The sequence below is a fragment of the Xanthomonas vasicola genome (assembly GCF_000772705.2).
GTDB lineage: Bacteria > Pseudomonadota > Gammaproteobacteria > Xanthomonadales > Xanthomonadaceae > Xanthomonas > Xanthomonas vasicola.
The window spans coordinates 57,672-115,342 of the sequence record NZ_JSBW02000040.1; the positions used below are offsets into that span (position 1 = coordinate 57,672).

A 57,671-nucleotide genomic window follows, 5' to 3' on the forward strand; every position below is an offset into this window, starting at 1 on the left:
CAAGCTGCCGGCGCTGATCACGGTGCCGCCGGTGTACGTGTTGGGGCCGAGCAACTGCAGCACGCCAGCGCCCGCCTTCTCCAGCGAGCCAGTGCCGCTGACCGTGCCGGCATACACCCCGCCGGTGGTCTGGTTGAACACCAACGCCGCGTTGTTGGCAATATCGCCCTGCAGGCTAGCGGTGTCGCCGATCAGAGTGCCGGCCACAATGCTGGTACCGCCGGTGTAGCCATTGGCGCCATTGAGCAACAGCGCGCCGGCGCCATCCTTGACCACAGTGCCGGTGCCGGTGATCGAGCCGTTGAACACACCATCGGCCGCTTGGTTGAACGCCAACGTCGCGTTGTCGACGATGGCGCCTTGCAGACTCGCGCTATCACCTACCAGCGTGCCGGCGTTGAGCGTGGTGCCACCGCTGTAGCTATTGCTGCCGTCCAGGGTCAGCGTGCCGGTGTTGGTCTTGATCAACGCACCGTTACCGCTGATGTTGCCTGCGAGTGCGAGGTCGGCCGGGTTATCGACGGTGAGCGCCGCACCTAGCGTGACCGCATTACCCAGTACGGTGGCAACCGGATTGCTCAGCACCGAATCGCCGGTCACCGACAAGGTGCCGCTACCCAGCGCGGTATTGCTGCCCACCGCCAGACTGCCATCGCTGAGTACCGTGCCGCCGGCATAGCTGTTGTTGCCGCTCAGCGTGAGCGTGGCGGCGCCGTTCTTGATCAAGCCGCCCGTGCCGCTGATCTCGCCGGTCAATGCCAGATCGTTGCTGCCGGGCAGCGTCAACGCACCATTGAGCACCACCGCATTGCCTACGGACAAGGCTTGGTTGGTATCGAGTGTGGTGCCTGCTGCGGCAGTCAGCGTACCGGTTCCCAACGCTTGCGCATTGCCCAGCACCAGGCTGCCGCCGTCCAGCGCAGTGCCGCCGGTGTAGCTGTTGGGACCACTCAAGACCAGCGTGCCGGTATCAAGCTTTTGCACACCTCCAGTGCCGGTGATGGCAACGTCGATGGTGCCGGTAACGCCAGGGTCCACACGGATGATGGTATTCGCTGCGTTGGCGCTCAATGCGCCAGCACCTGCATCGCTGAGCACATAGCCATCGGTGATGAACTGCATACCGACGATGCCTTGGGTACCCTGCACGCCCACGTTGCCCGCAGTGCCGCCGAAGACTGCAAAGCTGTTCTGCCAGGCGCTGTTGGTCAGCCCATCAATCGAGGTCCAGTTGGTGGCGCCGGCAGTCCATGTGCCAGTACCGCCATCGGCGATGCCGTTGGCAACAGTCTGCGCGCCATCCCAGAACTGCGCAGTGGTGCCGGATGCCAACAGCACCACATTGACCTGCTGCGCCAGCGAGGTCTGCAATGTCAGCTGGGTGGGGTCGACCGTGCCGGGCAACGTGCCGAAGCCCATGCCGTTATTGGTCAACGCGCCGGTGTAGTCGATCAAGCGATACACGCCGGTGCCGAAACCACCGATGTCGGTGATGTTGAGCGTACCGTCCAGCGTGAGGTCGCCATTGACCGCCAGCACACCGGTCTGGCTGGGCACCCCCAGGAACGCATCGAGCGTGGCATTGGGTGCAAAGCTCAGGCTGCCGGTGGTCAGCAGCGCGCCGCTGGTCACCACCAGGCGGCCGCCGTCGTTCACCGTGACTGCGGCATTGACCACGCCGCTACCGCTCAGCGTGCCGCCATTACCTACCGTCAGGCCACCGGTGCTGCCGAGCGTGCCATCCACATCCAGCGTGCCGGCGGTGATCTGCGTGGTGCCGCCGATCGCGCTGGTGCCGGTGAGTTGTAGTGTGCCGGTGCCGATCTTTTCGAGAGAGCCAGCATCATTCAACGAGCCTGCAAACGTGCTGCTTGCGTCGTTGACGCCCAGCTGCAGCGTGCTGCCGCCCAGGATCGCGACATTGCCCACGCCGGTCACGCTGTTCAATGCGGTATTGCTGCCGAGCGAGAGCCCTGCAGCTGCCGCAACATCCACGCTGGCGGTCGTTCCCAACGTGCCGGTGGCGGAGGTGGCAAGCACACCACTCTGCACCGACACTGGGCCACTGAACAAATTGCTGCCAGACAAGGTCAACGTGCCCAGGCCGGTCTTGGTCAGTGCACCCGCACCACTGAGCACGCCGGTCAACGCCAGATCGTCCGCACTGGCGATGGTCAGATTGGCGCCCAGATTGACGTTGTTGCCCAGAGCAAGCGCAATCGCATTGCTCAAGGTAGAGGTGCCCAGCACCGACAGGCTGCCTGCACCGAGTGCCGTGTTGCTGCCCACCGCCAGCGTGCCGGCATTCAACACGCTGCCGCCGACGTAGCTATTGCTGCCATCCAGCGTGAGCGTGGAGGTGCCGTTCTTGATCAAGCTGCCGGCACCGCTGATCACGCCGGTCAATGCCAGATCGTTGCTGCCGGGCAAGGTCAATGCACCATCGAGCACCACCGCATTGCCGACCGCCACTGCTTGATTGGTGTCGAGTGTGGTGCCCGCTGCGGCAGTCAGCGTGCCGGTGCCCAACGCTTGCGCATTGCCCAGCACCAAACTGCCGCCGCCCAGCGCAGTACCGCCGGTGTAGGTATTGGGACCACTCAACACCAGCGTGCCGGTATCGAGCTTCTGCACGCCGCCGGTGCCGGTGATGGCCACATCGATGCTGGCGGTTGCGCCCGGGTCCACGCGGATGGCGGTCAATGGATTGGTCACCGCCAGTGCGCCCGCGCCGGCATCGGTCAACTGATAGCCATCGGTCACGAACTGCAGGCCACCGATGTTCTGCGTGCCCTGCACGCCCACTGCGCCCGCGGCACCGGAAAACGCCGCGAAATCGCCTTGCCAGGTACTGTTGGCGCTGCCGTCCTGGTCGGTCCAGTTGGTGGCCGCACCCCAGGTGCCACTACCGCCATCAATGGTTCCATTGGCCGTGGTCTGCACGCCGTCCCAGAACTGCACGATGCTGCCCGGCGCGGTTACCACCAGATTGAGTTGCTGACCGATGGCGGTCTGCAACGCGAGCTGGCTGATGTCTACGCTGCCGGGAAACAGGCCAATCAGCATGCCGTTATCGGTGAGCGCGCCGGTGTAGTCGATCAAGCGATACACGCCGGTCCCGAAACCACCGATGTCGGTGATGTTGAGCGTGCCGTCCAGCGTGAGATTGCCATTGACCTCAAGCAGGCGCGTTGCGCTTGGCGCCCCCAACGCCACATCGACAAACGCGCCCGGTGCCAGCGTCAACCCGCCCACACTCAGCGACGAACCGCTGGTCAATGCGAGCCGGCCGCCATCGCTGATGTTCACGGCAGCGCCCACGTTACCGGCGGTGCCAGTGCCGGTTAGCGTGCCGCCCGTGGCCACGTTCAACGCGCTGGTGCCGAGGCTGCCGACTACATCGAGCGTACCGGCACTGACCTGGGTGGTGCCACCGATCGCGCTGGTACCGAGCAAACGCACGGTGCCGGTGCCCACCTTGTCCAGGTTCCCGCCACCGCCCAGGCTGCCGGAGAAATCGCCGCCGCCCAGCTGCAGCGTGGCGCCGGTATCGGTGCCGACACCGCCCGCACCAGTGAGCGCGTTGATCAAACCACCGTTGGTCAGATTCAACCGCGCACCTGCTGCGACATCGACATTGCTGGCGTTGCCCAGCGAGCCAGCAGTGCTGGCCACCACGGTGCCGGCCTGGATCGCGAACGGGCCGGTGTAACTATTGTTGCCGCTCAAGGTCAGCGTGCCGAGTCCGGTCTTGATCAGATCGCCGCCACCGCCGATGGCGCCGCTGGCGGTCATGTCTGCGGCGTTATCCACGGTCAGCGCAGCGCCCAGCGCAATGTCGTTTGCCAGCGCAACGGCGACCGCGTTGCTCAATACCGAACTACCGACAACCGACAGGCTACCGGTGCCGAGCGCATTGTCGGCTCCCACTGCAACCGTGCCTGCGGTCAAGCTCGTGCCGCCGCTATAGCTGTTGGTTGTATTGAGCGACAGCGTGGTGTTGCCGTTCTTGATCAGGCTGCCGGTGCCGCTGATGGTGCCATCCAGGGCCAGATCGTTGCTGCCGACCAGCGTCAGTGGAGCGTTCAACAAGACGTCGTTGCCCACCGCCAACGCGGCGGTGGTATCCAGTTCGGCAGCGCCGCCGACCACCAGGCCGCCTACGCCGAGCGCATCATTGTTGCCAAGTACCAACCGCCCCGCATCCAGCGCAACGCCGCCGCTGAAGATGTTGGCGTTGCCCAGCGTCAACGTGGCATTACCCTGTTTGTTGACACCACCGATGCCGCTGATGACGCCATTGAGCGCGATGTCCTGCGTACCCGGCAATGTCAGCGTGCCATCCAATGCGACCGCATTGGCCAATGCCACGGCGGTGCTTGCGTCCAACGTCGTAGCGTTTGCGGCGGTCAAGGTGCCCGCGCCCAATGCAGTATCGCTGCCAACCAGCAACGCCCCGCCCTGCAGTTGCAGCCCGCCGCCCCAGGTGTTGTTGCCGTTGAGGGTGAGCGTTTGCGTGCCGTTCTTGACCAGGCTGCCGGCGCCATCGATCACGCCATCGAGCGTGAGGTTTTGTCCATCGAGCGTCAGCGCACCATTGACGGTGACCGCGTTCTGCAAGGTCACTGTGGTGGCGGCATTGAGCAGCGTACCGTTGGCGGTAGTAAGTGCGCCGCTGCCGAGCGCGGTATTGCTGCCCACCACCAGGGCACCGTTGTCCAACAGCGTGCCGCCGGTGTAGACGTTGTTGCCGTTGAGTGTGAGCGCACCGGTGCCCTGCTTGACCAGGCTGCCGGTGCCGCTGACGGTGCCGGTCAAACCCAGGTCGTTGTTGCCGGTCAACGACAGTGCACCATTCGCGACGACATCGTTAGCCACTGTGGTCGCCGTGGTGGCCTGCAGTTGCGTGCCACCGGCTGCGGTCAACACCCCGCTGCCCAGTGCAGCGCCGCTGCCGATCAACAGACTGCCAGCGTTAAGATCCACGCCGCCGTTGAAGGTGTTTGCGCCAGTCAGTGTCAGCGCCGCAGCGCCGTTCTTGGTCAAGCCACCGACGCCGCTGATACCTCCATTGAGCGTCAGGTCCTGGCTGCCACCCAGTTGCAGATCTGCATCCAGCACCACGCTGTTGGCAAGCACACGTGCCGCGGTGCTATCGAGCAAGCCGCCGCTCACGCTCAGGCTGCCTACGCCGAGTGCGCTATCGCTGCCCAGAATCAGGCTGCCTGCCGTCAGGCGGGTGCCGCCCAGATAGGTGTTGTTACCGGAAAGCGTCAGGCTGGCCGGGCCGAGTTTATCCAGGCTGCCGGCACCACTGATGGCACCGGTGAGCGTGAGCGCATTGCTGCCGCCCAGGTTGAGTTGCCCTGCCAGTGCGATCGCATTGGTGAGCGTGCTCACTGCTGCGGTGTCCAACGTCGTGCCGGCCGCTGCGGTCAAGGTGCCGCTCCCCAGCGCGGTATTGCTTCCCACCGTGAGCTTGCCGGTATTGAGCGCGGTGCCACCGGCATAGGTGTTGTTGCCGCTGAGCGTGAGATCGCCGCCGGATTTGACCAGGCTGCCGGCACCGCTGATGTTGCCGCCCAAGGTCAACGCTTGCGCGCCGTTGAGCGTCAGTGCGCCGGTGCTCAACGTCACTGCATTATTCAGCGTTGCAGCGGCCGTGTTTTGCAATGTTGCGGGGCCAGTGACATTCAACGCACCGGTGCCCAGTGCGGTTCCGCTGGCCACCTGCAGCGTGCCGGCATTGAGGCTGGTGCCACCGGTATAGGTGTTCAAACCACCCAGCGTCAGTGTCCCGGTGCCGAGTTTGTTCAATGCGCCGGCACCACTGATGGTGCCGCTGAGATTCAATGCGTTGCCGCTACTGCCGACACCCAACGTACCGGTCAACGCAACAGCGTTGCCTAAGGTTGTCGCAGCCGTGGCATCGAGTTCGCCACCGCTGGCGGTGAGCGTACCGGTGCCTAATACTGCATTCGCACCGACCACCAACCGCCCGGCGTTGAGCGCGGTGCCGCCGGTGTAGGCATTGGCATTGGTCAGCGTGAGATCGCCAGTGCCGCTCTTGATCAAGCTGCCGGCACCGTTGATGGCACCGCTGAGCGTGAGCGCTTGTGTGCTGGGCAAGTTCAGCGCCGCAGCAAGGCTGATGCCATTGGTCACCGTCAACGGCGCAGTCGTGCTGAGGTTGGAGGCGCCGGTGACATTCAATGCGCCGGTGCCAAGCGCAGAGGCGGTACCCAGTTGCAGCGTGCCCGATGCTAGGTTGGTGCCACCGGTGTAGGTGTTTGTACCGCTGAGCGTAAGCGTGCCCGCACCGGTTTTATTGACGCCACCAGCGCCAGCCAGCGTGCCACTCAAGGTCAGCGCGTTGCCGCTGGCGCCCAGGCCCAGCGTATTGGTCAGTGCGAAATTATTCGTCAACGTTAGCGGTGCAGTGTTATCCAGCAGACCACCTGCTGCAGTGACCGTGCCAGTGCCAAGCGCACCGGAGGTTTCGAGCAGCACGCTTCCTGCGCCCAAGGTGGTGCCACCGCTGTAGGTATTGCCGCCGCCCAAGGTCAACGCGCCGGTGCCAACCTTATTGAGCACCCCGGTGCCACTGATCGTGCCGCCAATCCGTAGCGCATTTGTACCGCCGATACCAACCGTGTTGCTCAACGAAAACGCATTGGCCAAGTTCACCGCAGCACCTGCCAATACGCTGCCGCCGGATGCGGTGACCGCGCCGGTGCCCAACGCACTGTTGGTGCCGACCGTCAACGCGCCATTGGTCAAGTTGACGCCACCGGTGAACGTGCTGGCACCATTCAGCGCCAGCCCACCGGTGCCGCTTTTGGTCAACGCACCGGTGCCGGTGATTGCGCTGCCGACAGTCAAGTTATTGGTGCCCTGCACAGTCAGGCCGTTCCCGGCCAGCGCAATGCCATTGGTCGGTGCCAGCGTCAGACCCGTCGCCGTGGCCTCGAGCGTGCCGCCGTTGGCGGTAATGGTGTTGCCTAGCTGTGCGGGAGTGGTGAACTGCAACACGCCGCCATTGAGGGCGCTGTTGCCGAAGTTGCTCGCGCCGCCCACCGACCAGGTGCCGCTATTGACGCGCAAGTTGCCGAAATTGATGTACTGCGCGGTGCTCAACGTGCCTGCGCCGGTGCTGCCGCTGCCGGTACCCACGGCAGAATTCTGCAGGATCAGCGTGTTGTTGCCACCCAGGCCGCCGTCCACCACGCCGGTCTGCGCGAAGCTCAGCAAACCGCCGGGGCCGAGCAATTCCGGTGCAAGCCCGCCCCCGCTGTTGACGCTGCCACCGGTGACTGCAGTGAAGGTGTTGGTGCTGCCTGTCCCCATCGAAACGCTGCCGTTGATGGTGCCCGAGTTGACGAACGTATTGCCGGTGGCCGAACTCTGAAAGCCCACCCGTCCGTTGATGGTGCCGGTATTGATCGCGTTGACGGTGCCTCCACCGGTCACCGCGATGACCGGCGTGTTCGACCCCAAAATCGACAGCCCCGCCAATGGGCGACTATCGATCACGCCGGCGTTGTTGATCTGCACCGTGCCATTGCTGGCCGACGTCAGCCCTAGCGCCATGCCGTCGAGATTGAGCAGATTGGCGCCGAGCAAGCCGCCGGTGCCGTAGAGCGTGCCGCTGGCAAGATTGTTGACCGACACTGCAGTGGAGCTGGCATTGCTCATGGTCACGCCGCTGCTCAGCACCGAAACCAGCCCAAGCGCGGAAGGGTCGATGGTGCCGGCGTTGTTGAGTGTGGAATTGGTACCGCTCAGGGCGATGGCGGTGCCGCCCGATAAGCCTGCGGTCATCTGGCTGCCGGAGGCGACATTCACGGTCAGGTTGTTGGTGCTGGCGGAAAAGAAGTTACTGGTGACCGGCGTACCCGAGCAGGTGACTGTTGCGCCCGCTGCGGGGATGGCTGGCGTGCACGCGCCCCAGGCCAGCCCCGGTGCGGCGGCCCCCACCGCCAAGACGACCAAGGCCGGCAACACACGACGGGTAGAGCCAGGCTTACGGCGTCGACGCACCAGCTCATGCGTTACGACCCAATTGCCAATGGCAGCATTCCAGACCAGCGCAAATGCACGATTCATTTTGAATTCCCCTGATTGCCGAGCAGAAGCCGACGCGTGCCCATGCACGCGCCTCCAAAGACGGGATTGGCATAACGGTAGGGCCGATTTAAAGCAGCAACGCCACTTCAACGAATGACCGCTAAGAGCTAGCAACAACTCATCTAAATAAGATTGTGATTAATACCAATTGGATATCGCCCCGGTGCGAGATTAATAGGCGAATCGATACGCGTGAAACTGTGCTGAATATCACTAACCTCAAACTCATCCATCACAAGATCCGAATTTGTGTACTGGTTTGCTCGTGTTCGCTATGACTTGGTTGCTGACTCATCCGTACTAGTCGACAGTGCCAATGACGCAAAAATATTTAAAAAAACCCATTTTCTCAATCACTTACATTGCATTCGATTAGATGACTCCCAACCAATCAAAGCAGACTGATGCACAATCAAACCATTTTAAACAGTCGCTTGAAAACAATCGTTTTCATTCGTTCCTGCTGCGGTGCGGAAGCGCGGAAGTACTCAAAATCCGCGTGCCGGTCAATTTATGAGTTCGCTTTGACGATTAATACCACTGGACTAGTCGACATCAGTTGGTGGAGTGCGGTATTTCTATGTCGCGGGCGCAACAGCAGCAGTTATCGTCGGGGCTGCTAGCCTCTTGGACGTTTGGAGCGCTCCACGCTGATCGGCGTGAAGTGCGGTTTGATCAGATCTCGTCACCTATCTCAGATCTCGTCACCTATCGATGACCCCGGTTTGTTTCTAGTGGCGGTGCAGTGTGTGATCTTCAACACGGAACCTGACGACATGACGCTTGCCCTGGACGACAAACCGCAAGATCGCAACTTCGACTGGTCGGGTGTACCGATCGACCTGGGCGGCATGGAGCCGCTTGAACAAATCGCACGCTTGCTCTGCCATGCCTTGGTGGCGCCAGCTGCTGCGCTGACGATCACTGAAGGCGGCCGCCTACGCGTGCTGGCAGCACGTGGCATCAGCGGTAGCCATGTAGAGCAGGCGATTGCGCTGTGCCAGCAGGTGCCGGCAGCGCCCAATGGCGTAGCCGAGTTGATCGAACATGCAACGCTTGCGCAGATTCAACTCGGCGATGCCGCGTTCCCAGGTCTGCCGGCTCGCTTTATCGCCTGCGTACCTGTGGGCGCGCCGCAAACAGGCATTTCCGGCACGTTGTGCGTGATCGACACACGCGAGCGCCGGCTCGCAAGCCAGGAGCATCAGCAACTGCTGATGTTCGCCAACGTGGCTGCCGCACAGCTGGAATTGCAGTTCGGTGCCGGCCGACGGGAACCGCATAGCGGCTTGCTCAACGCGCGTCAGCTGCAATCGGATCTGGATGCCCTCGCCTTCGGCAGCCATTGCGTGCCCGCCATTGCTGCTTTCATCGAGGTCTACGACACCCAAGCTGCCAACGAAGCGCGCCAGGCGCTGGGTATGCAGCCACTAGAAGAATTGATCCGCCACGCCAGCTACGTGTTGACGCGCGCCTTGCGCGGCAAGGCCACCGTGTACCACGTGGCTTCGATGCGCTTTGCGTTTTTTCTACTCAACTCTGCGCCAGATGAGATGGAAGACCTGTTGCTGGATCTGCGCGACATGCTGCACACGCCAGTGGATGCTGCAGGCGTACCGATGTCATTGACCTTTCATGCCGGCGTGGTGCGTTTTGCCCCGCAACAGCTGGACACCAACGATGTAATGCGCAAGGGCCTGGTGGCGCTGGGCGATGCCATCAATAATCACGCCATCGTGTGCTGGTATAGCGCCTCGCACGACGATGCCATCCAGCGCTCCTACCGGCTGGCGCTGGATGCCGAACAAGCTCTGAAAGCCGGCGATTTCCGCTTGGTATTCCAGCCGCGTATCGATCTTGCAGATCTGTCGGTGACCGGCTTCGAGGCATTGCTGCGCTGGCATCATTCCAGTCTCGGACCGATCGGCCCGGACGAGTTCATCCCGCTGTTCGAAAAAACGGCGCTGATGTGCACTGTCACCAATTGGGTAATCGAAAGCGCGCTGGTGCAGCTGGCGCAATGGCGTGCCCAGGGGCTGGATTTTTCAATCTCCATCAACTTATCGTCGCGCGATTTCGGCAACATCAATCTGGCCGCGGATGTGATCAACCGTTGCAAGGACTTGGCGATTCCCACTACTCGCATCGAGCTGGAAATCACCGAAGGCCGCTGGGTGCGCAGCAATGTCGAAGCGGTGCCGCGGCTACGCGCATTACGCGACGCAGGCGTGAGCGTGGCCATCGATGATTTTGGCACCGGCTATAGCAATTTCGGTTATCTCACCGAGTTGCCGGTGAATGTGCTCAAGCTGGATCGGTCGTTGGTGACCGGCATCGCCAACAAAGCCGGCATGCAGATGCGTGCAGAAGCGGTGGTGCGCTTGGCCAACGCATTGGGCTATCGCACCGTGGCCGAAGGCATCGAGCACGCCGATGAAATTGCCATGCTGCGCAGTTGGGGATGCGACGAGGCGCAGGGATATCTGCTCGCCAAACCCATGGAAGCGCACTTAGTGGCCGACTACGTCAAACAAACCGCAGCGTTGCGGCGCCTGCCCTGAAGCCTGAATCTGCGCGGGCATTGCCAGACCGCGCGAGGATCGTGGGAATGCATAGGCCGTGCATCGCGATCCGATGCACGGCCTATCTGCAACCTGCGATGCAGCATCGACCAATCGCTCAACTGAGATCGTGTAGGTCCTTGCCCAACGGCGCACGCAGTGCCAAGTCGGAGAAACGCACCTTCAACCCGGCGCGTTCCGGCGTGCAGCACATCGGCCCGACCAGATACTCGCTTGCCACCGGGAATGGACACAAACGCACCAGTGGCCAGTGACGGCCGTCCGCAGAAAGCTGCAGGCGCAGCACACCGTCGGCAACGGTGGCACGGATCCAGAAATCCTTGGGGTCAGCTTCGTACGGACCAGTCGCCCAATCAGAGACCGGGTTGGTCAACACGCTACTGAGCATGGCACGCCCGTCGCTGAGTTCGATCCCGGCCTTGACCCAGTGCTGCTCGTCCACGCGCACCATGATGCCGGCCTGGTCGTACAACGCTTCGTACTGCGCTCGCACGCGCAGCTGCGCGGTGAAGCGTGCGCCCGCCTTGATGCCGAGAAAGTGCCCGCTGTCGCGGGTGAACCCATAGTGCGTCTCGCGCCAGAAATCGGTCGCTTGATCGGTCACTACGTCCAGCGTGTCGCCACTGATATCGACGGTTTTTGGCCGGTTGAGCCAGGTGCCGGCGTTCCAGCTGCTGTCCTGCGCCATTGTTTTCCCCGGTTTGGCCTGTTGTGCAAACGCACTGCCACTCAAGGTCATCCCCACTGCGCAACCCAGCAGGCGCCTACGTGTGCCATTGACTCCATCATGTTGCATCGACTGCGCTCCTGCGACTTGTGACTGCGTAGTTTACGTGTTGGACGCGCAAGGCCGCATGGATGGAGCTCAACGCCGCGGGCAAACTATTGAGTCGTTGCGGACACGCGTCCCCTATGCCTTCGACGTCTCTAGTGAACTTGAGCCAGCTCCGCGCGCGAGTCGCGGCGACGCACATGGCGCACAGATACCTACTCGCACACCCTGCTGTTTACGACGGATGTGCCCCACCCTCAGCTCTGCGCCAATGCATAGTCGATTGCCGCACAGATCGCCGCCACCTGCGCAGCGTTGCATTGTTCGGGTGTGGCGCGTGGGCTATCCGGATAGACTTCGGTGGTTGTGCGATAGCGCGCATCGGTAACACCGGCGCATAAACCCAGCCGCCGCACCGGATAGTTGATGACGCCGTGCCCGACCACCGGTGCGCCGATGAGCCGCCCATCCGCATCGGCAGGCGCGATATGCGTCACCTCTGCCACCGCCGCGATCACCGCCTGCTGGAAGGCTGGCTGCGGGTCTTCGCTGTCGCCGACCAGATAAAAGCCGTCTGGAATGCCGCCCGGCACAAACGTCGCACCATCGCGCGCCGCCAAGGCGGGGCGGAACTCGCTCTCATCGCTGTCGGTGGTTTCGTGCAGATCGATATGCACCAGCATCCGCTCTGTGGTCGCAGCAACCAGCCGCATCAGTGCGGCCGATTCTTCGGCAGGACTGTTGTCGCGGAATGCGCGATTCGGGTCCACTGCGTGGGCATTCCACCGTTGGATGCGCTCATAGCCCCACGGGTTGATGCATGGCGCCACCAACAGATTGCATCTGCCGGCGTATTCGGCGGCGCGCTGCTGCAGGAATTGCAGCGCACCTTGCACGCCGCTGGTTTCGTAGCCGTGCACGCCGCCTGTGACCAACACGCACGGCAGGCGGTCATCCCACTCGGCGCTACGCAGTGCCAGCAGCGCATAGTCCCCCTGCGCGTGGGCAATGGTTCCATATTGCACGCGCTGGTAGCGCGCGGCCAAGGCGGTAATCTGCTGCACGACATCGTCCGCATAGCTGCGCTGCTGCAGCTGGCGTGCACGCCACGCGGCGCGCTCCGGCTCACCCCACGGTTGCCCAGGCGTGCCGATCGGATAGGTTGCGTTGGTCGACATTGCAGACACCGATACGAGGAAAACGCCAAGGGTAAGCGCTCTGCTTGCAGAACAAAAAGGCCCCGCGCTGCGGGGCCTGTGTAATGTAGCGTGCTTGGCGATGCTTACTTCTTCGCGGTAACACCTGGGGTGGCATCGCGGACCAGGAACTCTTCGGTCAGCTCCGGCAGATGGGCCAGCAGCCAATCGGCCATGGCCTGTTCCTGCGGCAGGATCTGCTCGCATACGCGCTGCGTTTCGATATCGCCCACCGTCTTGGCGGCACCCAGCAACGCTGTGTAGGTCGCGATCTCCAGGTTCTCAAACACGTAGCTGGCCATTGCACCCTTGACGATTTCGTCGGAGGTGGTCATGCCGCCCATGGCTTGGCCGAACGCTGCCATCTTGCCCATGGTGTCCTTGATGACCGACGGCGAGCCGCCCAGGCGTTCGATACACGACTCGACCAAGCGCTGCTGCCCCAGGGTCTCTTCCAGATGCTGCTCGATGCGCGCCTTGAGCTGGGGGTAGTGCTCGATGCGTGCGGCCTGGGCCTTGAGCATCTGCTCTGCCTGCTGCTCCATTGCATGTGCGTCGCGCAACCAGTCCATCAGATTTTCTTGGGGTTCGGCCATGGGGTTCTCCTGTTTGTGTGCGATGTGTCCAGCCTGCCGCGACGCACATGAAATACGCGGCTGTTTCAGGTGAACGTCGCGTGCGCTGTCTACGTGGCATTGACACATGCAGCAGCGCTGCGGATAGCCCACGTGTCGCCACGACTGATGCGCAACGACAGATCTGCGCGCAACCCCCAAGGCGCTGGACCGCCCGCCCGCCTGACCTCACATCAGGTCGAATGCATGCGGACTCCTGTCAGCGCTTGCGATGCTTCACCCACCGGCTGCACCGGCGGCCAGACAACTGGAGTAGATGCAAATGCTGCCGTGTTGGAAAGCGACAGCATGGCGAAAGTGAAATTTCTCCATGCAATCGATGTCAGACATCCAACAGGACTGCAAAAATTTCCGACTTGCGCTTGATGCTTTGTACAGCAAGGAATTTCCACGTTTGAAGTGCACATCAAGCGTCACTCGCCGTGATCGACCACAAAAGAACTGCAATCGATTGCGCAAACGGCGGGCAATGATTTGCCCTGCGTCAGGCGAAAGCAACACAGGCGCCAAGCCGGGTGGGCATAGCGCCTGTGTCTAACATAACCACTGCAAGACCGGCGCGCCATAGCGCGCCTATGGCTGGATTATGCGGATTCTTCCTGCGGCCTGGACTGCTTGGAACGCCCGCCCTTGCTGCCGATCCGCGACATGTGATCGCGATCGCGGCTCACGGCCTGGCCACCCTTACGGCCAGCCTCGCGTGCTTCGTCGCTAGTAAATTCGTGCGCGTTGCCACTGGCATGCGCGGCTTTGCCGCCGCTGCTTGCGAGCACGCGACGCTTTTCCGGATCCAATGCGGCAAAGCCGCGCCGGCTACGGGTTGTGTTTTGTCCGTCTTCCACTGTGCCTCCTCTCGATGCTTCGGTTACGGCTAGGTAATAGGCCTACCGCAACATTCGTGCCAACCCTGAAAGGCATGTTTCGCGGTGCGTTGCGTGTGGATGCAGGAAAAAACAGCTGCGCTCGCTGCGCAAATCTTGCGCACCTCTACGTCGCCATATGATGGGCCGTACCCTTAAGTGGATCGCTACCACAGGCACTGCTGCGGACAGATATGGCTCAAAGCGGATTGCGGAGCTGCAGCAGAATGAGCTAATGCGCATACGAGCAACTGCCCTGTCGGGGACGCGGGCGTTGCTCAGGCTCGTCTGGTTCAGTTGCTACCAAACCTGTGAGAGGGTCGGCCCTGCCCTCACAACGCACCAGACCCTCGTGCCCCAGGAAATCGTTTAGGTGCTGGCTTGCCCGGCGCAGCGCAATGCGCGGGAGAGTGATGCGGCAAAATTACTCGGCCACATTGCCATGGCACGCTCAGACAGCGGCACACGACTGGTCTGCCGCCGCTGTTACTCAGCGCCAGTAGCAGCTGAATTAGAAAGGAAACGTCTGCACGCAGGCTGCCCCCGCATCTTGGCGCGCACTGACGCCTTCAACGGGTTAGGCGCTTCTGCACATGCTGCACGCATGCCTTTGCTCTTGCGCGTACTGGTGTGGATACGGAGGGCGGACTCGGACTGCAGACCCGAACCGGCAACCCTGCATACCGTTGACGGCGCGTGGCGGCGGCGGGCCAAAAGACTTGGCGAGTGGTCCCCGGCTCGACACGCACGAAGTCCATTAGAAACCGTGAACGCGAATCGCCCCACCTTGCTGCGATGCAAAAAGCGATGTGCCGCCCTCAACCCACCGCTTGCGCCGCCATCGTCCCATAGCGGTCGTCGCACCCTGCAGCAGCTTCGGCCAAAGCGTTGCCCACCAACAACAACGTCGGTAGGCCCGGCAGCAGCGCGCTGGCTGTCATTGCCAATTCGCCCAGGTTGGTAAGGCGGCGTTGCTGCTCCAGGCCGTGGCGCATGCGCATGCAGCATCGACAGCTGCTCCAAGGTATCGCGCGAAGGCGAATCCACATCGATCACCACTACATCGGGCTGCTGGCTCTGCACCGCATGCACAACGCACTGACCGATGCCACATCGTCGAGCACGATGTAGCCGGCGCACGTCAACGCCTGGCGCAGTTCGCCGATTGGCTTTTGGGTATCGTTGACCAGCAAAACACGCATTGGCGGCAGCGAGGCGTGGACGTGGACGTGGACGTGGCCTGATGGTGCCATGCAACATGCCGTCCATGAGAGCCATCTTTTCGGAGTGTGTCTGATGCCGTTGTTCCCGTTGTTCGCCAATCTGCAGGGGCGTGCCGTGCTGGTGATCGGTGGCGGCGAAGTCGCCACGCGCAAGGTACTGGCCTTGCTCAAAGCCGAAGCGCATATCCGCCTGTATGCGCACGCGCTTTCGCCCGAGCTTGCGCTGCTGATGCAAGCCGGCCGCTTCGAGCAACTGGGTGGCGCGTTCGACCCGGCATGGATCGACGATGTCTGGCTAGTCGTGGCCGCGACCGACGACACCGATTTGAATCAGCGTGTAGCTGCCGCTGCAGGTTTACGAAACCGGCTGGTCAATGTGGTGGACGATGCCGAGCTGTCGACGTATCAGGTGCCGGCCATCGTAGACCGCGACCCACTGATCATCGCCATCTCCTCGGCAGGCGCCGCGCCAATTTTGGCACGGCGTTTACGCGAACGGCTGGAGCGTGAATTGGATGCATCGGTCGGCCGCTTCGCCGGACTATTCGCAAAACACCGCGAGCGCATTCGCAGCCAGTTTCCGGACATGAACCGGCGCCGCCGCTGGTTCGACCGCGTCATCGACGGCGAGGTACCGCTGTTGCTGCAGGCTGGCAATGACGCAGCGGCAGAGACCGCGTTCAGCGCAGCACTGGACGATGCCGGCGCCATCCCGGCGCGTGGCAGCGTGCAACTGGTCGGCACCGGCCCCGGCGATCCGGGGTTGCTCAGCTTGAAAGCCCTGCGCGCGATGAATCTGGCCGATGTGCTGCTGATCGACGAACGCATTCCCGATGCAGTGCTGGAGCTTGCGCGTCGCGACGCCTCACGCCGCGCGTTACCGCAGACAACCGACGCGCAACAGCAGCTGATCGTGGAACTGGCTAGCGAAGGGCTGCATGTGGTCGCATTGCGTAGCGGCGCCGGTTACGACGATGTGGCTGCGGATACGATCGCGGTTGCCTTGCAGGCGTGCGGTCTGGCATGCGACCGCGTGCCAGGAATTGCGCCCGCAGATGTGCGCGGTTGAACGCGGTGTCGTGACTGGCGACGAGCTGGTGAAAGCAAACGGCACATACCGCAGCAACTGCCTGAGCTGACATCCTGCAGGCTGGCATATCGAGCTCTGCCTCACTTCAACCACCGCAGCCTCATCGCATTGCGCGCGTGCAACATCACTCTTTCGGAAACCGCTTACGCGCACTGTCGCGCACATCGATATCAAAGGTGACGCGCAGCGCCATGGTTTCGGCATGCCCTGCACCGGCATCGAAGGTGAAGTTCAAACCCTCGCGGCTGGGCAATTGCCGGGCATGCTCTTCGAGCGCGCCGCGCGGCACAAGCAATTGCCAATGATCGGTGGCGCAATTGCACGCGGCGTGACCGCCGGTGAGGCTCACGCTGTGTCGCACCAGTCGCGCACCCTGCCCGCTCGGCAACCGGCTCGCGTTGTCGACCGTGCGCCCGGCCAGGAGTTCGGCTAGCTCCGCTTCGTCGATGCGGAACCGCAACTGCTGGCCTTCAATCTGGATTTTCATGAATCAGCTCACTCCATTGCTCGGGCGTGTTGCAATTGACGAACGCGGCACGTTCGCTGGCGGTGACAGCCACGCGATGGCAATGCAGTGAACGCTGCAAGGCGCGCAGCGAGCGTGACGATGCAGCGCCAGCCATCAGCGCGGTCAAGGCCTCACGCACGTCCGCATCAATGCGCAGGCACATTGGCAGCATCTGATCCGCAAAGCCCGCGCAGCGATGTTGCGACGGCGCCAGCAGCTTGCCCAGCAACGCGGCCGACAACAGCGGCATATCCACCGGCACCACCACCAGCGTGGTTGCATCGGCCACACGTGCGATCACGCTCGCAAGGCCGCCAAGCGGGCCCAGATCAGGCTGGGCATCGGCAATGCCGGCGTAATCGGGCCGGTCGCCGCTGACAAGGACGTGCTGCGCACCAGCCTCGCGCAGCAGCGCCTGCATTTGCTCCAACAACGGGCGCCCATGCCAGGACAACAACGCCTTGTCCTGCCCCATACGCGACGAACGGCCGCCGGCCAGCACAACGCCTGTCCACGGCTGCATCGCCGTCATGCAGCCGCACCAGGTTTCATGTCAGTCAGATGCGTTTTCATGGCGTAATCGCCGGCGCCGCTGGCTGCAGATGGCCCAAACCGAAGACTTCGGCATGTGTGCTCGGCGCTGCGCCTTCGTCCTGCGGCTCCAGCACGGCCCAGACGTTGGCCTGCAGCAACGGCACCACACGAAAGGATTCTTGCTGCGGCAGGATCTGCACCGACAACTCCCCCGCCGCGCTGCACAGCAGCCGTGCGCGCAGATGCTGCCGCCAGATCGGTCGTGCCTGCATCGGCGTTTCCAACGCGACGCGTAGGCTACGTTCCAGCGGCATGCCCAACAAAGCACGCACTGCTGGCTCGACAAAAAAGCGTAGTCCGGCCGCACTGGCCATTGGGTTGCCGGGCAAACCGACATACAGCGCACCGTCACCGAAGCGTGCCAGCAACACCGGCTTGCCTGGCCGCACCGCGACCTTGTGAAACAGCAACGCCGCAGCGTTGCGTGCCAGTGCATCCGGGATGAAGTCGTAACGACCACGCGAGACCGCGCCGGTGCTCAGGATGAGATCGGCACCGGCATCGCGGGCCTGCGCCAGCGCAGCGTCGAACGCCGCATCGTCATCGCCCACCTGCCCGCGCCACACAACGTCTGCACCGGCGGCACGCAGCTGACTCAGCAGATAGCTGCTGGTGCCGTCGTGGATCTGGCCAGGCTGCAAAGGTTGCGCCGGGTTGCCGATCAACTCGCGCCCGGTGGCGATCAAGGCCACACGAGGCCGCCGCACCACCTGCACACGCGCGCAGCCCAAGCCCGCTAGCAGCATCAGATGCGCACCGCGCACCACGGTACCGGCTTCAATCACGCGATCGTGCAGGGACACGTCTTCGCCGCGACGACGGATGTGCTGGCCTGTACGCACCGGTTGACGCAGCAGAATGCGGCAGGGGCGCTCGCCGTCGTGTTCGAGAATCTGAACCTGCTCGATCGGCACCACCGCATCGGCGCTTGCGGGCACGCCAGCCCCGGTCATGATTTCCCAGGCCGCACCTGTTGCGGCCGCGCCAGCATCCTGGCCGGCCGCCACGGTGCCGCTCACTACGTGCTCGCTGTCTGCCAACGCGCCAGCGCCGGCGGTTGCCAGCGCAAATCCATCCATCGCGCTGTTATCGAAAGGCGGCAACTCGGCCGGGCTCGACAACGCGTCTGCAAGCACGCGGCCTTCCGCATCGGCGCTCGCCACCCACTCGCTGGTGAGCGTTGCGACGTGCGCGTGGAGCAGCGCAAGTGCTTCGGCATAACTGATCATGTGCAGGACAGTGCCGATCAATGGTTGACCCGACTAGGATACCGGCCCCTGGCGCAGCAGGTACAGGCGCTGCAGTTGCGGCGGCGCAACGTTTGCATAGCCAAAGCCCATCACGCATTGCATACACCGCTTGAAGCTGCTCAAACAGCATGCAGACAGTGCACGTTGCAAGGCTGCAGGCCGCACGTGAGAACAACTGCAACGCATGCAATTCGTCGACTATGTCGGCTGGCTCGCCGCATCATCCTGATCGCCACCTTGATCCGGCAGATCTACAAACAATGGCGCTCCGACGCCGCGCACAGGGTCTCGCGCTGGTTGCTCCTCGGCCAGATCAGCGCCTCGGTGTTGTTCACCCTGTACAGCTATCTGGTTGGCAATGCGGTGTTTATCGTCAGCAATGTACTGATCCTGCTGACGGCCCTCACCGGCTACGGATTTCAGCAGCTCAAACGCCGCAAGCTGGAGCGCGTGACGTAGATGTCTGGTGGGGATAGCGCCAGCAGGCTGAGGGAGATTGTCAGTCTCGTTTTTTGGCTGACTTGCGCGGCTTCGCCGATGCAGTTGTCGCTGTCTTTGCAACCATCTTCTTGACAGCTTTCTTCGTCGCGGCAGGCGCCTTCCTGGCTGCCGTCTTGCGCACAGCCGGCTTCTTCACTGCCACCGGCTTGCGTACTTTCTCAACATGCCCGGCATCCACTGCCGCCTTACCCTGCGCGTCGGGCACATGTACGCTGATCCAGGTAGGCGCATGATCGCTGGCCTTTTCCAGCGCACGCACCCACTTATTCACGCCTGCATCCTGCAGGCCAGGCGCTAGCTTGCGATTGAGCAGCAAATGATCGATGCGCAAGCCACGGTCACGCGCGAAATGCTGGCGGAAATAATCCCAGAATGTGTAGATCGGGGTAGCGCCGTGCATTGCCAGCAAGCTGTCGGTCCAGCCCTGCGCTAGTAGCGTCTGGTACGCCGCACGGCTTTCCGGCTGTAGCAATGCATCCTTGCGCCAGCCCTTGGGTTCGTAGATATCCGCATCCGTGGGCACCACGTTGAAATCGCCGATCAATGCGACCGGATGCGGCAGGTCCACCAGCGTTTTCGCATGCCGGATCAGGCGTTCGAACCAGGCGAGCTTGTAATCGAATTTCGGCCCGGGCTGTGGGTTGCCATTGGGCAGATACAGGCAGGCCACCACCACGCCGTGAATGGCCGCTTCCAGATAGCGGCTTTGCGTATCGCCAGGGTCCCAGGGCAAGCCGCGACGAATCTCTACCGGCTCGGTACCACGTGCAAGCAAGGCCACGCCATTCCAGGATTTCTCGCCCTGCCATATCACCCCGTAACCAGCATCGCGAATCGCTTGCTCCGGAAACGCCGCTTGCGTCGATTTCAATTCTTGCAGACCTACGATGTCCGGCTGCTCACGCTGCAGCCATTCCAGCAGGTGTGGCAGACGGCTGGTGATGCCATTGACGTTGAACGTGGCGATCTTGCGTGTGTTGGCTGACATAGAGTGCTGGCGGCCGCTTGCGTGGTGGAACAGCATGACCGCAGGCTGATTAAGCCGATGCTCAAGCGAGGTGAAGCTGCGCGCTGTGCTCCTGCCCGCGCTCACGTTTCGCAAACCGCCGGCGCTCTTAGCTTGAGGCACATTCATTGATTGGAATTGCCATGCGACATTCCGCATTGTTGATTGGCCTTGCGCTCTGCACCAGCTGCTCACGCAGCCCCTCCTCAGTCACCCCGCCCGGCGCGCCAGAAAGTGCCAAGACCAATGTGCTTGAAGCCGGTGCAAAGGTTCTGCAACCCAATGGCCCGGTCGGCAAGCTGGACATTTATCTGGTTGGCTTTCATCCAATGAAGGACGCGCCAGATGAGCAGATGGAAGCGCATCACTATTGCCAACAAGTCAATGAGGATTTCGCGCAATGCGCGCTTTACGACGGCAACACCGACCGCGCCAACCTTACCGGCATTGAATACATCATCTCAGAAACCCTATTTGCCCAGTTGCCGGAACAGGAGCGCAGCTTCTGGCATCCGCATAACGGAGAGATTCTCTCCGGCCAGCTCTCCGCTCCCAATCTGCCACAGATCGCAGAGAAGGAGCTAATGCGCAACAAGATCAACAGCTACGGCAAGACCTGGCACACCTGGCATTCGCGCAAGGGCACTGCGCCGGGCGACAGTTTGCCGCTGGGCGAGCCGATGCTGGCATGGTCGTTCAATCGCGATGGGGAGCTGCAGCAACCACTGATTGCACAACGCGACCAGGCCGCTCCGGTTTCTACCGCAGAGCGCCGCGCCAACCGTCAGGACCTCACGCCGCTGGCAAAGCCGCAGCACGGCGTGGATGCCTTGCATGCACACTTCCCCGATGCCAAACCCATTCCCTGTGTGGTAGACGCCAACGCCAACAACCGTTGATCCGACGATACAAAAACCCTGCTGCAACCGCGCAGCAGGGCGACAGTTGGCTCAAGAACGCGGCAATGCGTTTGAGCGAAAAGAACGGTTAATCCGTGGCACGTAGCTGCCAGCATGCGCGAACGTAGTATCTGGAACAGGTGCCTACAAGCGCAAGGTACCGACTTCGACTGGCAGCGACGCTCGCCTTGCAACAAAGCGCACTGGCTTGTCCGCCGCGCTAAGGAACAAACCCCGCACGCACGCAACCATCGTGCTTGTGCTTGAACATGTCATAGCCGCGCACTGCATCTTCCAGCGGCATCTTGTGGGTCAGCAGAAAGCCGGATTTGAGTCGACCGGCCTGAGCCAGGTCCAGCAACTTGGGCACATACCGTTGCCCATGTTGCTGCGCAGTCCGCACAGTGAGGCCTTTGTTCATCACCGCACCCAGCGGGAACTTGTCCATCACCCCGTACACGCCCAGAACGGACAGGATGCCGCCTTTGCGGCAAGCCAAAATGGCTTCTCGCAGTGCCTGGCCACGATCAGTGTGCAAGTGCAAGGCCTGCTTGACCCGATCATAGGTGTGGCCGATCCCGGTGCCGTGCGCTTCCATGCCAACCGCATCGATGCACGCATCCGGACCGCGCCCGCCGGTCATTTCGCGCAACACATCCACCACGCTGTCGACTGCCGAATAATCGATCACCTCCACACCCAATACATCGCGCGCCATCGCCAGACGCTCAGGCAACCGGTCGATGCCGATGACGCGCTCTGCGCCCAGGATGCGTGCGCTCTGCTGCGCCATCAGCCCGACCCCACCACAGCCCCAGACCGCCACCGTGTCGCCGGGCTGGATATCGCAGAAGTCTGCACCCATGAAACCGGTGGGGCCTGCATCCGATAGAAACAGTGCATCCTCATCGGAGACGCCATCGGGCACCTCAAAACACCCTACATCCGCGTGCGGCACGCGGATGTAGGTAGCGTGCGAGCCTGCATAGCCACCAAAGGCATGCGTGTAGCCGTAAATTCCGGCGGTTGGATGGCCCAGCAATGGCTCTTGCATCTCCCAGTTAGGGTTGGTGTTGTCGCACAGCGAAAACTCCTTGCGCTCGCAATGCCAGCAACCGCCACAGGAAATAAAGGACGGCACCACCACGCGCTGACCAACACGCACGTTCTTCACTGCAGTGCCCACTTCCACCACCGTGCCCATGAACTCGTGGCCGATGACATCGCCCTCGCGCATGGTCGGCAGATAGCCATCGATAAAATGCAGATCCGATCCACAGGTGGTCGTGAGCCCCACCTTCAGGATCACATCGCGCGGATTGACCAGCACCGGGTCGGGTACGGTTTCCACACGTAAATCGTTGACGCCATTCCAGCAAAGTGCTCGCACGGAAAATTCTCCTCAGCAATGCGAACGCGCCGACGTGCGCGCCGATGGGGTGTGCAACAAGGTTGGAACCTCACCGGCTTCCAGCCATGCGCGTAGTCGCCGTAGTCCCTTGCCGGCCAGTAGGTAGGGCGCGGGATCCACCTGCTTGGTCAACAGCTGCGCCAGCAGGCCCTCGACGGCGTAGTGCAGGCTCAGTGTCGCTTCGCTGGCCTGGCGCCCGCGTGCCGGCCGCACCTGCAACACAATACTCAGCCTTAGCCCGTGTTCGCCTTCGGCGTCGTAACGCACCGCTTCGCCGAGCCGCGCATCGGCGCGGTACAGAGTCACGGCCACATTTTGATGGAGCGGCGCATGCAGCTGCCAGCGCGAGGCCTGGCCATCGCCCGAGACCAGCTCGGCAGCGCCCTGCAGGATGCGTTGCTGCACATTGGCATCGCACCAGGCGTCCAGTATCTGATGAGGCTCGGCGCGGATCGTCAAGCTGCGCACAATGTGCGTGCCTTCATCGTCGTTGCGTACCGGATTGATCGGAAATGCGGCCATGGCTAGTGGGCTCCAGAACGCTTGCTAGTGGTCTGCAGCGCCTTGGCACTGCTCAGATGATCGGCGACGTGGCGGCGCGTGGTCTGCAGGTGTTCAAGCACCTGCGGCGTCTTCGCCTGCGGAATCAGCTGCTTGTCGAGCGCGGTCAGCGCATCGGTGTGGTCTTTGACCATGGCGGTGATGTAGGCGGTTTCGAACGCATTACCGTCGAGCTTTTGTAACTTGGCCAGTTCTGCCTTGCCCTTGGTCATCTGCAGCTTGGCACCCGTTGCAGAAGTGTCCGGTTGCCACTTGGCAATCTTCTGGTTGTTATCGGTGTGCTCCTTGAGCATGCGCGTTGCGTAGTCGCGCGCGCCGCCTTGTACCTGCTTCTGCAATGCCAGACTCGCCGCATTGATCTCGCTGGTATTGATGGCACTCAGCATGCCGAGCGCCTCGCGCTCATCTTCGCTGGGTGCTGCTGCACCTGTGGTTTGCTGTCCGCCGGGCGTTGCCGAGTGTGTGGCGTCCTGCGCTTGCGCAGACGCGCTGGCGCCAACGCACAAAGCCAGGACAAGCAGTATCGGGCGACGTTTGGTCATGAAAGTCTCCAGCTGGATGATGTGCACCAATGCTGGGCTTCGCTGTGTAACTCGATTGTCGCGCCAGCGTCGAGACCTGGCGAAGGCCGCCTGCTGCAGCGCAATGCATCCTCACGTCGCATGAAGGTCGCATGGCTGGCCTTATCCTCCGGCTTTGAAAGCGCTGGTCACTAAGCCGCTGCGCGGTAACGTGGGATAGCGCGTCAGCGGGTAGCGTAGATCCTGCGCTGGCAGGACGTAATCGCTTGCTGCCAGCGCATCGATCGCTGTCATCATCAACGCAATGGTCGGGTTTTCGCCGGGGCATCGATGATCGCGGTCGAAACTACCGCCACCTTGCGCGACAAAATCGAACGCGCTGCCCTGCCACTGCCGAAAGCGTGACGGATCCAGCACTTGCGGGTTTTGCCAGACGCCGGGGTGATGATTGCTGGCATACAGATCCAAAATCATCCAGTCGCCCGCTCGAAACTGTTTGCCGCGCCATTCGAACGGCACGCGCACCCGCCCAGCCACCATCGGAAAGAAGGGGGTAATAGCGGCGAACCTCCTGCACTAGATTCTGCAGCAAGCCAGGCTCACCGGCACGCAGGCGTGGACGTAGCGTGGGGTCCTCATGCAGTGCCAGCGCCGAAAAGGTGATCCAGCGTGCCACTGCGACAATCGAGCGCAGCAGGTTGATCAGCTCGGTTGTCGCGACCTGTTCGCTCAACAGCGTGCCATCCGCATCGCGATGGACGACGACGCTGGCGGCCACGCTTGCGTCCGCAGGCGTGCGTGCGCGGCGCAGGTTACGCACACTCTGCGCAACCCAGCGTTCGACCCGACGACGTCCACGCCAACCACGCAGCCAGCGTACGCCCACCGCACCGGCGCCGCCGATCATGGCACCCACATCGCGTGCCATTGCACGGCTATCGTGGCCACGCAAGGTCAACCCGGCCCAGCGGCATGCAGCCCGATACAGCACATACTCAGCCTCATGCTGCAACTTGAAATGCGCGCTACGCTGCCAGTTGCTGGCCTGCCGTTCCCATTCTTCGATAAAACACGCAACCAGACGCGACACCTGCGCGGGCGACAGGACTTGCATGAATAACTGTTTGCGATGCTGATGCGCCTCACCGTCGAGTTGTTGCACGCTGCCCTTGCCCTGTAACAGGCGCAATGTGGTGGACGGTAGCGCAGCAAAACGGCTGAAGCGCCCGGGGTGGTAGAAGGTTGCTACCGCATCGGGGCCGCGTGCGAATACTACGGGGCGCCCCGCCAGGCGCGCCGAAAACGCATCACAGCCCAGCGCCTCGCACTGCCTGGTGACAAATAAATAGCCGCGGCGCAGCAGTTGCGGCAGTACATCCCACTGCGGCGCGCGGACAATGACGGCGTCGGCGAAAACTGGCGTAGGAGATGCGCACGCGGGTGCGCAACCGTGTGGCGTGATGGACGACTGCATTGCTGCTCCTGGTGCTAGTGCCAGGGAACGCTGCAATGCGGGCCGACATGCAGGTGTGAATCAGCGCATGTGGCGAAGTGCGATACATGCGCCGGCTTCACATCGCGCGCATGGGAGCGGCTGGCTAGCGGCATCACTCATGCGGACACGAGACTTATGCGGGCACGACGATTGTCGTCACCTGCGTGCTCCCACACTTGCGCACCAGCTTTACCTGCCTGCAATCGCTCAAGTATCAACGCGAGAAACTGCAGGCTATCCGTAAATCACTGCATCTCTGTCATGGAACTCACCGCATCCATGAGGAAGACAGCACAAGTAAAAAGCTGGCGTTGCAGTGCTGTAGTGCTGCAGCGCCATTTTCAATTCACGTGAGCCACCCCGACGTGTCCTGCTGCAAGCACAGCAGCTTCACTGGCTAGCCTTGTTGAAGACGCGTACCAGGGCAGCAACACGACCGGTCAGCATCACGCACCAGGATCCGCCGGTCCCAGCTGATTGGCGGCCAGGATTTCATCAATGCGTTTCACGATCTGCGCCGCTTGCTCCTGCGATTCCGCCGCAGCGGTGATTTTTTCAGAATGGGCATGGAACACATCCCAGAAGTTGTCCGGATGCTGTCTGCGCATGTCCGGCAGTGCCTCGGCAAGTTGGTGCAATTGGGCATCGATCTCAGGTGTCATAACGGTCTCCTCTGCTGTGCTTACGCTACCGCTGCACCGGTGAGCCTGATGCCAACGCCGCGCGCAGAACCCGTTATTCGCATCACAAACGGAAGCGAAAACCCAGCGTGTAGGTGCGTTCGGGCGATGCGATCTCGCGGGGGAAATCGCCATGCCGCTGACCGAAATAATTATTGGTGATGGTGCCGAGCAGGTTGGTGGCCTCAGCAAACAAGGTCACATGCTTGTTCAACTCGTAGTTGAAGGCTGCATCCAGCCACTTTTCGCGGCCTTGATTGATCTGCTCGGGTTGATCGCCGGAGCTGTTGAAGCTCACCGCATAGTCGCCACGCCAGGTGTAGGCCACCCGCGCCGAGAACCGTGCATATTCGTACATCAAGATCCCGTTGTAGGAATTCTTGGAGACGTTGGTCAACGGCTGGCTGATCCCTTCCGGCGAATCGGCCTCGGCCGAAATGTAGGTGTAGTTGAGCTGGCTACCGAAGCCAGACCACCAGCCCGGCAGGAAATCGTAGAACTGCGTGTAGCCCACTTCCACACCCTTCAAGCTGCCCTCGCCTGCATTGCGTGGCCGGCTGATCGAATAGACGATGCCGCCGATGAATTCGTCGGCCGCGTAGTTCTGGATATAGCCATCGATCTTGCGATGGAAGCCGGCAGCCGACAGCAACGAGCCTTGGCGGAAATACCATTCCAGCGACACATCGGCATTACGCGATTCCACCGGACGCAGCTGCGGGTTACCACCATTGCCACGTGCCGGCAACGACTCGGTGGATTGATACAACGCCAGCTGCGGGTTGAGATCTGCAAACTCCGGGCGCGTGATCGTAGTGCTGCCAGCCAGGCGCAGCATCACGTTTTCATGCAAAGTGAGGTTGGCACTGTAGTTGGGCAACACTTTGTCGATGCGCCGATCGATGCTGACCGGGCTTAGCAGGCCATCCAGCGACTGGCTGCCCTGCAGTTGCGAATCCAGCCGTGTCGCGCGCACGCCTACACGTCCATCAACAGGAATGGACCCTAACGAAAATCCATAGTTCACCTGCGCGTAGAGCGCAGTGTTGTCTTCGCGATCATCGAAGAACAAGGCCGGATTCTCGTCCGGCGGGCCGGGTGGCTGCCCCATCAAGATCCGCACCTGCGTGCGTTGCTGCAGCAGAACATCCTGGTTTGCCGACGCCCAGCGGTCGCTGGTGAATGCACGCGCACCATCGATCATATTGCCCGGCGTCACCGATGCCAGGCCCGGCACATCACTCAAATAGATCGGTGCGCCGGTCACATTGTTGCGCGCACCGGTATCGCCGGAGTGATTGGTCGCCGTCCGCCGGCTCGCACGCGCCCCCACGTCCAACGATCGCAATGGTCCCAACTCAAGATCGAACGTGGCATCGCCTCGCCAAGCCCACTCCTCGCCCTTCTGCGTGTTCCAGCTGTCGTAGTACTGACTCAATTCCCAGTTGCCGGGCGCGGTCATATCGTACGCGCTGCCGTTGGCCTGGGTGATCCAGACATCGGCAGCACCGCCAGCCGAGCGCATGTTCAACAACGGCGCCTGGGTGTTCATGTCCAGCGTGAATGAGCGGTTCTTGGCAGTGCTGTAGGTATAGGCGAGCTCGCTGCTCGCACGCATGCGCTCGCCGGTCCAACGCCCGCCCAGCGCAGCCTGGTAGGTGTCCGAGGCGTTCTTGTGCGCCTGCGTGCTGGAGAGCGTGCGCATATCGCGCGCCACCAGGCCGTCGAGCACATTGCTGCCTGGCCGTACGCTGATCGATTCGGTGTTCTCCGGCGTTGCCAGCCCCGGAAACGGCAACCAGTAATTCACTTGTGGCCGGTTGTCGTAGCCAATATACAGCGTGTCGAAATACACCTCGCTGTGTTCGCTCGGCGCCCATTGGAACGAAAAATTCGCCGATTTGCGCTTGCGATCACCGCGCGCCATCAGCCCGCCAGCGGTATAGGGCACATACATCTGCTGACCCGGATCGAGCGGGTTCTGCTGCAGATCGTACGTGCCGTACAGCGTATTGGATTCCTGATACGGGCGGCGTTGATACGACACGCTGCCCATCCAGCCCATGCGTCCCACATCGGTGTCGCGGCGCTGGCTGATGGTGAGGCTGCCATTGGGAACAGTCTTGCCGGATTGATCGCCACGCAGCGCGCTCAGGCTGCCGGCAATCGTGCTGTCCTGATCGAAATCGAACGGCCGCCGCAGATGCACGTCGACCACGCCGGCAATGCCGCCTTCCTGAAATTGCGCGCCGGTGGTCTTGTAGACATCCACGCTGCGCAGCAGTTCGGCCGGCACATCGGCCAGCTCCATATCGCGGCCCACGGTGGTAAAAACGTTGCGCCCGTCCAGGGTCGTGATTACGTTCGGCAGGCCACGCACCAGCACCTGCCCCACCTCGCCGCCAGCCCGTGCCACCTGCACACCGGTGACGCGTTGCAGGGCCGCAGCCACGCTGTTGTCCGGCAACTTGCCGATATCTTCGGCCACGATCGAATCACTGATTTCCGCATTCGATTGCTTGATTGCAATGGCGCTTTCCACGCTGCTGCGCACGCCTTTGACCTGCACGGCCTCCAACGTGGACGTGGGTGCAACTGCGCCATCGGTGCTGGGTGCGGCTTGCTGCGCCGCTGCGCTGCAACTCAGGGCCAGACCGATGCACAAGCTCAGCGGTCGATTGGCGATGGCATGGCGCGCGAAAGACGCGTGCTGCGATGAAATAGGCATGCGGTTCTCCTGAGGCGGTCGCTGCGATGACGTCCAGCTCGGCGCGCTGCGCAAAATGGGCAAACCGGGCCGGACGAGCCGCGTGACGTGTGTAGCGAGGCCGGATTACAGCGGTGCCACTCGCACTGCAGCGTGATCGCGAGCGCGGCATCGCCGCGACCATGACGCCGCTTTCATCGAGAGCGATGAGTGCTGCCTATCGCTGGGCGACTGCACATCGCAGCGGCAGCATTTGCGCGACAATGGCGAAATGAGCAGCCACGACATCTCCCCCGCCGACGCCCGTGCCCGCGCTTTGCAAGGCGCCTTGCTGGTCGACATCCGGCAACTGCATGAGCGTGCCAGCGGCCAGGCCGAAGGCGCATTGGCGATCGCACAGAACGCGCTGGAAACAGAGCCGGCAGTTCATCTGCCCGAGCAAACCCGCGCCATCGTACTGATCTGCCAGAGCGGCAAACGCTCGGCACACACGGCTGCCACCTTGCACGCGCTCGGCTATGCACAAGTGGCGTCGGTGGCCGGTGGTACCAGCGCCTGGGCGAGCGACGGCCTGCCGCTGGTGCGCCCGACGCTGCCACCGGACGAGCAGGATTTTCTCGAGCGTTATTCGCGCCATCTGCGTCTGCCGCAGGTCGGCGTGGAAGGTCAGCAGCGCCTGTCGCGTGCGCGCGTGCTGCTGGTCGGCGCAGGCGGATTGGGCTCGCCGGCAGCGTTCTACCTCGCCGCGGCCGGTGTGGGGCATTTGCGCATCGCCGACGACGATGTGGTGGACCGCAGTAATCTGCAACGCCAGATTCTGCACACCGAAGACAGCGTCGGCACTGCCAAAGTCGACTCCGCCGCGCAGCGCATTGCCGCACTCAATCCGCGCGTGCAGGTCGATGCGGTGCAGACGCGCGTCACCGCCGACACTGTCGAAGCGTTGCTGCAGGACGTGGATGTGGTGGTAGATGGCGCAGATAATTTTCCTGCGCGCTATTTGCTCAATGATGCCTGCGTCAAACTCGGCAAACCGCTGGTCTATGGCGCCGTGCAGCAGTTCGAAGGCCAAGTGAGCGTGTTCGATGCAGGCCGCAATCGCGGCGATGCGCCCTGCTACCGCTGTCTGTTTCCGGAACCGCCGCCGCCGGAATTTGCGCCCAGCTGTGCCGAGGCCGGCGTGCTCGGTGTGCTGCCCGGTGTCATCGGTTTATTGCAAGCCACCGAGGTGATCAAGTTGCTGCTCGGCATTGGCGACAGCCTGACTGGCCGCCTGCTCAGCTTCGATGCGTTAACGATGCGCTTCCGGGATATCCGCTTGCCGCCGGATCCGCACTGCCCGGTGTGTGCGCCTGGCGTGGTGGTCAGGGGCTATGCGGATTACGCGGCATTTTGCGGGAGTGCGCTTGGTTGAGGCGGCTGGCAGTGGCTGTGTGGTGTCAGTCGGTTAGTTGATTGGCTTGCCACCGATGCAATGCGATGCGTGTCGCTACTTTTGAGCATTTCGGTGGCTTGGGGGTGGATGGCTGTCTTCCGCCCTACCCTCACCCCCCCCCCTCTCCCGACGGGAGAGGGGCTATGGAGCGACTCGCTCTCACTGGTCGAGGCTTTCACTTACGCCACGACCAAAACGCTTACGCAAGCTGACATGACTCTGCATATTGAAGCGTCGCGCAACGCACGTCGCATTCTTTGCGCATTGCATCGCCACTCAAACAAGGCGTGCATCATTCTGCCGGACACTGTCGACCATCGAACGCTCACAATGCGTAAGGAATCACCCGCACAATTTCGCCAGCCTCGAAGCGCCGCGCCTGCTCCGGCAGCACGATCAAGGCATTACTGTCGGCCGCGCCACGCAATAGATGCGATGCGTCACCGCGGTGCGGCAGTGCCACAAGCTGCCCGCTCTCGCTGCATTCCAACCGTCCGCGCAGAAATTCCAAGCGTTCGTGGCGCTTTTCCCACGGGCTTGCCAACGCCGCATGCCAGACAGGGCGCTGCTCGCTTCGCCCCTGCAATCCGTCCAGCAACGGCACGCCATAGGCGATCAAAGTTGCCAGCACCGAGACCGGGTTGCCCGGCAGGCCCAAGATCAAGCAGCGGCCAATCTGCCCAAGCACCGCCGGCATGCCCGGGCGCATGCGCACGCGCCAGAAGTGGATGCGGCCCAGTTCGCCGATCAGCCGCGGCAGATAATCCTTTTCGCCGGCAGACACGCCGCCGCAAGTAATCACCACATCGAACGCAGCGGCCGCATCTTCCAGCATGGTGCGGATGCGCTGCGGGTCGTCTGGTAAGGTTGGCCAGGCGGTCGGCGCATAGCCAAGTGCACGCAGCTGCGCCATCAGCATGTCGCGGTTGCTGTTGTAGATCTGTCCCGGTCCGAGCGGCATGCCCGGCTCGATCAACTCATCGCCGGTGGCCAGCACCGCAATGGTCGGGCGCGGTGCGACTGCAAGACGCGACACACCCAGCGCAGCAGCCAGACCAATACGCGCCGGCGTCAGCACCTGCCCGGTCTGTATCACCAGATCGCCGGCACGCACGTCGCTACCGGCCGGGCGTACGGCAGCACCCGGCCCAGGCGCAGTACGAAAGCGCACGATGCCATCGCGCTCATCGGCATCTTCCTTGGGAATCACGGTATCGGCGCCATCGGGCAGCGGTGCGCCCGTGGTGATGCGTAGGCATTGCCCGGAACGCAGTATGCCGGCCCAATGCTCGCCAGCAAACTGCTCGCCAACCAGCTGTAACGACGTATCGCCGCCACCAACATCGGCGTGCCGCAGCGCAAAGCCGTCCATCGCGCTGTTGGCAAATGGCGGCAACGCCAGCGGCGCAATCAGATCACCGGCCGAGATCCGCCCATCGGCACGCGAGGTGGCGATGTTTTCATCGGGCGAACGGTTGCTGGCCGCGACAGTGCGCAGAATCTGCAGCGCCTGCGCGTAAGGAATGCGGGAAGGATAGTCGGTCATAACGCGCAGGATACCAGCGCGCCGCTACCGCGAAGAACCGCGATATCACTCAGCCGCTGAAGCAGCAGGGCGCGGTGGGACAACGCAAGACATGGCACGTCGATGTGGGATGTCGCCTAAGCGCGTCGGTTACCTATGCTCAAGAACAATGACGCGCACGTGACGGCGATTGCGCCGGTTGTTAATCGGAACGCATAACAGGTTGTTCAGAGCAGCAAGGCGATTTGTCTGCAGAGCGCGTGCTCCACAGATACGCACTTTTGACCAGACTGGTGCCGTGTTCGACGCTTTCTTGGCCCCGTTTCGTAAGGGCCGCCTTCAACCCAAAGGCAACAGACCTGCGCGCTTCCCATACCGCCTGACCTTCGGGTGTCAGGCGGACGAGCGCAATTACTTGCCTTTGACGTGCCGCATCAGCCGCCGCTTGCGGGCCACCTGCCGATCGGAAAGCGGATTCTTCTTGCCCTCGTACGGATTGGCACCTTCGCGGAAGATAAAGCGCACCGGCGTGCCGACCAGCTTGAAGCGCTTGCGAAAGAAGTTTTCCAGATAGCGCTTGTACGACTCCGGCAACACCTTCAGACGCGTGCCATGGACAATGAAGGTCGGCGGATTCGCCCCGCCCGGATGTACATAACGCAGCTTGGAGACATGGCCGCGAATGCTCGGCGGAGGATTGGTCTCATAGGCAATTTCCAGCGCCTGATTGACTTCGCTGGTGCTGAACTCATGCGTCGCCGACGCGTGCGCGCGGTGAATCGCCTGGAACAGCTCGCGCATGCCCGAACCATGCAATGCCGAAATCCGCACTGCCTCGGCCCAGTTGACGAAACCCAACTTGCGCGACAAAAGATCTTCTGCCTGCGCACGCTGGTAATCGCTTTGCCCGTCCCACTTATTGATCGCCACGACTAACGCGCGGCCGGCATCCAGAATCGCGCCGAGAATCGTCGCGTCCTGATCGGTCACACCTTCGGTGGCGTCCAGCATCAAGACCGCGACCTGGCATTGCTCGATCGCCTGCAGCGTCTTGAATGCACTGAACTTCTCGACCGCCTCTTCCACCTTGCCGCGACGGCGCAAGCCGGCGGTGTCGATCAGGCGGTACTGGCGGCCATCGCGCTCCAGGTCAACTGCAATCGAATCGCGCGTGGTGCCCGGGACTTCCGAAGCGATCATGCGTTCTTCGCCCAGCAGGCGATTGACGAGCGTCGACTTGCCCACATTCGGGCGGCCGACAAAGGCGATACGCACGCGTGCCGGGTCGTTGTCCAGCAGTTCGCCGGACCCTTCCTCGGGCAGTCGTGCACCAACCTCTTCGAGCAATTCGTCGATGCCCTGCCGATGCGCGGCAGACAGTGCCACCACGTCGGAAAAACCGTAGCGCGCAAATTCCGAGCGAACGGTTTCTTCGTCGGTGCCGTCGATCTTGTTGATCACCAACACGGTCGGCCGCGCAAGTTTGCGCAACCAGGCCAAAATCTCGTCGTCGAGCGAGGACGCGCCTTCGCGGCCATCGACCACGAACAGCACCAGATCGGCTTCGCCGGCAGCGGCACGTGCCTGGCGCGCAGTGGCGCCGGCAAGGCCTTCCTCGTCGCCAGCAATACCGCCGGTATCGACGACGATGAAGGGTTGCTGCTCGTCGAGACGGCAGACCCCGTAGTTACGGTCGCGGGTTACGCCGGGCTGGTCGTGGACCAGCGCGTCGCGGGTGCGCGTCAGCGCATTGAAGATGGTGGACTTGCCGACATTGGGCCGTCCAACCAGGGCGACCAGGGGCAGCATCGCAAGGTCCTTATTGTGCCAGCCGGAAGGCGGTCAGATCGCCGTCGGTGTTTTGTAACAGCAAAATGCCATCAACGACCTGCGGCTGCGCCAGCAGCGTGTGGCGTCCAGCGCGGGCGCGCGCAGCCAGTGCACCGTCGCTGAGTTTCAGCCAGTGCAGGTAGCCCTTGTAATCGCCAACCACGGCGTAATCGCCCTGGATGGCCACACCGGTCAGCGAACGGCGCGCCAAGGCAGCCTGCGACCACATCGCCGCACCGCTGCTCTTATCCAGGCCCCACACCGAACCGGCGTTGTCCGATACGACCACAACGGCCGACGACACACCAACGCCGCCGGCGCCGCCATGATCGCGCGTCCACAGCGGACGGCCGCTCGGGCCTTCCAGCGCGAGGGTTTCATTCTTGAAACTGGTGGCGTACAGCGTGGTGCCATCCAGCACCGGTGCGCCGTCGACATCGGACATGCGCTCCAGCTCGGTACGGCCTTCCGGCACGCCGATAGCCTGCTCCCACAACGGGCGACCATCCTGCAGCGCCAGCGCACTCAAGGTGCCGCTGTCGTTGCCCACGAACACCACGCCCGGGCCGGTCACGATCGGCGCATTACCGCGCACCGACAAGGTCGGGCCTTCTTCGGCATGGAACCAGCGACGCTCGCCGGTCGCTGCATCGAAGGCGGTTACGCGACCGTCGTTGCTGCGTACCAGCACCAAATTCTGCGCGATGGCCGGAGCGGCGATCACTTCGTTCGGCACCTTGGCGCGCCACTTTTCAGTGCCGTCAGCCTGGTTCAACGCAATCACGTCGCCAGACAGGCTACCGATCACCACCAAGCCCTCACCGACGCCAGGACCGCCTGACAGGCGCTGCTTGAACTTGCGATCGTTACGCTCTTCTTTCTTGGGCTTGTATTCCCACACGCGCTTGCCGGTCTGCAGGTCCAGCGCTTGTACGCCGCCGGTGATGGCCGCTGCATACACCTTGCCATCGGCCACGGCCGGGCGCTGACGTACGCCGATGTGCCCTTCACCCTTGCCAACGCCGGTGGACCAGATCTTCTCGACCTTGACCGACGGCTCGAACTTCACCAGTTCGGCAGGTTCCTGCGCCTTCTTGGCAGCAGCGTCCTTCCCGGCAAACCAGCCCTTGACGGTGCTGCAGCCAGCCAGCGACAGACCCATCACGGCAATCAACGCAACGCGCTTATACATATCAACCTGCTTCATCAAATCTGCTCCGCCGGATCGGGCACTTTGCCGCCCACATCCATCAGCTTGGTTTCCAGCAACCGGCGCTGCGGCGAAGCCACATCCACCGTGGTCAGGGCCTTGGTATACAACGCACGCGCTTCATCCGGCTTGCCCTGCGCGACCAGTGCGTCGGCGCGGATCTCCAGGCTGGCGTGGTCCTGGGCATCGGCCAGTAGCTTGATCGCTTCGTCCGGCTTGCCGCTTTCGGTCAGCACGCGCGCCAGGCGCTGCTGCACGATCTGCTTGAGCTCGCCTTCGGCGGGCACGTCGCGCAATGTCTTGATCGCTTCAGCGTTCTTGCCGGCATCGACTTGAGCCTTGGCCAGACGCAGCGCAGCCAGCTCGGCGTAAATGCCGCCCTTGCCGTCGTCCAGCGCCACGATGTCCTTGGCTGCCTTGTCGAGGTCTTTGGCCTGGATCGACTTCACCACCGCCTCGTAGCGGGTGTTGGCCTCGACCAACTCGGTGTTGGTGTGCTTCTGCCACCACTGCCAACCCAGGATCAAGGCCAGGCCAACCAGGATGCCGCCCACCAGACCCGCGCCATTCTTTCTCAACCAGGAACGAACGCGTTCGCCTTGTTCGTGTTCGTCCAGCAGATCGTCGATCGCCATGCGTACTCTCGCTCCGTCATCCCGGAGGCGCGGAACATCAAAAGGGATAAATGAAAAACCGCAGTCCGCTTCACTCGGAAGCAGGTACCACGGAGCCGTCGGAGGATACCGCAAAACGGGCCACGTTAGCGCGCTGGAACGGTTTCACATCGACGATACTGCCGCCTTGCTGAACCTGTACCGCCGACGCATTGCCAAGCACGATGCGCCCCACCTGGCCCGGCGAATATGTGCGACGTTCGCCGGCGCGTATCAGTGCTTTTTCGACCGCGCTGCCATCCGGTGCCAGAATCTGCACCCAACTGTCGCCGCTGAAATTCAATGACAAACTGGCGCCCGGAGCAGCTGCCGCGGCAGGCGCCTGGGCATCGGCGGTGGCACGTGGCACCGGGGTCATCGATGCGATATACGGCGCTGGCTGCTCGCGCGGCGCGGGGGCCGGCTGGGCTGCAGGAGTGCCTGGCGCAGCGGACTTTGTAGCCTCCGGCATGCTGTCCAACGACACCGTGCTTGGCGCCTTGCCGTCCAGATGCGAGCGCGTCGCGTACCAGACCGGCACCGCGAACACGCCAGTGATGACCACGTACATGGCCTTACGCGCTGTACTTTCGAGAATGCGGCGCGCACGTGGCGTATGGGTGTGACTGACCAGCTTGACCGGTTCGATCGGCGCGATGGTTGCCTGCTGCAGGAGCGGCTCCAGGTCGACCTGCAGTAAGCGCGCATAGCTACGCAGCTGCCCGCGCACGAACACCGGCGCGCCCAGACGCGGCCAGTCTTCCTGCTCCAACGAACGCACTACATGCCCTGGCATGCGCAGCTTGCCGGCCACGTCGTCCACGCTCAGACCTGCTGCCTCGCGCGCTTCGCGCAAATGCTGTCCGCAGCCCTTTTCCTGCTCGAAAAGGTTCGGGTTGGAATCACTGATCACAATGCATTGGCCCCGGGAGTAGCGGTCGCTGCGTCAGGGAATTCCTTGACCAACCGCTGTTGGTAACGGCCGGCAGCTACCTTGTCGCCTAGCCCTTGCTCAATCTGAATGGCGAGTTGTAACACGGAAGCAGTTGCCGGTGCAGCCGAAAGACGTCGTTCGATAAAAGCGCGAGCTTCGAAATAATTGCGACGCGCCGCTTCCAGGCGCGCCATTGATTCGAGCGCATACGGATTATCCGGGTCTAAATCGAGCGCTTTGCGCAGATCGCCCGCAGCGCGCTCGGGCTGCCCTGCCTTGATCGCGCAACCGCCAGCATTTCCGAGTGCAGACGCGGGAGACGCGTACGTGCGATCAGCCAATGCACGATCAAACCAAGTCAATGCTTCGGCGGGCGAACCATTCGCACACAACCAGGCGCCGTAGTTATTCAGAACGTCGCCGCGCTGCGGCGCGAGTTCTGCAGCGCGCCGGTACGACGCACCAGCAGCTGCTGTGTCGCCCTTGGCGCCCTGAATCAAGGCCAGCAAGCCGATGGCATCCACCGATTGCGCGTCCTTTTTCAGGGCGGCACGCACCTGTTCTTCGGCACTGGCGTAATCGCCGGTCTGCAGGCGATTACGGGCAAGGCCGAGTTTCTCCTGAACCGCCAGACGGCTCTTGGTCTCAGAGCTGTCGCGGAATGAATACACCGGCGAGACCTCTTCCACGGTCTTGACCGACCCTGCCTTGGCATTACGCCCACCGCAGCCGACCGCGCACAGCGCGATCGCCACAGCCGCCATTAACGCGAGTTCACGCTGCCGCATCTCGATCGGCCTGCCCTTCCAATGTGCGGCGGAACTCCGCCTGGCGACGGGTACGGTCCATGACCTGACCCTTGAGCTGCCCGCATGCGGCGTCGATGTCGTCGCCACGGGTGCGGCGAACCATCGTCAGCACCTGCGCATCGAGCAGGATTTTCTGAAACGCGCGAATCTCCGTCTCGCCCGAGCGCTCATAGCGTGTGCCCGGGAACGGATTGAATGGAATCAGATTGACCTTGCCGGCGTCCTTGGACTGCACGGCATTGTCGAACTGCCGCATCAGCCTGGCCAGCTGGCGCGCATGCTCCGGCTGGTCGTTGATGCCCTTCATCAAGGTGTATTCGAAGGTCACCGAATCGCGCTTCTTGCTGCCGCGCAGATAGCGTGCGCACGATTCCATCAACTCGGCGATCGGGTATTTCTTGTTCAACGGCACCAGGCTTTCACGCAGCGCATCATTGGCCGCGTGCAGCGACACCGCCAGCGACACGTCGCTTTCGGTGGACAGCCGGTCGATCATCGGCACCAAGCCCGAGGTCGACAAAGTCACCCGCTTGCTGGCTAGGCCATAGCCAAGGTCGTCGCGCATCACGCTCATCGCGCGCACGACATTGTCGAAATTCATCAGTGGCTCGCCCATGCCCATCATCACCACGTTGGTGAGACGGCGCTGCTGGTGCGGCACATTGCCAAGATGGCGTGCTGCCACCCACACCTGGCCGACAATTTCAGCAGTGGTGAGGTTGCGGTTGAAGCCCTGGGTGGCGGTTGAACAGAAGGTGCAGTTCAAGCCGCAGCCTACCTGGGAGGACACGCACAGCGTGCCACGGCCCTTGTCGGGGATATACACGGTTTCGATGGCGTTCTTGCCGTCGGCACCCATGGCCAGCAGCCATTTGTGGGTGCCGTCGGTCGAAGGCTTGTCGAACACGACATTCGGCACGAGAACCTCGGCGTGCTGGTGCAACTTCGCACGCAGCGCCTTGCCGAGGTCCGTCATCTGGTCGAAATCGGTGACGTAGCGATGGTGTATCCACTTCATCACCTGATGGGCACGGTAACGCGCCTCGCCGAGCGTGTCGGCGAAGAAGCGCTCCAGACCCTCGCGATCGAGGTCGAGCAGGTTCTGCTTGCGCGGTTCCGAGGTGCGGACGGGAACGTCCTGCAACACGGAGGGGATCACGACCTCATTCACGATTCGACTCATTCGGCCTCAGCGCGAGACCACTTCGGTGGCAGCAAAGAAATACGCGACTTCGTTGGCAGCGTTCTCGACCGAATCCGAGCCGTGGGCGGCATTGGCATCGATCGAATCGGCGAAGTCGGCGCGGATGGTGCCCGGCGCAGCGTCCTTAGGATTGGTCGCGCCCAGCAGGTCACGGTGTGCAGCAACGGCGTTCTCGCCTTCCAGCGCCTGGATCATCACTGGGCCGGAGATCATGAATTCCACCAGCGCGTTGAAGAACGGACGCTCGCGGTGCACGGCGTAGAAGCCCTCGGCTTCACGGCGCGACAGCTGCTTGTACTTGGCGGCCACAACCTTCAGGCCAGCCTTCTCGAAGCGGCTGTAGATTTCACCGATGACGTTCTTGGCGACGGCGTCAGGCTTGATGATGGACAGGGTGCGCTCCAGCGCCATAGGAAGTTCTCCGTTGGGCGGGCCACTGAAGGCCCGAGGTTATCATGAAAAAAACCCGCGTCAAAACGCGGGCTTAGGCTTCTTTGCGATGGTCAATTCTATCCCCTCGCAGATCCATTTGCACGCCAGCCCCTGAATCGTGTTGCGTTGCGGCATGACCTGCAAGCAACCGTGGCCGTAAACTCAAACAATCGTTTGATTGAGCCCTGTCCCCGCGCATGTCCAAGCCCGCCCACTTCTCCACGAAAGACCGCATTCTCGGTGCGGCCGAGGAGCTGTTCGCCCAGCACGGGTTCGCCGGCACCTCGCTGCGCCAGCTCACCACCCAGGCTGACGTCAATATCGCGGCGGTCAATTACCACTTCGGCTCCAAGGAAAATCTGGTAAACGAAGTGTTTCGTCGGCGCATGGACGAGATGACCGCTGCGCGGTTGCAGCAGCTGGAAGCGGCGAAGAAGTCGCAGCCGGGCGAGCTCACGGCCGTGCTCGCTGCGTTCGTTGAGCCTGCGCTGGCAATGGCGCAGAACCGCCAGAACGGTGGCGCGTTCGTGCGCGTGATCGCACGCGCCTACGCAGAAAAGAACGACAACTTGCGCAAGTTCCTGTCCGACCACTACGGCCATGTGTTGCGCGAATTCGGCAAAGCCATCGCCGGCTGCGTGCCCGGCCTGAGCAAGGAAGAGCTTTACTGGCGACTGGATTTTCTCGCCGGCGCGCTGACCTATGCCATGGCCGATTTCGGTCTCATCAAGCGCCCGCCGGGCGTCAGCGAGGCCGACCACCGTGCGCGTGCCGCGCGCGAACTCATTCGTTTCGCGGAACCCGGTTTCCGTGCTCATTCCACACCGTAAACGTTCCACAAGAGGCTTGTCGCTATGTCCAATCCGTTGCTAGTCCGTCGTGCCGCCGTGCTCGGTGCCGGCGTCATGGGCGCGCAGATCGCCGCCCACCTCACCAATGCCGGTGTCGATACCGTGCTGTTCGACCTGCCTGCCAACGAAGGCCCGGCCGACGGCATCGTGCTCAAGGCGATTGCCAATCTCGGCAAGCTGAGCCCTGCCCCGCTCGCCAGCAAGGCGCTGGCCGAGGCGATCACGCCGGCCAACTACGAGAGTGGTCTGGAACAACTGCGCGATTGCGATCTGATCATCGAAGCAATTGCCGAGCGTATGGACTGGAAGCAGGACCTGTACAAGAAGATCGCCCCGTTCGTCTCCGAGCATGCGGTGCTGGCCTCCAATACCTCGGGCCTGGGCATCAACAAATTGTCGGATGTGCTGCCGGAACAGCTGCGTCACCGGTTCTGCGGCGTGCACTTCTTCAACCCGCCGCGCTACATGCACCTGGCCGAGTTGATCCCGGCCAAGGGCACCGACAAGGCTGTGCTCGAAGGTTTGGAAGCGTTCCTGGTCACCACGCTCGGCAAGGGCGTTGTGTATGCCAAGGACACGCCGAACTTCATTGGTAACCGCATCGGTGTGTTCTCGATCCTGTCCACCATCCACCACACGCAGGAATTCGGCCTGGGCTTCGATGAAGTCGATGCGCTAACCGGCCCGCTGGTCGGTCGCCCGAAGTCGGCCACCTATCGCACCTCGGACGTGGTCGGCCTGGACACCATGGCGCACGTGATCAAGACCATGGGCGACACGTTGCCGGACGACCCGTGGCATCAGTACTTCACATCGCCGAAGTGGCTGGATGCGCTGATCGCCAAGGGCGCGCTCGGCCAGAAGGTCGGCACCGGCATCTTCCGCAAGGTCGGCAAGGACATCGTGGTGCTGGACCTGCAGAAGCAGGATTACCGCGCCGCCGATCGCACTGCCGCACCGGAAGTGGTCGAGATCCTCAAGGTCAAGAACCCGGCGGAAAAGTTCGCCAAGCTGCGCGAAAGCCAGCACCCGCAGGCGCAGTTCCTGTGGGCGACGTTCCGCGACCTGTTCCACTACAGCGCCTTCCATCTGGCCGATATCGCCGAGACCGCACGCGATGTGGATCTGGCGATCCGCTGGGGCTACGGCTGGTCGCTGGGCCCGTTCGAAACCTGGCAGGCCGCCGGCTGGAAGCAGGTGGCGCAGTGGATTGCCGAAGACATTTCCAATGGCAAGAGCATGAGCAGCGCGCCGCTGCCGAACTGGGTGTTCGATGGCCGTGGTGGCGTGCATGGCGCCGAAGGGTCGTACAGCCCCGCGCGCGATGCCAAGCTGCCGCGTTCGGCATTGCCGGTGTACAAGCGTCAGCGCTTCCCCGATCCGTTGCTGGGCGAGCAGTTCTCGCCGGGCGAAACCGTGTTCGAAAACGACGGCGTGCGCATGTGGCATGACGGCGACGATATTGCGGTGGTCAGCTTCAAGACCAAGATGAACACCGTCTCCGACCACGTGCTCAACGGCTTGCAGGAAGTCGTTGGACGCGCCGAGAAGGACTTCGCTGGTCTGGTGATCTGGCAGCAGAAGGAGCCCTTCTCCGCCGGTGCCGATCTGGCCGGCGCGCTTGGCCTGCTGCAGGCCGGCAAGGTCGATGCGTTCGAAGCGCTGGTCGCCAACTTCCAGGCCACCAGCCAGCGCATCAAGTACGCGCAGGTGCCGGTGATTTCAGCCGTGCGCGGTCTGGCGCTGGGCGGCGGTTGCGAATTCCAGATGCACAGCGCCAAGACCGTCGCCTCGCTGGAAAGCTACATCGGCCTGGTCGAAGCCGGCGTCGGTTTGCTGCCGGCCGGCGGCGGCTTGAAGGAAATCGCGGTGCGTGCGTCGATTGCCGCAGGTCCGGGCGGCGATGTGTTCGCCGAGCTGAAGAAGACCTTCGAAACCGTTGCAATGGCCAAGGTCTCCAACTCGGCGGTCAACGCCCAGGAACTGGGCCTGCTGCGTGCCACCGACAAGGTCGTGTTCAACAGCTTTGAGGCGCTGCACATCGCCAAGGCCGAAGCGCGCGCATTGGCCGAGGGCGGCTACCGCGCCCCGCTGCCGGCACGCCGCATCCAGGTCGCCGGCGACGTCGGCGTTGCCACCTTCAAAATGCTGTTGGTCAACATGCTGGAAGGCCGTTTCATCAGCGAATACGACTATGAAATCGCCACCCGCATCGCCACGGTGATGTGCGGCGGCGAAGTCGATCGCGGCGCGTTGGTGGACGAAGAATGGCTGCTCAAGCTGGAGCGCAAGCACTTCGTCGAACTGGCCCAGCAGGAAAAGACCCAGGCGCGGATTGGGCACATGCTCAAGACGGGGAAGCCGTTGAGGAACTGAGGTTGGTGATTCGGGAGTGGGGATTCGCGACGGCGATTCCCCAGCCCTGCACGACCTTCGCTTCCACCAAATTTATCCGCCGGGTTGGACCATTCGGACATCGGGATTGGCATTGACGAATCCCAAATCCCGAATCCCCAATCCCGGCAATCGGAGATAGCCATGAGCAAGCAGATCCAAGAAGCCTACATCGTTGCCGCCACGCGTACGCCAGTGGGCAAGGCGCCGAAAGGCGTGTTCCGCAATACCCGTCCCGACGACATGCTGGCGCACGTCTTGCGCGCAGTGGTCGCGCAGGCGCCGGGCATCGATCTATCGCGTATCGACGACGCGATCATCGGTTGCGCCATGCCCGAGGGCGAGCAAGGCATGAACGTGGCGCGCATCGGCGTGCTGCTGGCAGGCCTGCCGAATTCGGTGGCCGGCCAGACCATTAACCGGTTCTGTTCGTCCGGCATCCAGGCAATCGCCATGGCGGCCGACCAGATCCGTCTGGGCAATGCCGATCTGATGCTGGCCGGCGGTACCGAGTCGATGTCAATGGTGCCGATGATGGGCAACAAGGTCGCGATGTCGCCGAGCGTGTTCGCCGACGACCATGTCGCCATTGCCTATGGCATGGGCATCACCGCCGAGAAGGTTGCAGAAGAGTGGAAGGTGTCGCGCGAAGATCAGGATGCCTTCGCGCTGGCGTCGCATCAGAAGGCCATCGCCGCAATCGCCGCTGGCGAGTTCCGCGACGAAATCACTCCGTACGAAATCCACTCGCATCAGCCCGACCTGGCCGGTAACGTCATCGCGCTGCGCAAGCGCCTGGTCGATACCGACGAAGGCCCGCGTCCGGACAGCTCGCTCGAAGGCCTGGCCAAGCTGCGCCCGGTGTTCCGTAATGGCCAGTTCGGTGGCAGCGTCACGGCCGGTAACTCGTCGCAGATGAGCGATGGCGCAGGTGCGGTGCTGTTGGCCTCCGAGCAGGCGATCAAGGATTACGGCCTGACCCCGCTGGCCCGTTTCGTCAGCTTCTCGGTCGCCGGTGTGCGCCCGGAAGTGATGGGCATCGGCCCGATCGCCGCCATTCCCAAGGCACTCAAGCAGGCCGGCCTGACCAAAGACCAGATCGACTGGATCGAGCTCAACGAAGCTTTCGCCGCACAGGCGTTGGCGGTGATTCGCGACAGCGAACTGGATCCGTCCAAGGTCAACCCGCTGGGTGGCGCCATCGCGCTCGGCCACCCGCTCGGCGCGACCGGCGCAATCCGTGCGGCCACGCTGGTGCACGGCCTGCGTCGTCGTCAGCAGAAGTACGGCATGGTCACCATGTGCATCGGCACCGGCATGGGCGCGGCTGGCATCATCGAAGCGCTGTAAGGCGCCTTGCGTGACTGGATCGCCCTTCCGGGTCGATCTGGTGCTGCAAGCTGTTGCTTGAGGCGTGCAAGGCCTGCGGCTACGAGTTTTTCAGCCACTTGCATCGCAATGGTCTTACCGAAAGGGCGTGCGCAAGCACGCCCTTTCGGTATTGGTCGACAACGTTTCACCGAAATTGTATCGGACAGCCCGACACAGAACACGCCCTCTGGAAGCGCTACGCGTTCTTTCCTGATGCACCGGCACCGTCGCTGCAGCATCTGAAACTATCGATTTCGAACGCGCACACGACTGCGGATGCAGCCGCCACACGCAACAGCAATTAAGCAGCTGCGCTCAGCGCGCCACCAACCATTGACCGGTACGCGCACCCGCAAAGACCAGCGCCAGTCCCGCCAGTAAGGTCACCGCCAGATAGATGCCGATCATCGTCGAGCGATCGGTGCGCGCGAACACCAGGCACTCCATCATCAGCGACGAAAACGTGGTCAGTCCGCCGATCACGCCGACGATCAACAAGGCCCGCAGCGGCCAGCTCGATGGTCCGCGGGCATCCAGCCAGACCAACAACACACCGGCGACGAATGAACCGACCAGGTTCACCGTCAGCGTTCCCCACGGAAAGCTGGTACCGAAGCGCTGGATCAGCGATGCACCAATCGCAAAACGCAGACCGGAACCCAGCGCGCCGCCGGTCATCGCCAGCAATAGCTGTTGCCACCACACCGGTGCGTTCATGCGCGAACCCCGCAATCGGGAAGCGTCTTGGAAGAAATAGCGTGCAACATCGGCGTCATCCATCCTGAGTCAAGAGCGATGCCGGGGCACAGACCTGCCGCCCCGGCGGGGGGTGGGCAGGCATCATCAGCGCGCGAGGTGCGTGCGGTTCAAGGAGGAATGCCATCTCCTGTACGGGCGATTATGCCGTGGGTTTGCCGGCCTTGTCAGCCCGCGCCCGCGCGCGGGCCTCGCGCAGCCGATCGAGCTTTTCTTTCAGCTTGATCTCCATCCCGCGCGGCACCGGGTTGTAGTACACGCGCTCGCCCATCGCATCCGGGAAGCCGGTCTGATCCAGCGCGATGCCGCCTTCGGCATCATGGTCGTATTGATAGTCCTGGCCGTAACCCAGCGTCTTCATCAGCTTGGTCGGTGCGTTGCGTAGGTGCAGTGGCACCTCTTGCGTGCCGGTGGCACGCACTTCGGCCTTGGCCTGATTGAAGGCCGCGTAGCCGGCGTTGGATTTGGCGGTGCTGGCCAGGTACAGCACCAGCTGTGCGAAGGCCAGCTCGCCTTCCGGGCTACCGAGGCGCTCGTAGATGTCCCACGCTTCCAGCGCCATGCTCTGCGCGCGCGGATCGGCCAGGCCGATATCCTCGATCGCCATGCGGGTCAGCCGCCGCGCCAGATACGCCGGGTCGCAACCGCCATCGAGCATGCGCGTCAGCCAGTACAGCGCCGCATCCGGGTTGGAACTGCGTACGGATTTATGCAGTGCCGAAATCTGGTCGTAAAACTGCTCGCCGTTCTTGTCGAAGCGGCGCGTGCGGTCGGCCAGCACCTGCAGCAGGGTTCGCGGTGTGATCTCGCCACCCTCGCCCATCGCCAGTTCCGCAGCAATTTCCAGCAGCGTCAGTGCCCGGCGCACATCGCCATCGGCGGCGCTGGCGATTTCCAGCAGCGACGCCTCGCTGACCTGGATCGTTTGCTGGCCCAAACCGCGCTCTGCATCGTGCAAGGCACGTTGCAAGGCTTCGACAATGTCCTGCGGCGACACGCCTTCCAGCACATGCACGCGGCAGCGCGACAGCAACGCGGAGTTCAATTCGAAGGAAGGGTTTTCAGTGGTCGCGCCGACGAACAGAATCGTGCCGCGCTCGATATGCGGCAAGAACGCATCTTGCTGCGCCTTGTTGAAGCGATGTACCTCATCGACGAACAACACCGTGCGGCGGCCGCCGGCAAAACGTTGTGCGGCCTCGGCCAGCACCTGGCGTACTTCCGGCAAGCCCGAAAGCACCGCCGAAATTGCCTTGAATTCGGCATCTGCATAGTGCGCCAGCAACAAGGCCAGTGTGGTCTTGCCGCAGCCAGGCGGGCCCCACAGGATCATCGAATGCACGCGACCGGATTCGACCGCACGGCGCAATGCGCTGTCCGGAGCCAGCAAGCGCTTCTGCCCCACCATTTCGTCCAGCGTGCGCGGCCGCATGCGCTCTGCCAACGGCCCCATGGCGCTGCGATCGACATGCAACAGATCAGGCGTAACCGAGTCGGGAAGTGTGTGTTTGCTCACGCTTCATTCTAACGCCTGCGACTGGTGGACGTTCCACAACGCAGTGTTCAACCATCGCGGGCAGACGCTGACATTCTCTTTCCAAGCGACCACTTCGCGCAGCTGCAACGCCACGAACGCGCAGCGCAATACTGTTATTAAGTAACCAGTGACCACATGCATCGCTTGCATGCACCTGGCATCGGCCGCAAGCGGCGCAAGTGCCAGCGACTCGATCCGCGCACGGAGTCCACCATGCCCCGTATTCCGCTCCGCCCCTCCGCCATCGCCGCTTGCCTTCCAGGAATGGCCGAGACCATCTCGCATCCATCCAAACATTCGGCAAGGCGGCAGACGCACAACAAACTGGCGACGCCCGATCCACTTGCGTTCGAAGCAGAACTGATCCAGGCACAGGACGATCCGCTGGCTTGGTCCGCGACGCTGCTTGAGCAAGCGTCGCAGGCGAGCGTTGTCGAGCCCGGATTGAAAGCAGCTCCCAAGCGCAGACACACGCTCCTGCGGCCCTTCGGGAAGGCCGCGGAGCTACTGGGCCTGAGGAGTGGCAAGCCCGAACCACATGCGACGCTACTGCGCTATTCCTCGGCGCAGTGCGAACGGAACCGGCCAGCCGATCCATCGGACAGCGACGCCAGTGCCGCACGTCCTCCGCAAGCAGCGCTGTCGCCGCCCAATGCCACCCAGGATCTCAATGGAGCGTTGATATGCCGGCTGGAACAATCCAATCACGACTTGGCCGCACGGATTTCCCGGCGTCGCTGTGACGAATTGAAGTACGCACATGCACAGACGCTAGAGGCCGCACGCGAGCAGCTGGCACTGAGAGCCCGGCGCGCCGCCAATCTCAGCGACAGCATCAGCGGGCTGACGCGCGAACGCGCCGAGCTGCTGCAACAGCTGCATGGATGCAATGTGGAAACCGATGGGGTGTCGGCCGCGATACGCGATCTTGAGTCGAAGATTCTCTCCGCACACGCCGCGTTGCATGCGCGACCGGTCGATCCGCAGGCGCGCGCTGTCATGGCCCAGGCGTCCCCATCCTCGGTCATCACGCATCAGGGCGCCGATTCCTCACCACTGCAGCTCACCTGCACTCGCCTCGAAAATGCATTGCAGGACGCGCGCGCGCGCGGCCATGCGCAGGCCAAGGCGGTCTTCTTCGGCCGCGGCTCGGCGCAGGCAGCACAAGCAGAACAAGCACTCGCGCGTACGAATGCGCAGATCGAGCAGTTACAGAGCGCGTATGCACAAGCGCGCGATGCGTTGCAGTCGGAGCAAGCAAGCAGTTCTGCCAGTGCGCCGGCACCTCGCACGCTTGCGTCTCACCTTGCCGCAGAGCAAAGACAAGAAATGCAGGTGCTGCGCACTCAGCTGGTGCGCGACGAACAGATGCTGTCCCTGCAACGCGTGCATGCCGAGCGCTGCCAGCGGAATGCGCGGCGCCTACAGGAGCGCCTCGCCCAGGTCGAGGCAAAACTGCAGCAAGCGCAGCACTCGTCGCGTGTCAACACAAAGGAGTTGTGGCAGCACGAACAAACAGTCAGCGCGCTGGAAGCAGCGAACGGCGACATGCAGCGCGCGGTGGAAACTGCAGCCGCGCAGCCGCCGGCCAATGAGGCTCAGCGCGCACCTGACGATAGCGTCGCCGACGCCATGGCGGCCCTGCTCGATGCACTGCCCGGCTTTCGCGAAGACACGATCGGCCCGATGAGTCGACAGATCCTTCGCACCTGGGCTGGCGGTCTGCAGGGCCGCAGCGCTGCATTCGGGACCGACGCCTTGCAGCCAGTCGACGCATTGAACATCGCCCTTCAGGCGTTATCGATCGCCAGCGAGGGCGACGCTACGGCAGCGGCCAACGTGCTGCAACGCCTGGGCGAGGTGCAGTTGCGCGAGCTGATTCCGCCACCACAGGTCTCCAACGCTGCTGAGGCGGTCCCGCCGATGGAGGCCGTCACCACCTGCGTCGGCTTGTTGGCCAGCGTTCCGCGCGGCATGCAGGTTCTGTTGCACACTCTGCGCGAACAACCCACATCCCCAGCTAGGGAGTGGCTGGAAGCAGCGCAGGTCTATCTGCGCGCCAGCCACCGGCTTGCACTGACGCCGGACGCAGAACAGGCCGAACGCGCCTGGTTGGCCGATGCGCAAATGGGAGCGCGGCATGCCGTGCATGGTGCAACGCCGCTGCAGGGCCTGCAGTCTGCAACGGATGCCCAGCGCAGCGCATTCCATGCCTTCCGCAACGGTTATGAAACCACCCGGGCTGGTTCGCCCTATGCGCGCGTCAACGCAAGCCTGCAGATGTTTGCGCAGTGGGCGGTAGCGGGCGGCGAAACGCGGGGCAAGCGCGCCCTCAACCCCTTCAATGCGCTCAAGCTAGGAATGAAGGTCGGCGCATCTGAAGCACTGCCGACTGCTGTGCGGCGTGCCAACGACGCTTTTCGCGAAGCGGCCGGCCACTTGACCAGTTGGCTCGTTGCGCGTCGCCACACTCAATCGGCCTGTGGGCAGTTGCCGTCGCAGGATGAGCTGGCGATGCAGGCGCTGTCGGAATACGTGCAGTGGCTCCCGCACGAGCAGAATGCGACCGACCTGATTTTCACTGCCAAGGTGTTGGCCGAGATCGAACAGCGCGCTCTGGAGCTGCAGGACTCGGTGACTGCTTCGCTGAGCACGACCGATGATCGGCAACCGGCAGCGTGCCATCCGGCGATCGCGTCTGCCTGGGTTGCGCTACGTACCGGCCGCGTGCGCCTGCCGGAAACGCTGCGCCTGATCCAACGCGCCCTGCTCGACCACCCCGTACAGCCGATCGACACACCGGACGGCGCAGCGCACTTGGGTAAGGAACTGGCTTCGGTCGCGCGCAACAACTTTCATCAGGCCGTTGGTAACGCCAGCCGCTTTTTGCATGAGGGCGACACATCCCGCGTCAGGTCGCCACGTGCGCTATTTGCCTGCCTGCGCAACGTGATGGAACGATTGGAATGGCGCGATAAGCTGCGGATCACCGAGCAGCGGGTGATCGGGCTCAATACGACGCCGCTGTCGGCCGCGCTTGCCATCATCCCCAGCGGGCTGGGACTGAGACTGTCCGCAGGCGGTCAAATCAGTTCTGATCGCTCGGTGGAGATTTACATGGGCCGGACCGGGCTGTCGCTGCAGATAGGACAGCAGAAGGCACGTCAGTTCCAGGCCAGTACGGGCATTAATGCGGGCGTGTTGCTGCCGGGCACAGAACGGGCACCGGTGGGTATCACCGGAGCAGCCGACTGGCGCATCAAAAAGGAATCGGGCGTCGAACATGGCGTGCAGATCCGCGTGCCACGGCGAGGCAAAGGCCAGGAATTGGAGCAACGCGCGCAATTCCTGGCCATGTTTGAACACCTGCTGCAACTGGCCGAGCAATCCGGCGGCGATACAGCCCAGCTGACCGAGCGCGATTTTCTGGCGGAGTTGCTGGCACACCACCCCAGCATCACAGTCGGCCTGATCGGCCATGCCGAGCGCAACTCCTCGACCACCGAATCCAGCGTCAGCGTCGCCGCAGGCGTGAGGGTGGGAAACATGGACGGCCGACCGCGTCGCGCGACCCTGGGGGCTTCGCTCGGCCTCAAAGCACGACGGGAAACTTCCCGTACGCAGACGCCGATCGAAGGCTACATGACGATGGTACTTAAAGATTCGAGTGCGCAATCCAGGGTAGAGATCGCAGGGCGCGCATCGGCCAGTCTCGTCGCACAGCAGTGGACGCAGCCAAGCACTGGCAATGCGCCGCCTAACCCCATCGCGCGTCTCTCCATGGCCGCGCTCGATCTCGGCTATAGCAGAGAAGTGCACTCGGCCGGCAGCAACACGTTCTCCACCTTGTGGATGTTCAATAACGAAATCGATCCTGTACGCACCGATCGTGGCTTCGAATTCTTCGACGTCGCATCGTTCGAACGCGAAGTAAAACGCAACTGGCAGTTATGGACCCACTACGGAATCTCCAAACTGCAAGGCAAGGTCGACGACCAGCGGCTCTACATGGTGGCCGAGCGACAGTTGCAGGACTTCGTCGACCGGGTCCGCATCCATATGCAAGACAACAAATTCGCCTCGCTGATCGTGGACTGGGTGTTGCAGGCAGAAGCCGCGCCACGTCTGGACGCATTGCGCGCGCAGTCCCAGCTATTGCGGGTCGCCGGATGCGAAGCGCAAGCGGCGGAAGCCGATCGCGCCTTCGATGAGCTGATCAGCAACCCAAGCATCTGGGAACCGACCATCCTGATCTTGCGCGAAAAGGGAAAACGCCAACGCGAACGCGGAATCGATTTCTTCGTCAAACGCCAGACCAACCAATCCGCCGAAGCGATGCGGACGGTCGGTCAATGGATTCCCTACGAGCCAGTCCCGTAGCGCTGCCGGCGTTGCCCTAACGGCGCGGTTCCGGTCGCGTCATAACAACTGCTGCGCTCGTGGACGCAACGACCGATCGCTACGCCACGCCGTCCTGCCGGGCATCCCACGGATGCGCTTACTGCGCGTCGCCCACCACATCCACGCCCTTGGCTGGCGTGTAACGGAAGGTGTCTGCCGCAAAGGCCGGGTTGCGCTTCCAACCGCTGAAGCTGATCGCGGTACGCTGGCCGACTGCATCCACCACTTCCATCTTGGCCAGGCCATCTTTGCCGAATCCCAACGAAGCCATCTGGAAGCTGGCGTCGGTGTCCACCTTGGGCGTCAACGACAACCATTGCAGCCCGTCGCGCGGCGCGGCTTCTTCACTGACGTCGTACTTTTTGTCCAGAAGTGCCGGGTTGATCAATGCGACCAGCGGGCTGTTCTGTTCTTCGCTGCCTTGTGCGCGCACGGTGACCTGCTCCAGATCCGGGTCGAACACCCACACCTTCTTCCCATCGGCCACGATCAGCTGCTTGTAGGGCTTGGCATATTCCCAACGGAACTGACGCGGGGTTGCCAAGGCAACCCGCCCGCTCGAATTTTCCTTGACCTTGCCATTCGCATCGGTGACGCGCTGGCTGAACTGTCCATCCAGCCCCTTCAAGCCACGCGTGAAGGTGTCCAGCTCCTGGCGCGCCCCGGCAATAGCGGTGCTGGCGAACAGAGCAGTGGCAAGGACGGCATAACGGAGCTGGCGATGCATCGCGGTCTTCCAGAAGGACATGCGTGGATTCTGATACTTCATAGATGAATGGGCGAGCGCTATTGCACGGGATGTTCAGATGGCGGCGCGTGCGCGGCGATTTGGCTCAGTGCGCGGTCTGCACCTTGGACAAATCGCCATACACGATCTGCCCGCGAAAGCCGCGCCGCACCTGCTGGTACAACTCGCGGAACGCGCGGTAATCCTGCGGCTGGCACAACGCGTGCGGCCCACGCACGGCGGCGCGCTGCAGGCGATGCACGGCGGTTACCGTCTGCCCATCGCGTTTCCAATCGACCACATATTCGCCAGCGGCATTGCGAAAGGTACTGCTGCGCGGGATGGCGATGATCGGCACCGTGTCGGGAAAGCTCACCACATAGGTCTCTTCGCGCACGCTGTCGTTGCAGTAGAACGGGGTCAGATTGTCTTCGGCCGAGGTGGTGGTGTAGATCGCGCGGATCGATTCGGCACCCGGCATGTCCGGCAAGGTCATGCCGCCGACCACGGAAAAATCCACCGCATCCTTGGCCTGGAAGGTGTAGCGATAATTGAATGGCGCATCCAGATCCAGCGGGTCGCCCTGGATCAGCAGATCGCCGGTGCCGTCGAAACCGGACTGCGCAAGGATCGACTCTTCGATGCGGTTGCGATTCTGCGCATTGAGCTGCACGAACATCGCGCGCAAGCCCACTTCGCCGGTCTGCCCGCTGTCGAGCGTGGTCATGCCCTGCAGGCCCCCTTGCGGCGCGAATCGGTATTCGGTGCGGGCAACATAGCGATTGACCTTGCGGTCGTTCGGCGGCGTCTGCGTGACCTTGCCGTCACGCGTATGCACCACCGGCGCATCGAGATCGCCGGCGGGCAACTGGCCGAAGCGCGCATATGGGTTGGTCGAATCGACATACAGATCGAACGCGGGAATGTAAGTGATGGCGTGATTGAAGCGGCCCAGCACCGGAATGTCCGGCAGCGTCGGCCCGCCCTCGGCGCCGATCAGCACCGGCGTGCTGGCAATGCCCTTGGCCGCAAGCAGCGCTTCCAAAATCACGGTGTGGTCTTTGCAATCACCGTAATGGTTGGCCAGGATGCTGCCTGCACTGTTGGGTTCCAGCCCGCCATTGCCCAGATACACCGCGACATAGCGGATGTTGCGCGCGACCCAGGCATACAACGCGGCTGCCTGCGCACGCGGTGCGTCGATGCCGCGGGTCACCTCATCGGCCAGCGCCTGGATCGCCGGCGTCACCGCAGCCGCGCGCCCGCCTTTTACGTGATACGCCAGGCCCATCTGCGACCAGCTATCGAAGGTGCTGGCCATCAAGGTGGGGCTGAACTCCCAGGTGGCCGCGCTCCAGTTCTGGTTTTTCATCGGCGCGGTGCGCTGGTAGCGCCACTCCCAGCGTGCCTGGTCGCCACGCACTACCGGCTTGTTGCTGCCCTGCAGCCCGCGCGCGGAAAGATGCATCGGCAGCGACTTCGGCGCGACCAGCGTGACCACCGCGTCGTCGTACTGCGCGAACACGCTGAAGGTCTCCCACAAGCTGAAGTAGCCGGGAAAATACGGCGTGTTCTGCGCGCGCCGCACCCGGTAGACAATGCGCGCGCCCGGCGCCAGATTCGGGAACACCACCACCTTGACCTTGCGGTCGGCATACATCGCCGCCGAGGCGCTGGAATAGCTTTCCTGGGTGTAGATCTTGTCGGCCGCCACATCCTGGCGCAGCCCTTCGGCCGTGACGGTATACGCCTGCAGCACTTCCAGCGTTTCCATCTTTTCGCTGTAGCTCAGCCGGACCTGACTGAACTGCTCCACCGCCGATTTGGTGTTGAGCAGAATCTCGTACTCGTCGGTCTCCACGCTGCTGGCATCGGCACGCACTTCATAGTCGGCGCGGTAGCGCACGAAGCTGTAGTTGGTGTCGGCCTGCGTGCGCGCCACAGCAGCTGTGGGCGCGGGCCTTTGCTCGGCCTGGGCCTGGGCGAGCAACGGTACGCAGATGAACAGCACGAGCAACAACAAGGGACGATGCAACATGGGTCTCGATCACGGCGGCCGGCGCGGCCCTCACGCACAGGGTAGCCGTTGTGCCCGGCAATGACAGGCACGGACTTCCAACAATGCCGCATTGATGCACGCGGTAGCCTTCGTCAATCAGTAACACATCCGGCAGCGTGCACCGATACCGCAGGCACTTACTTCGGCGGCGGCGGCGCCAACACGGTGCGGTCGCCGTTGTGCTCGGGCGGGCTGACCACGCCGGCCGCTTCCATCGCTTCGATCAGACGTGCGGCGCGGTTGTAGCCGATCTTCAAACGCCGCTGCACGCCAGAGATCGACGCACGCCGGGTCTCGGTGACGATGCGCAAGGCTTCGTCGTACAAGGGGTCGGATTCGTCGCCACCGCCGCCACTGCTTTCCGGCAAGCCGGTCGCACCAACCACGGTGCCATCGCCCATGGTCTGCACTTCGTCCAGCACGCCTTCGACGTAGGACACCGGCCCGCTGGCCTTGAGATGTTCGACCACGCGATGCACTTCTTCGTCGCTGACGAACGCGCCATGCACGCGGTCCGGCAATGCGGTGCCCGGCGGCAGATACAGCATGTCGCCGTTACCCAGCAGCGCCTCGGCCCCGGATTGGTCGAGGATGGTGCGCGAGTCGATCTTGGAACTGACCTGGAACGCCACGCGGGTCGGGATATTGGCCTTGATCAACCCGGTAATCACGTCCACCGACGGCCGCTGCGTGGCCAGGATCAAATGGATGCCGGCTGCGCGTGCCTTCTGCGCCAGGCGGGCGATGAGTTCTTCTACCTTCTTGCCGACAATCATCATCATGTCGGCGAATTCGTCGATGAAGATGACGATGAACGGCAATGTCTCCAACGGCCGTGGCGCTTCGCCCAGTTCCGGGTTCGGCTTGAACAGCGGGTCCATCATCGGCTGACCGGCGTCGATGGCGTCCTTGATCTTCTTATTGAAGCCGGCAAGGTTACGCACGCCCACCGCGCTCATCAGTTTGTAGCGACGCTCCATTTCGGCCACGCACCAGCGCAGGCCGTTGGCGGCCTCCTTCATGTCGGTGACCACGGGCGCCAGCAAATGCGGGATGCCCTGATAGACGCTCAGTTCGAGCATCTTCGGGTCGATCATCAGCATGCGCAGTTCCTTGTGCGAAGCCTTGAACAACAGGCTCAGCACCATCGCATTGACCGCCACCGACTTGCCCGAGCCGGTGGTACCGGCGACCAGCAAATGCGGCATGCGCGCCAGATCGGCCACGGTCGGCCGGCCGGCAATGTCCTTGCCCAGGGCCAGCGTCAGCGGGCTGGCCGACTTGTCGTATTCCTTGGAGCGCAGCAACTCGGAGAGGAAGATCATCTCGCGGCTGACGTTGGGAATTTCCAGGCCAATCACCGACTTGCCGGGAATCACGTCCACCACACGCACCGACTTCACCGACAACCCGCGCGCGATGTCCTTGTCCAGCGAGCTGATCTGGCTGACCTTGATACCCGGTGCCGGCTCGATTTCGAAGCGGGTGATCACCGGGCCCGGATAGGCCCCGACCACCTGCGCTTCGATGCGGAAATCCTTGAGCTTGAACTCGATCTGCCGCGACAGCGTTTCCAGGGTTTCTTCCGAATAGCCCTTGGCCTGTGGCTTGGGGTCGTCCAGCAGCGCCAGCGGCGGCAGGTCCGAACCGTCGGTGCTGACGCCCTGGAACATCGGGATCTGGGTATCGCGCTTGGCGCGCTCGCTTTTTTCCACCACCGGTGCCGGCGGCGGCTCGATCTTCACCGGTTCGCGCTTGGCCTGCTTGACCGCATCGACCTTGCGCACTTCCTCGCGTTCCTCGCGCATCACCCGGGTCTGCTGCCACTCGGTGGCCTGATGGGTCTTGCGCTGCATTAGCGGCCCCAGCGCCAGCACCCATTTGCCGATGCGCTCCATCACCGCAAACCACGACAAACCGGTGGCCAGGGTGATCGACACCAGCAGCAGCACCAGCACGAACAGGTTCGCGCCCAAGGCGCCGAAGCCGGAGCTGAGCGAGCCGGCCACCAACTTGCCCAGGATGCCGCCGGCCTCGGCCACTTCGCCCTGGAACAGGCGCAGGTGCAGGAAGCCGGTCGATGAAATCAGGAAGCCCACCATGCCGACCAGGCGCAGCGCCGGACCCAGGTCGCTCTGGCTTTGCTCCTCGCGCTCGCCGATCAGGGCGATCCACGCGACCGCCCCCAATAACACCGGGAGCAGGAAGGCCACATAGCCGAACAACTGCAGCAGCACGTCGGCCGCCAGCGCGCCGAACCGGCCGCCCATGTTGTGGATGGGCGCAATCAGATTACCGGTGCGCGACCAGCCCGGGTCGGTCGCCGAATAGGTGAACAGGCTGGCCAGCAGATACAGCAGCAACGGCGCTACCGCGATCAACGCCAGATCGCGCCAGAGCTTCTGCCGCCGCGGATTGTCCGCCACCGCCGCCTTGCGCGCCGACGGTTTGCCCTCTGCGGGCTTGCTGCTGCGTTCGGGAACCTGCTTTGCCACCTGTAGCCAGACCTTAGAAAAATGCTGTTAGTGTTTGATAATAAACGACTGAGGCCACGGTTTCAGCAGTTGCATGCGCACCGATGACCCAGCTGCACAACGCTTAACGAAAAACGCCGCACAAGGCGGCGTCGAGCACGTGGATTGGGCGGACCATGCCATCTGCGGTTCAAGCAGTTCCATCGCGCCGCCTTGATTCACCGGGTGGGGACCGCCACTCTATGCCGCCACAGGGGCGCGAATTACTTCGCCTGCCCTACCAATTCCTAGATCGCGAGTATACATGAGCGCCTCTTCTGCCAGTCCCGCCAAGCATTCCCGCCTGCTGATACTGGGCTCCGGCCCGGCCGGCTGGACCGCCGCGGTCTACGCCGCCCGCGCCAATCTCAAGCCGGTGGTCATTACCGGCTTGCAGCAAGGTGGCCAGCTGATGACCACGACCGAAGTGGACAACTGGCCGGGCGACCCCCACGGCCTGATGGGCCCGGACCTGATGAGCCGCATGCAGGCGCATGCCGAGCGCTTCGAGACGGAGGTCATCTTCGACCACATCCACACCGCAGACCTGTCGCAACGCCCGTTCCGGCTGATCGGCGACGGCGCAGAGTACACCTGCGACGCGCTGATCATCGCCACCGGCGCCACCGCCAAGTACCTGGGCATCCCCACCGAAGAAGCCTTCAAAGGCCGCGGCGTTTCCGCCTGTGCCACCTGCGACGGTTTCTTCTACAAGGACCAGGACGTGGTCGTGGTCGGCGGCGGCAACACCGCGGTCGAAGAGGCGCTGTACCTGTCCAACATCGCCCGCAAGGTCTACCTGGTGCACCGCCGCGACACCCTGCGCGCCGAGAAGATTATGCAGGACAAGCTGTTCGCCAAGGTGGCAGCCGGCAAGATCGAAGCCGTCTGGCACCACGCCATCGACGAGGTTCTGGGCAACGATGCCGGCGTCACCGGCGTGCGGGTCAAGTCCACCATCGACGGCAGTACCCGCGACATCGATGCGCACGGCTTCTTCGTCGCCATCGGCCATCACCCGAACACGCAGTTGTTCGATGGCCAGCTGGCGATGAACAACGGCTACCTGGAGATCCGCTCCGGCCTGAACGGTGCGGCGACCGAAACCTCGGTGGCCGGCGTGTTTGCCGCCGGCGACGTGGCCGACCAGCACTACCGCCAGGCGATCACCTCGGCTGGCTTCGGCTGCATGGCCGCGCTGGACGCCGAGCGTTTCCTCGACAAGAGTGCCTGAGATGGCGCCTGATTGCCGGCCGCGCCACGCGGCCAGCATCGCCGGCGGGCCGACCACATGACCGTGTCCGCTCGCTGGTGCCGCCAGTTGGACGAACTTCCGGCTGGCGCCTGGGATGCGCTGCACGATGGCACGCACCCCTTCATCAGCTACGCATTTCTGCAAGGCCTGGAACGCGAGGGCTGCCTGCGCCCGGATTGGGGCTGGAACCCGCTGCACCTGACCTTGTGGGAAGGCGACACTCTGGTCGCCGCGGCACCGGGGTATCTGAAGAACAACTCGCATGGCGAGTTCGTGTTCGATCACGCCTGGGCACATGCATATGCGCGCTACGGGCAGGAGTACTTCCCCAAGTGGCTATGCGGGGTGCCCTACTCGCCCGTCACCGGCCCGCGCCTGCTCGGTGCGCCCAAGTGGCGTGGCTACCTGCTGGCGGCGATGCGCGAGTTGGTAGAGCACAGCGGGCTGTCATCGGCACACGTGAATTTCTACCCAGCCGATGAAGACGCCGCCTTCGATGCCGACTGGCTGGAGCGCAACGACCTGCAATACCACTGGCACAACGTCAGCGGCTGGAGCGACTTCGAGACATTCCTGGCGGCGATGGACCACAAGCGGCGCAAGAACATCCGCCAGGAGCGCGCCAAGGTGCAACGCGCCGGCGTGCAACTGCGCGTGGTGCATGGCAATGAAGCCAGCGACGCCGATCTGGACGCGATGTATGGCTTTTATCTCAAGACCTTCAACGAGTACGGCAACTCGCCCGCGCTGACGCCCGAGTTCCTACGCCATCTTGCGCAGCATCTGCCGCGCAAGATGGTGATGTTTCTGGCCGAGCTCGACGGGCGACAGATCGCCGGCGCGCTGTGCCTTCGCGGGCAGGACACACTTTACGGCCGCTATTGGGGTGGCAAAGCGCTGCCCGGCCTCCATTTCGAAACCTGTTACTACCAGGGCATCGAATACTGCCTGCGCGAAGGCCTCACTCGCTTCGAACCGGGTGCGCAAGGCGAGCACAAGATTGCGCGCGGCTTCCTGCCGACCCTGGTGCGTAGCCGGCACTGGATCGCCGACCCGGGTTTTCGCAAACCGCTGGCACAGTGGTGCGCAGACGAGCGCGATGCCGTGGCCCGACACGCACGCGACCTCTCCGAGCACTGCCCGTTTCGCGATTGATT

General features: G+C 62.8%; 37 protein-coding genes, 4 pseudogenes and 1 riboswitch (1 of these 42 only partly in view). Of the genes and pseudogenes, 11 read left to right on the top strand and 30 right to left on the bottom strand.

What is annotated here, in order from left to right:
* Positions 1-8,106 carry the 5' portion of an autotransporter-associated beta strand repeat-containing protein gene (locus NX05_RS10610; RefSeq protein WP_039437917.1) on the bottom strand. Its footprint begins 2,088 nt before the window's first position, so 8,106 of the gene's 10,194 nt are visible here — the first part of the coding sequence; it begins with the start codon at positions 8,104-8,106; the stop codon falls past the left edge of the window.
* A gap of 770 nt (positions 8,107-8,876) precedes the next feature.
* Between NX05_RS10610 and NX05_RS10615 the strand changes: the two genes are divergently transcribed.
* On the top strand, positions 8,877-10,688 hold the full coding sequence (locus NX05_RS10615; RefSeq protein ID WP_039438083.1) for an EAL domain-containing protein: 1,812 nt from the start codon (positions 8,877-8,879) through the stop codon (positions 10,686-10,688).
* Positions 10,689-10,806: 118 nt separating this feature from the next.
* Here the strand turns inward: NX05_RS10615 and NX05_RS10620 are convergent, their stop codons facing one another.
* The 6 genes and pseudogenes from NX05_RS10620 to NX05_RS10650 all read right to left on the bottom strand — a co-directional run.
* Positions 10,807-11,505: a DUF1349 domain-containing protein gene (locus NX05_RS10620; protein ID WP_039437920.1), complete on the bottom strand. Its 699-nt coding sequence runs from the start codon at positions 11,503-11,505 to the stop codon at positions 10,807-10,809.
* Positions 11,506-11,738: 233 nt separating this feature from the next.
* Positions 11,739-12,659 carry a M14 family metallopeptidase gene (locus NX05_RS10625; RefSeq protein WP_039437923.1) on the bottom strand — a complete coding sequence of 307 codons (921 nt, stop codon included), beginning with the start codon at positions 12,657-12,659 and terminating at the stop codon, positions 11,739-11,741.
* Between the two features lie 104 nt (positions 12,660-12,763).
* Complete coding sequence (locus tag NX05_RS10630) at positions 12,764-13,273, bottom strand: ferritin-like domain-containing protein (RefSeq protein WP_010380742.1); 510 nt, start codon at positions 13,271-13,273, stop codon at positions 12,764-12,766.
* 623 nt (positions 13,274-13,896) lie between these two features.
* Positions 13,897-14,154, bottom strand: coding sequence for a KGG domain-containing protein (locus tag NX05_RS10635; protein ID WP_039437925.1), 258 nt, complete (start codon positions 14,152-14,154; stop codon positions 13,897-13,899).
* 836 nt (positions 14,155-14,990) lie between these two features.
* Positions 14,991-15,152, bottom strand: a pseudogene (locus tag NX05_RS10645) (uroporphyrinogen-III C-methyltransferase); the annotation flags it as partial.
* Position 15,153: 1 nt separating this feature from the next.
* Positions 15,154-15,374 (bottom strand): annotated as a pseudogene (locus NX05_RS10650) (ANTAR domain-containing response regulator); the annotation flags it as partial.
* 94 nt (positions 15,375-15,468) lie between these two features.
* Here NX05_RS10650 and NX05_RS10655 point away from each other — a divergent pair.
* Positions 15,469-16,464 (top strand): NAD(P)-dependent oxidoreductase, encoded by a 996-nt coding sequence (locus NX05_RS10655; protein WP_039437930.1) that lies wholly within the window; start codon positions 15,469-15,471, stop codon positions 16,462-16,464.
* Positions 16,465-16,609: 145 nt separating this feature from the next.
* Here the strand turns inward: NX05_RS10655 and NX05_RS10660 are convergent, their stop codons facing one another.
* The 3 genes from NX05_RS10660 to NX05_RS10670 are packed head-to-tail and all read right to left on the bottom strand — an operon-like array spanning position 16,610 to position 18,837.
* Positions 16,610-16,972 (bottom strand): hypothetical protein, encoded by a 363-nt coding sequence (locus tag NX05_RS10660; RefSeq protein ID WP_039437932.1) that lies wholly within the window; start codon positions 16,970-16,972, stop codon positions 16,610-16,612.
* Positions 16,956-17,525 carry a molybdenum cofactor guanylyltransferase gene (locus tag NX05_RS10665; RefSeq protein WP_017118740.1) on the bottom strand — a complete coding sequence of 190 codons (570 nt, stop codon included), beginning with the start codon at positions 17,523-17,525 and terminating at the stop codon, positions 16,956-16,958. The genes NX05_RS10660 and NX05_RS10665 overlap by 17 nt, the downstream gene beginning before the upstream one ends.
* 37 nt (positions 17,526-17,562) lie before the next feature.
* A complete protein-coding gene (locus tag NX05_RS10670; RefSeq protein WP_080764570.1) occupies positions 17,563-18,837 on the bottom strand; it encodes a molybdopterin molybdotransferase MoeA in 1,275 nt (424 codons plus the stop codon).
* A 184-nt stretch (positions 18,838-19,021) separates the two neighbouring features.
* On the opposite strand from NX05_RS10670, the pseudogene NX05_RS10675 reads away from it, so the two are divergent.
* Positions 19,022-19,296: pseudogene (locus tag NX05_RS10675) on the top strand (hypothetical protein).
* 40 nt (positions 19,297-19,336) lie between these two features.
* Here the strand turns inward: NX05_RS10675 and xth are convergent.
* Complete coding sequence (xth, locus tag NX05_RS10680; protein ID WP_039438093.1) at positions 19,337-20,326, bottom strand: exodeoxyribonuclease III; 990 nt, start codon at positions 20,324-20,326, stop codon at positions 19,337-19,339.
* A 146-nt stretch (positions 20,327-20,472) separates the two neighbouring features.
* Here xth and NX05_RS10685 point away from each other — a divergent pair, with 146 nt between their 5' ends.
* Positions 20,473-21,243 (top strand): OBAP family protein, encoded by a 771-nt coding sequence (locus NX05_RS10685; RefSeq protein ID WP_039437936.1) that lies wholly within the window; start codon positions 20,473-20,475, stop codon positions 21,241-21,243.
* Between the two features lie 220 nt (positions 21,244-21,463).
* On the opposite strand, the gene NX05_RS10690 is transcribed toward NX05_RS10685, so the two are convergent.
* The 6 genes and pseudogenes from NX05_RS10690 to NX05_RS10715 all read right to left on the bottom strand — a co-directional run bounded on the left by NX05_RS10690 (position 21,464) and on the right by NX05_RS10715 (position 28,639).
* Complete coding sequence (locus NX05_RS10690; protein WP_005914488.1) at positions 21,464-22,633, bottom strand: zinc-dependent alcohol dehydrogenase; 1,170 nt, start codon at positions 22,631-22,633, stop codon at positions 21,464-21,466.
* A gap of 12 nt (positions 22,634-22,645) precedes the next feature.
* Positions 22,646-23,176 carry a hypothetical protein gene (locus tag NX05_RS10695; protein ID WP_039437938.1) on the bottom strand — a complete coding sequence of 177 codons (531 nt, stop codon included), beginning with the start codon at positions 23,174-23,176 and terminating at the stop codon, positions 22,646-22,648.
* 2 nt (positions 23,177-23,178) lie between these two features.
* Positions 23,179-23,757 (bottom strand): DUF4142 domain-containing protein, encoded by a 579-nt coding sequence (locus tag NX05_RS10700; RefSeq protein WP_039438096.1) that lies wholly within the window; start codon positions 23,755-23,757, stop codon positions 23,179-23,181.
* 141 nt (positions 23,758-23,898) lie between these two features.
* Positions 23,899-25,135 (bottom strand): annotated as a pseudogene (locus tag NX05_RS10705) (cytochrome P450).
* Positions 25,136-25,677: 542 nt separating this feature from the next.
* On the bottom strand, positions 25,678-25,893 hold the full coding sequence (locus NX05_RS10710) for a hypothetical protein (RefSeq protein WP_039437939.1): 216 nt from the start codon (positions 25,891-25,893) through the stop codon (positions 25,678-25,680).
* Positions 25,894-25,975: 82 nt separating this feature from the next.
* Positions 25,976-28,639, bottom strand: coding sequence for a TonB-dependent receptor (locus NX05_RS10715; protein ID WP_039437941.1), 2,664 nt, complete (start codon positions 28,637-28,639; stop codon positions 25,976-25,978).
* 232 nt (positions 28,640-28,871) lie between these two features.
* Between NX05_RS10715 and moeB the strand changes: the two genes are divergently transcribed.
* Positions 28,872-30,032 (top strand): molybdopterin-synthase adenylyltransferase MoeB, encoded by a 1,161-nt coding sequence (gene moeB / locus NX05_RS10720; RefSeq protein ID WP_080764571.1) that lies wholly within the window; start codon positions 28,872-28,874, stop codon positions 30,030-30,032.
* Between the two features lie 346 nt (positions 30,033-30,378).
* On the opposite strand, the gene NX05_RS10725 is transcribed toward moeB, so the two are convergent.
* The 8 genes from NX05_RS10725 to ndk all read right to left on the bottom strand — a co-directional run bounded on the left by NX05_RS10725 (position 30,379) and on the right by ndk (position 38,629).
* Positions 30,379-31,599, bottom strand: a complete 1,221-nt coding sequence (locus NX05_RS10725; protein WP_010373528.1) for a molybdopterin molybdotransferase MoeA — start codon at positions 31,597-31,599, stop codon at positions 30,379-30,381.
* Positions 31,600-31,989: 390 nt separating this feature from the next.
* Positions 31,990-33,387 (bottom strand): ribosome biogenesis GTPase Der, encoded by a 1,398-nt coding sequence (gene der, locus NX05_RS10730; protein WP_039437945.1) that lies wholly within the window; start codon positions 33,385-33,387, stop codon positions 31,990-31,992.
* 10 nt (positions 33,388-33,397) lie between these two features.
* Positions 33,398-34,615, bottom strand: coding sequence for an outer membrane protein assembly factor BamB (gene bamB, locus NX05_RS10735; RefSeq protein WP_039437948.1), 1,218 nt, complete (start codon positions 34,613-34,615; stop codon positions 33,398-33,400).
* The gene (locus tag NX05_RS10740; RefSeq protein ID WP_039437950.1) at positions 34,615-35,253 is read right to left on the bottom strand and encodes a YfgM family protein; all 639 of its coding nucleotides are present in this window, start codon (positions 35,251-35,253) and stop codon (positions 34,615-34,617) included. The genes bamB and NX05_RS10740 overlap by 1 nt, the downstream gene beginning before the upstream one ends.
* Positions 35,254-35,323: 70 nt before the next feature.
* Positions 35,324-36,184: a helix-turn-helix domain-containing protein gene (locus NX05_RS10745; RefSeq protein WP_039437953.1), complete on the bottom strand. Its 861-nt coding sequence runs from the start codon at positions 36,182-36,184 to the stop codon at positions 35,324-35,326.
* A complete protein-coding gene (gene pilW / locus NX05_RS10750) occupies positions 36,181-36,969 on the bottom strand; it encodes a type IV pilus biogenesis/stability protein PilW (RefSeq protein ID WP_039437957.1) in 789 nt (262 codons plus the stop codon). The genes NX05_RS10745 and pilW overlap by 4 nt, the downstream gene beginning before the upstream one ends.
* Positions 36,970-36,979: 10 nt before the next feature.
* Complete coding sequence (rlmN, locus tag NX05_RS10755; RefSeq protein WP_039438101.1) at positions 36,980-38,185, bottom strand: dual-specificity RNA methyltransferase RlmN; 1,206 nt, start codon at positions 38,183-38,185, stop codon at positions 36,980-36,982.
* 18 nt (positions 38,186-38,203) lie between these two features.
* The gene (gene ndk, locus NX05_RS10760) at positions 38,204-38,629 is read right to left on the bottom strand and encodes a nucleoside-diphosphate kinase (RefSeq protein ID WP_002812972.1); all 426 of its coding nucleotides are present in this window, start codon (positions 38,627-38,629) and stop codon (positions 38,204-38,206) included.
* 218 nt (positions 38,630-38,847) lie between these two features.
* Between ndk and NX05_RS10765 the strand changes: the two genes are divergently transcribed.
* From NX05_RS10765 to NX05_RS10775, 3 genes are all read left to right on the top strand, one after another.
* Entirely contained in the window at positions 38,848-39,480 is a 633-nt protein-coding gene (locus tag NX05_RS10765; RefSeq protein WP_039437960.1) for a TetR/AcrR family transcriptional regulator, read from the top strand.
* A gap of 24 nt (positions 39,481-39,504) precedes the next feature.
* Entirely contained in the window at positions 39,505-41,877 is a 2,373-nt protein-coding gene (locus NX05_RS10770) for a 3-hydroxyacyl-CoA dehydrogenase/enoyl-CoA hydratase family protein (RefSeq protein ID WP_039437963.1), read from the top strand.
* Positions 41,878-42,039: 162 nt separating this feature from the next.
* On the top strand, positions 42,040-43,245 hold the full coding sequence (locus NX05_RS10775; RefSeq protein ID WP_039437965.1) for an acetyl-CoA C-acyltransferase: 1,206 nt from the start codon (positions 42,040-42,042) through the stop codon (positions 43,243-43,245).
* 336 nt (positions 43,246-43,581) lie between these two features.
* Here the strand turns inward: NX05_RS10775 and crcB are convergent, their stop codons facing one another.
* Both crcB and NX05_RS10785 read right to left on the bottom strand, forming a co-directional pair.
* The gene (crcB, locus tag NX05_RS10780; protein WP_026112875.1) at positions 43,582-43,983 is read right to left on the bottom strand and encodes a fluoride efflux transporter CrcB; all 402 of its coding nucleotides are present in this window, start codon (positions 43,981-43,983) and stop codon (positions 43,582-43,584) included.
* 110 nt (positions 43,984-44,093) lie between these two features.
* A riboswitch (Fluoride riboswitch) is annotated at positions 44,094-44,162 on the bottom strand.
* 2 nt (positions 44,163-44,164) lie between these two features.
* Complete coding sequence (locus tag NX05_RS10785; RefSeq protein WP_039437968.1) at positions 44,165-45,538, bottom strand: replication-associated recombination protein A; 1,374 nt, start codon at positions 45,536-45,538, stop codon at positions 44,165-44,167.
* 234 nt (positions 45,539-45,772) lie between these two features.
* Here NX05_RS10785 and xopZ point away from each other — a divergent pair, with 234 nt between their 5' ends.
* Entirely contained in the window at positions 45,773-49,939 is a 4,167-nt protein-coding gene (gene xopZ / locus NX05_RS10790) for a XopZ family type III secretion system effector (RefSeq protein WP_039438103.1), read from the top strand.
* Positions 49,940-50,057: 118 nt separating this feature from the next.
* Here xopZ and lolA read toward each other — a convergent pair whose 3' ends face one another.
* The 3 genes from lolA to NX05_RS10805 all read right to left on the bottom strand — a co-directional run bounded on the left by lolA (position 50,058) and on the right by NX05_RS10805 (position 55,241).
* Positions 50,058-50,729, bottom strand: a complete 672-nt coding sequence (lolA, locus tag NX05_RS10795) for an outer membrane lipoprotein periplasmic chaperone LolA (RefSeq protein WP_017116064.1) — start codon at positions 50,727-50,729, stop codon at positions 50,058-50,060.
* A gap of 64 nt (positions 50,730-50,793) precedes the next feature.
* The gene (locus NX05_RS10800; RefSeq protein WP_039437971.1) at positions 50,794-52,725 is read right to left on the bottom strand and encodes a DUF3857 domain-containing transglutaminase family protein; all 1,932 of its coding nucleotides are present in this window, start codon (positions 52,723-52,725) and stop codon (positions 50,794-50,796) included.
* A gap of 158 nt (positions 52,726-52,883) precedes the next feature.
* Positions 52,884-55,241, bottom strand: coding sequence for a DNA translocase FtsK (locus NX05_RS10805; protein ID WP_010380806.1), 2,358 nt, complete (start codon positions 55,239-55,241; stop codon positions 52,884-52,886).
* Positions 55,242-55,524: 283 nt separating this feature from the next.
* Here NX05_RS10805 and trxB point away from each other — a divergent pair, with 283 nt between their 5' ends.
* On the top strand, positions 55,525-56,493 hold the full coding sequence (trxB, locus tag NX05_RS10810; protein ID WP_039437973.1) for a thioredoxin-disulfide reductase: 969 nt from the start codon (positions 55,525-55,527) through the stop codon (positions 56,491-56,493).
* Between the two features lie 57 nt (positions 56,494-56,550).
* Entirely contained in the window at positions 56,551-57,669 is a 1,119-nt protein-coding gene (locus tag NX05_RS10815) for a GNAT family N-acetyltransferase (RefSeq protein WP_039437975.1), read from the top strand.
* Positions 57,670-57,671: the final 2 nt, after the last annotated feature.

What these genes read in the sequence shown, in the direction of transcription:
- NX05_RS10655 (WP_039437930.1), top strand. Translation starts at nt 15,469, where the DNA reads ATGCCGTTGTTCCCGTTGTTCGCCAATCTGCAGGGGCGTGCCGTGCTG.
- NX05_RS10725 (WP_010373528.1), bottom strand. Translation starts at nt 31,599, where the DNA reads ATGACCGACTATCCTTCCCGCATTCCTTACGCGCAGGCGCTGCAGATT.
- NX05_RS10630 (WP_010380742.1), bottom strand. Translation starts at nt 13,273, where the DNA reads ATGGCCGAACCCCAAGAAAATCTGATGGACTGGTTGCGCGACGCACAT.
- ndk (WP_002812972.1), bottom strand. Translation starts at nt 38,629, where the DNA reads ATGGCGCTGGAGCGCACCCTGTCCATCATCAAGCCTGACGCCGTCGCC.
- xth (WP_039438093.1), bottom strand. Translation starts at nt 20,326, where the DNA reads ATGTCAGCCAACACACGCAAGATCGCCACGTTCAACGTCAATGGCATC.
- NX05_RS10700 (WP_039438096.1), bottom strand. Translation starts at nt 23,757, where the DNA reads ATGACCAAACGTCGCCCGATACTGCTTGTCCTGGCTTTGTGCGTTGGC.
- trxB (WP_039437973.1), top strand. Translation starts at nt 55,525, where the DNA reads ATGAGCGCCTCTTCTGCCAGTCCCGCCAAGCATTCCCGCCTGCTGATA.
- NX05_RS10715 (WP_039437941.1), bottom strand. Translation starts at nt 28,639, where the DNA reads ATGCCTATTTCATCGCAGCACGCGTCTTTCGCGCGCCATGCCATCGCC.
- NX05_RS10775 (WP_039437965.1), top strand. Translation starts at nt 42,040, where the DNA reads ATGAGCAAGCAGATCCAAGAAGCCTACATCGTTGCCGCCACGCGTACG.
- NX05_RS10770 (WP_039437963.1), top strand. Translation starts at nt 39,505, where the DNA reads ATGTCCAATCCGTTGCTAGTCCGTCGTGCCGCCGTGCTCGGTGCCGGC.
- lolA (WP_017116064.1), bottom strand. Translation starts at nt 50,729, where the DNA reads ATGAAGTATCAGAATCCACGCATGTCCTTCTGGAAGACCGCGATGCAT.
- NX05_RS10695 (WP_039437938.1), bottom strand. Translation starts at nt 23,176, where the DNA reads ATGGCCGCATTTCCGATCAATCCGGTACGCAACGACGATGAAGGCACG.
- NX05_RS10815 (WP_039437975.1), top strand. Translation starts at nt 56,551, where the DNA reads ATGACCGTGTCCGCTCGCTGGTGCCGCCAGTTGGACGAACTTCCGGCT.
- crcB (WP_026112875.1), bottom strand. Translation starts at nt 43,983, where the DNA reads ATGAACGCACCGGTGTGGTGGCAACAGCTATTGCTGGCGATGACCGGC.
- NX05_RS10740 (WP_039437950.1), bottom strand. Translation starts at nt 35,253, where the DNA reads ATGGCGATCGACGATCTGCTGGACGAACACGAACAAGGCGAACGCGTT.
- bamB (WP_039437948.1), bottom strand. Translation starts at nt 34,615, where the DNA reads ATGAAGCAGGTTGATATGTATAAGCGCGTTGCGTTGATTGCCGTGATG.
- NX05_RS10625 (WP_039437923.1), bottom strand. Translation starts at nt 12,659, where the DNA reads ATGTCGACCAACGCAACCTATCCGATCGGCACGCCTGGGCAACCGTGG.
- NX05_RS10620 (WP_039437920.1), bottom strand. Translation starts at nt 11,505, where the DNA reads ATGCAACATGATGGAGTCAATGGCACACGTAGGCGCCTGCTGGGTTGC.
- xopZ (WP_039438103.1), top strand. Translation starts at nt 45,773, where the DNA reads ATGCCCCGTATTCCGCTCCGCCCCTCCGCCATCGCCGCTTGCCTTCCA.
- NX05_RS10800 (WP_039437971.1), bottom strand. Translation starts at nt 52,725, where the DNA reads ATGTTGCATCGTCCCTTGTTGTTGCTCGTGCTGTTCATCTGCGTACCG.
- NX05_RS10765 (WP_039437960.1), top strand. Translation starts at nt 38,848, where the DNA reads ATGTCCAAGCCCGCCCACTTCTCCACGAAAGACCGCATTCTCGGTGCG.
- pilW (WP_039437957.1), bottom strand. Translation starts at nt 36,969, where the DNA reads ATGGCGGCTGTGGCGATCGCGCTGTGCGCGGTCGGCTGCGGTGGGCGT.
- der (WP_039437945.1), bottom strand. Translation starts at nt 33,387, where the DNA reads ATGCTGCCCCTGGTCGCCCTGGTTGGACGGCCCAATGTCGGCAAGTCC.
- NX05_RS10665 (WP_017118740.1), bottom strand. Translation starts at nt 17,525, where the DNA reads ATGACGGCGATGCAGCCGTGGACAGGCGTTGTGCTGGCCGGCGGCCGT.
- NX05_RS10710 (WP_039437939.1), bottom strand. Translation starts at nt 25,893, where the DNA reads ATGACACCTGAGATCGATGCCCAATTGCACCAACTTGCCGAGGCACTG.
- NX05_RS10660 (WP_039437932.1), bottom strand. Translation starts at nt 16,972, where the DNA reads ATGAAAATCCAGATTGAAGGCCAGCAGTTGCGGTTCCGCATCGACGAA.